General features: G+C 73.6%; 46 protein-coding genes, 5 tRNA genes, 2 pseudogenes and 1 riboswitch (1 of these 54 running past the window's edge). Of the genes and pseudogenes, 32 read left to right on the top strand and 21 right to left on the bottom strand.

Annotated elements, in window-relative coordinates:
• Together ACGF0D_RS07190 and ACGF0D_RS07185 are read left to right on the top strand one after the other, a co-directional pair.
• Positions 1-344: the 3' portion of a rhomboid family intramembrane serine protease gene (locus tag ACGF0D_RS07190; protein ID WP_392914236.1), read on the top strand. It extends 328 nt beyond the left edge of the window; only the last 344 of its 672 coding nucleotides appear in the window; the start codon falls outside the window, past its left edge; the stop codon is at positions 342-344.
• A gap of 140 nt (positions 345-484) precedes the next feature.
• Positions 485-1,651 (top strand): hypothetical protein, encoded by a 1,167-nt coding sequence (locus ACGF0D_RS07185; RefSeq protein WP_392914235.1) that lies wholly within the window; start codon positions 485-487, stop codon positions 1,649-1,651.
• On the opposite strand, the pseudogene ACGF0D_RS07180 reads toward ACGF0D_RS07185, so the two are convergent.
• Positions 1,548-2,066 (bottom strand): annotated as a pseudogene (locus ACGF0D_RS07180) (helicase HerA-like domain-containing protein); the annotation flags it as partial. The gene ACGF0D_RS07185 and the pseudogene ACGF0D_RS07180 overlap by 104 nt on opposite strands.
• Positions 2,067-2,251: 185 nt before the next feature.
• Between ACGF0D_RS07180 and ACGF0D_RS07175 the strand changes: the two are divergent.
• Together ACGF0D_RS07175 and ACGF0D_RS07170 are read left to right on the top strand one after the other, a co-directional pair.
• Entirely contained in the window at positions 2,252-2,548 is a 297-nt protein-coding gene (locus tag ACGF0D_RS07175; protein WP_030061387.1) for a type II toxin-antitoxin system VapB family antitoxin, read from the top strand.
• Positions 2,549-2,819: 271 nt separating this feature from the next.
• Entirely contained in the window at positions 2,820-3,500 is a 681-nt protein-coding gene (locus ACGF0D_RS07170; RefSeq protein WP_392914353.1) for a LytR C-terminal domain-containing protein, read from the top strand.
• 82 nt (positions 3,501-3,582) lie between these two features.
• Here the strand turns inward: ACGF0D_RS07170 and upp are convergent, their stop codons facing one another.
• Positions 3,583-4,218 carry a uracil phosphoribosyltransferase gene (gene upp / locus ACGF0D_RS07165; protein ID WP_392868411.1) on the bottom strand — a complete coding sequence of 212 codons (636 nt, stop codon included), beginning with the start codon at positions 4,216-4,218 and terminating at the stop codon, positions 3,583-3,585.
• A gap of 196 nt (positions 4,219-4,414) precedes the next feature.
• Between upp and ACGF0D_RS07160 the strand changes: the two genes are divergently transcribed.
• The 16 genes and pseudogenes from ACGF0D_RS07160 (at position 4,415) to ACGF0D_RS07085 (ending at position 20,521) form a co-directional block, all read left to right on the top strand.
• Positions 4,415-4,618 carry a hypothetical protein gene (locus ACGF0D_RS07160; RefSeq protein WP_392914352.1) on the top strand — a complete coding sequence of 68 codons (204 nt, stop codon included), beginning with the start codon at positions 4,415-4,417 and terminating at the stop codon, positions 4,616-4,618.
• 324 nt (positions 4,619-4,942) lie between these two features.
• On the top strand, positions 4,943-5,500 hold the full coding sequence (locus ACGF0D_RS07155; protein WP_392914234.1) for a tRNA adenosine deaminase-associated protein: 558 nt from the start codon (positions 4,943-4,945) through the stop codon (positions 5,498-5,500).
• 49 nt (positions 5,501-5,549) lie between these two features.
• Positions 5,550-6,074, top strand: coding sequence for a tRNA adenosine(34) deaminase TadA (tadA, locus tag ACGF0D_RS07150; protein ID WP_392868415.1), 525 nt, complete (start codon positions 5,550-5,552; stop codon positions 6,072-6,074).
• A gap of 92 nt (positions 6,075-6,166) precedes the next feature.
• Positions 6,167-6,253, top strand: a tRNA-Ser gene (locus tag ACGF0D_RS07145).
• Positions 6,254-6,749: 496 nt separating this feature from the next.
• The gene (locus ACGF0D_RS07140; protein ID WP_392868417.1) at positions 6,750-6,914 is read left to right on the top strand and encodes a hypothetical protein; all 165 of its coding nucleotides are present in this window, start codon (positions 6,750-6,752) and stop codon (positions 6,912-6,914) included.
• A gap of 91 nt (positions 6,915-7,005) precedes the next feature.
• A complete protein-coding gene (locus ACGF0D_RS07135; protein ID WP_392868419.1) occupies positions 7,006-7,299 on the top strand; it encodes a Dabb family protein in 294 nt (97 codons plus the stop codon).
• 326 nt (positions 7,300-7,625) lie between these two features.
• On the top strand, positions 7,626-8,471 hold the full coding sequence (locus ACGF0D_RS07130) for an RNA polymerase sigma factor SigF (protein WP_392868421.1): 846 nt from the start codon (positions 7,626-7,628) through the stop codon (positions 8,469-8,471).
• Positions 8,472-8,616: 145 nt separating this feature from the next.
• Complete coding sequence (locus tag ACGF0D_RS07125) at positions 8,617-9,522, top strand: RNA polymerase sigma factor SigF (protein ID WP_392868423.1); 906 nt, start codon at positions 8,617-8,619, stop codon at positions 9,520-9,522.
• Positions 9,523-10,211: 689 nt separating this feature from the next.
• Positions 10,212-12,578 carry a hypothetical protein gene (locus tag ACGF0D_RS07120; protein WP_392914233.1) on the top strand — a complete coding sequence of 789 codons (2,367 nt, stop codon included), beginning with the start codon at positions 10,212-10,214 and terminating at the stop codon, positions 12,576-12,578.
• A 114-nt stretch (positions 12,579-12,692) separates the two neighbouring features.
• A complete protein-coding gene (gene pelF / locus ACGF0D_RS07115) occupies positions 12,693-14,207 on the top strand; it encodes a GT4 family glycosyltransferase PelF (RefSeq protein ID WP_392868427.1) in 1,515 nt (504 codons plus the stop codon).
• 100 nt (positions 14,208-14,307) lie between these two features.
• A complete protein-coding gene (locus tag ACGF0D_RS07110; protein ID WP_392914232.1) occupies positions 14,308-15,834 on the top strand; it encodes a hypothetical protein in 1,527 nt (508 codons plus the stop codon).
• Between the two features lie 134 nt (positions 15,835-15,968).
• Positions 15,969-16,961: an SDR family NAD(P)-dependent oxidoreductase gene (locus tag ACGF0D_RS07105; RefSeq protein ID WP_392868431.1), complete on the top strand. Its 993-nt coding sequence runs from the start codon at positions 15,969-15,971 to the stop codon at positions 16,959-16,961.
• Positions 16,962-17,036: 75 nt separating this feature from the next.
• Positions 17,037-17,738, top strand: a pseudogene (locus tag ACGF0D_RS07100) (NDP-sugar synthase); the annotation flags it as partial.
• Positions 17,739-17,866: 128 nt separating this feature from the next.
• Complete coding sequence (locus tag ACGF0D_RS07095; RefSeq protein WP_392914231.1) at positions 17,867-18,784, top strand: NAD-dependent epimerase/dehydratase family protein; 918 nt, start codon at positions 17,867-17,869, stop codon at positions 18,782-18,784.
• Positions 18,781-19,476: a spherulation-specific family 4 protein gene (locus ACGF0D_RS07090; RefSeq protein ID WP_392868435.1), complete on the top strand. Its 696-nt coding sequence runs from the start codon at positions 18,781-18,783 to the stop codon at positions 19,474-19,476. Before ACGF0D_RS07095 ends, ACGF0D_RS07090 begins: the two co-directional genes overlap by 4 nt.
• Positions 19,477-19,498: 22 nt before the next feature.
• Positions 19,499-20,521: an endo alpha-1,4 polygalactosaminidase gene (locus tag ACGF0D_RS07085; RefSeq protein WP_392868437.1), complete on the top strand. Its 1,023-nt coding sequence runs from the start codon at positions 19,499-19,501 to the stop codon at positions 20,519-20,521.
• 54 nt (positions 20,522-20,575) lie between these two features.
• Here the strand turns inward: ACGF0D_RS07085 and ACGF0D_RS07080 are convergent, their stop codons facing one another.
• Positions 20,576-20,776 carry a hypothetical protein gene (locus tag ACGF0D_RS07080; protein ID WP_392868439.1) on the bottom strand — a complete coding sequence of 67 codons (201 nt, stop codon included), beginning with the start codon at positions 20,774-20,776 and terminating at the stop codon, positions 20,576-20,578.
• Positions 20,777-20,929: 153 nt separating this feature from the next.
• Here ACGF0D_RS07080 and ACGF0D_RS07075 point away from each other — a divergent pair, with 153 nt between their 5' ends.
• From ACGF0D_RS07075 to ACGF0D_RS07060, 4 genes are all read left to right on the top strand, one after another.
• Positions 20,930-21,883 carry an aldo/keto reductase gene (locus tag ACGF0D_RS07075; protein ID WP_392868441.1) on the top strand — a complete coding sequence of 318 codons (954 nt, stop codon included), beginning with the start codon at positions 20,930-20,932 and terminating at the stop codon, positions 21,881-21,883.
• Between the two features lie 192 nt (positions 21,884-22,075).
• Entirely contained in the window at positions 22,076-22,471 is a 396-nt protein-coding gene (locus tag ACGF0D_RS07070; RefSeq protein ID WP_392914230.1) for a WXG100 family type VII secretion target, read from the top strand.
• Positions 22,472-22,484: 13 nt separating this feature from the next.
• Positions 22,485-24,692, top strand: a complete 2,208-nt coding sequence (locus tag ACGF0D_RS07065; protein ID WP_392914229.1) for a WXG100 family type VII secretion target — start codon at positions 22,485-22,487, stop codon at positions 24,690-24,692.
• Entirely contained in the window at positions 24,689-25,747 is a 1,059-nt protein-coding gene (locus tag ACGF0D_RS07060; RefSeq protein WP_392914228.1) for a hypothetical protein, read from the top strand. The genes ACGF0D_RS07065 and ACGF0D_RS07060 overlap by 4 nt, the downstream gene beginning before the upstream one ends.
• 60 nt (positions 25,748-25,807) lie before the next feature.
• Here the strand turns inward: ACGF0D_RS07060 and ACGF0D_RS07055 are convergent, their stop codons facing one another.
• From ACGF0D_RS07055 to ACGF0D_RS07030, 6 genes are all read right to left on the bottom strand, one after another.
• The gene (locus tag ACGF0D_RS07055) at positions 25,808-26,809 is read right to left on the bottom strand and encodes a C40 family peptidase (protein ID WP_392914227.1); all 1,002 of its coding nucleotides are present in this window, start codon (positions 26,807-26,809) and stop codon (positions 25,808-25,810) included.
• Positions 26,806-28,083, bottom strand: a complete 1,278-nt coding sequence (locus ACGF0D_RS07050) for an SPFH domain-containing protein (protein WP_392914226.1) — start codon at positions 28,081-28,083, stop codon at positions 26,806-26,808. Before ACGF0D_RS07050 ends, ACGF0D_RS07055 begins: the two co-directional genes overlap by 4 nt.
• 194 nt (positions 28,084-28,277) lie before the next feature.
• Positions 28,278-29,507, bottom strand: coding sequence for a hypothetical protein (locus tag ACGF0D_RS07045; protein WP_392914225.1), 1,230 nt, complete (start codon positions 29,505-29,507; stop codon positions 28,278-28,280).
• A 351-nt stretch (positions 29,508-29,858) separates the two neighbouring features.
• Positions 29,859-29,934 (bottom strand) — tRNA-Arg (locus ACGF0D_RS07040).
• A gap of 31 nt (positions 29,935-29,965) precedes the next feature.
• Positions 29,966-30,041 (bottom strand) — tRNA-Arg (locus tag ACGF0D_RS07035).
• Positions 30,042-30,291: 250 nt separating this feature from the next.
• Positions 30,292-30,385, bottom strand: a tRNA-Ser gene (locus tag ACGF0D_RS07030).
• Between the two features lie 177 nt (positions 30,386-30,562).
• Between ACGF0D_RS07030 and ACGF0D_RS07025 the strand changes: the two genes are divergently transcribed.
• Positions 30,563-34,090, top strand: a complete 3,528-nt coding sequence (locus ACGF0D_RS07025; RefSeq protein WP_392914224.1) for a PAS domain-containing protein — start codon at positions 30,563-30,565, stop codon at positions 34,088-34,090.
• Positions 34,091-34,203: 113 nt separating this feature from the next.
• Here the strand turns inward: ACGF0D_RS07025 and ACGF0D_RS07020 are convergent, their stop codons facing one another.
• The 3 genes from ACGF0D_RS07020 to ACGF0D_RS07010 form a co-directional block, all read right to left on the bottom strand.
• Positions 34,204-35,865, bottom strand: coding sequence for a long-chain fatty acid--CoA ligase (locus tag ACGF0D_RS07020; protein ID WP_392914223.1), 1,662 nt, complete (start codon positions 35,863-35,865; stop codon positions 34,204-34,206).
• A gap of 181 nt (positions 35,866-36,046) precedes the next feature.
• Positions 36,047-37,237, bottom strand: coding sequence for a hypothetical protein (locus tag ACGF0D_RS07015; RefSeq protein ID WP_392914222.1), 1,191 nt, complete (start codon positions 37,235-37,237; stop codon positions 36,047-36,049).
• 45 nt (positions 37,238-37,282) lie between these two features.
• Positions 37,283-38,155, bottom strand: a complete 873-nt coding sequence (locus ACGF0D_RS07010) for a DUF1906 domain-containing protein (protein ID WP_392914221.1) — start codon at positions 38,153-38,155, stop codon at positions 37,283-37,285.
• 152 nt (positions 38,156-38,307) lie between these two features.
• On the opposite strand from ACGF0D_RS07010, the gene ACGF0D_RS07005 reads away from it, so the two are divergent.
• The gene (locus ACGF0D_RS07005) at positions 38,308-39,375 is read left to right on the top strand and encodes a DMT family transporter (RefSeq protein WP_392914220.1); all 1,068 of its coding nucleotides are present in this window, start codon (positions 38,308-38,310) and stop codon (positions 39,373-39,375) included.
• A gap of 42 nt (positions 39,376-39,417) precedes the next feature.
• On the opposite strand, the gene ACGF0D_RS07000 is transcribed toward ACGF0D_RS07005, so the two are convergent.
• From ACGF0D_RS07000 to ACGF0D_RS06970, 7 genes are all read right to left on the bottom strand, one after another.
• A complete protein-coding gene (locus tag ACGF0D_RS07000; protein WP_392914219.1) occupies positions 39,418-40,215 on the bottom strand; it encodes a pyridoxal 5'-phosphate synthase in 798 nt (265 codons plus the stop codon).
• 492 nt (positions 40,216-40,707) lie between these two features.
• Positions 40,708-41,037, bottom strand: a complete 330-nt coding sequence (locus ACGF0D_RS06995; protein ID WP_392914218.1) for a hypothetical protein — start codon at positions 41,035-41,037, stop codon at positions 40,708-40,710.
• Between the two features lie 460 nt (positions 41,038-41,497).
• Positions 41,498-42,862 carry an FAD-binding oxidoreductase gene (locus ACGF0D_RS06990; protein ID WP_392914217.1) on the bottom strand — a complete coding sequence of 455 codons (1,365 nt, stop codon included), beginning with the start codon at positions 42,860-42,862 and terminating at the stop codon, positions 41,498-41,500.
• 213 nt (positions 42,863-43,075) lie between these two features.
• A complete protein-coding gene (locus ACGF0D_RS06985; protein ID WP_392914216.1) occupies positions 43,076-44,284 on the bottom strand; it encodes an MFS transporter in 1,209 nt (402 codons plus the stop codon).
• Between the two features lie 78 nt (positions 44,285-44,362).
• The gene (locus ACGF0D_RS06980; protein ID WP_392868471.1) at positions 44,363-45,190 is read right to left on the bottom strand and encodes a MerR family transcriptional regulator; all 828 of its coding nucleotides are present in this window, start codon (positions 45,188-45,190) and stop codon (positions 44,363-44,365) included.
• 129 nt (positions 45,191-45,319) lie between these two features.
• Positions 45,320-45,407 (bottom strand) — tRNA-Ser (locus tag ACGF0D_RS06975).
• A 64-nt stretch (positions 45,408-45,471) separates the two neighbouring features.
• A complete protein-coding gene (locus tag ACGF0D_RS06970; RefSeq protein ID WP_392914215.1) occupies positions 45,472-47,322 on the bottom strand; it encodes a S1C family serine protease in 1,851 nt (616 codons plus the stop codon).
• A gap of 219 nt (positions 47,323-47,541) precedes the next feature.
• Positions 47,542-47,686: riboswitch (TPP riboswitch) on the top strand.
• On the opposite strand from ACGF0D_RS06970, the gene ACGF0D_RS06965 reads away from it, so the two are divergent.
• The 4 genes from ACGF0D_RS06965 (at position 47,679) to ACGF0D_RS06950 (ending at position 52,048) form a co-directional block, all read left to right on the top strand.
• Positions 47,679-49,097 (top strand): purine-cytosine permease family protein, encoded by a 1,419-nt coding sequence (locus tag ACGF0D_RS06965; protein ID WP_392914214.1) that lies wholly within the window; start codon positions 47,679-47,681, stop codon positions 49,095-49,097. Its footprint overlaps the riboswitch before it by 8 nt.
• Before the next feature lie 147 nt (positions 49,098-49,244).
• A complete protein-coding gene (locus ACGF0D_RS06960) occupies positions 49,245-50,069 on the top strand; it encodes a glycerophosphodiester phosphodiesterase (protein ID WP_392868477.1) in 825 nt (274 codons plus the stop codon).
• 350 nt (positions 50,070-50,419) lie between these two features.
• A complete protein-coding gene (locus ACGF0D_RS06955; protein WP_392868781.1) occupies positions 50,420-50,995 on the top strand; it encodes an ATP-binding protein in 576 nt (191 codons plus the stop codon).
• A gap of 69 nt (positions 50,996-51,064) precedes the next feature.
• Complete coding sequence (locus ACGF0D_RS06950) at positions 51,065-52,048, top strand: DUF5926 family protein (protein WP_392868479.1); 984 nt, start codon at positions 51,065-51,067, stop codon at positions 52,046-52,048.
• A gap of 219 nt (positions 52,049-52,267) precedes the next feature.
• Here ACGF0D_RS06950 and ACGF0D_RS06945 read toward each other — a convergent pair whose 3' ends face one another.
• On the bottom strand, positions 52,268-52,930 hold the full coding sequence (locus ACGF0D_RS06945; protein ID WP_392868481.1) for a bifunctional DNA primase/polymerase: 663 nt from the start codon (positions 52,928-52,930) through the stop codon (positions 52,268-52,270).
• Between the two features lie 616 nt (positions 52,931-53,546).
• Here ACGF0D_RS06945 and ACGF0D_RS06940 point away from each other — a divergent pair.
• Both ACGF0D_RS06940 and ACGF0D_RS06935 read left to right on the top strand, forming a co-directional pair.
• The gene (locus ACGF0D_RS06940) at positions 53,547-54,998 is read left to right on the top strand and encodes a PP2C family protein-serine/threonine phosphatase (protein WP_392868483.1); all 1,452 of its coding nucleotides are present in this window, start codon (positions 53,547-53,549) and stop codon (positions 54,996-54,998) included.
• A 159-nt stretch (positions 54,999-55,157) separates the two neighbouring features.
• Positions 55,158-56,657 carry an aminopeptidase P family protein gene (locus ACGF0D_RS06935; protein WP_392914213.1) on the top strand — a complete coding sequence of 500 codons (1,500 nt, stop codon included), beginning with the start codon at positions 55,158-55,160 and terminating at the stop codon, positions 56,655-56,657.
• Between the two features lie 71 nt (positions 56,658-56,728).
• On the opposite strand, the gene ACGF0D_RS06930 is transcribed toward ACGF0D_RS06935, so the two are convergent.
• On the bottom strand, positions 56,729-56,951 hold a 223-nt coding region (locus tag ACGF0D_RS06930; RefSeq protein WP_392914212.1), incomplete at its 5' end, for an IS30 family transposase.

Raw genomic sequence — 56,951 nt, 5'->3', positions numbered from 1 at the left:
TGGAGAGCCCGAACACCGTGACGGCCGGCGCGAGCGGCATGGTCTACGGCTACCTGGGCTACGTGGTGCTGCGCGGCGTCCTGGACCGCAACGTGCTGGACGCGGTGGTCGGTATCGTCGTCGCGGTGGTCTACTCGACCATCCTGATCGGGGTGCTGCCGGTCACCCCCGGCGTCAGCTGGCTGGGCCACCTCGGCGGGCTGATCGGCGGACTGGCCGCCGCCTTCCTGCTCCGCGACCAGCCGGCCTCGAAGCGGGCCACGCAGTCGGCCGCGAAGCAGGCAAGCACCCCGGACAGCCCGGGAACCGCCCTGCTCAAGCAGCTGGACGAGCTCGGCCTGTAGCCCGCGCCGCGGCCGCCCCGCGGCCGGCGCCACAGCCGGCCGCGGCCCCCGTAACCCACCCGGGCCATCAGGTATAGACCAATCCCGACGCCTGCGGATAGCGTGGACGGCCCACCCTCCCCCAGCTCCGGAGCCGCACCGTGGAGTCGTCCGTCCTCGCCTTCGCCACCGACCTGCTCGACGAGGGCGCCGACACCTTCTTCGGCAACCTCACCGACCGCGCCGGGGTCGGCGGCGTGACCCTCGCCTCGGTCTACCACGAGGCCCGCGACGTCTTCCCGCACAACCCCCGCCGGGTGCTCCGCTACCTGGAGCCGGGCGCGGCGTACTTCCGCCCCGACCCGGTCCGCTGGCTGGGCCGCCGCCTCGTGCCCGTGCCGTCCACCGCGATCGGCGAGCGCGACCCCTTCGCCGAGGCCGCCGAGGAGGCCCGCCGCCGCGGCCTGAAGCTGCACGCCTGGACGGTCTTCTGCCACAACGACCGGCTCGGCTTCGCCCACCCCGACTGCGCCCCGGCCAACGCCTTCGGCGACCGCCACCTCACCGAGCTCTGCCCGGCGAACCCGGAGGTCAGGGAGTACGCACTGACCCTGGTCGCCGAACTGGCCCGGTACGGCGTGGACGCGATCCGCGCCGAGTCCCTGCACTTCCACGGCCTGCGCCACGGCTACCACCACGAGCGCTACTTCGAGGAGCTGGGCCCGACCGCCGAGGCCCTGCTCGGGGTCTGCTTCTGCCCGCACTGCCGCACCGCCGCCACCGCCGCCGGGGTCCCGGCCGAGGAGGTGGCCGAGGCGGTCCGCACCGAGCTGCGCCGCCGGCTGGCCGACGAGGCCGCGGCCGCCGAGCCGGCCGACCTGAGCGCCCTCGCCGACGGCGCCTTCGCCGCCTACGTGGACGCCTCCGCCGCCACCGTCACCTCGCTGGCCGCCGACCTCACCGAGCAGGCCCGCCGGCACGGCATGCGGCTGAGCTTCATGGACGGCGGCGGCCCGGGCAGGGGCTGGCTCGCCGGCATCGACCTGCCCGCCCTCGCGCAGGTCACCGACCAGGTCGAGACCCTCGGCTACGAGCGGACCCCGGAGGCCGTCCGGGAGAAGATCGCCGCCTTCGCCCTGCACGGCGTCCGCCCGCGGTCCATGGCGGTGATCCTGCGCCCGATGTCCTCCGACTGCGACGGCCCGGAGAACCTCGCCGCCAAGATCACCACCCTGCGCGAACTCGGCGTCCCCGAGGTGGAGTTCTACCACTACGGCCTGATGCGGCTGTCCTCCCTGGACCGGATCGGCGCCGCGCTCGCCGGCTGACCGCCCGGCGCCCCGGGCAGCCGGGCAGCCGGACACCGCCGCCCACCCGGCCGCTCAGCGGCGCCGCTTGGACGTCCCGAAGAGGCTCGACCGGCGCCGCCTCCGGCCTGGGGGCGCGCGCCATCAGCTTCTCGTACGCCGACTCCCGCTCGATCGCGTCCCGGTAGCGCGCCGTCAGCGGCGAGGTGTCCACCACCGCCCGCAGGGCCGCCGCCTCGATCGGCCCCGTCAGCGACCGCGACGCCCGCAGCCCGGTCGCCGCGACCGGTGTCGGCGCGCCCCGCTCGGAGAGCTGCTCGGCGATCAGCTGGACGGTCTTGGTCGTGCCGGTGCCGGCGGCCCCGGCGACCAGCCCGTGCCGGTTGAGCGCGCCCAGCGGGATGCGCACCCGGGCGTCCGGGTACGCGGCGCCGTCCACTTCTGAGCGGATCGGAACGCTTCGGAACGCTTCTGCACCGGCGCGGAACCCGATCGGCACCGGGCGATGTTCGCGACATTTCCCATCAAACAGCCGCATTCGTCCATGCGCAGTTCACACCGGCGCGCGTGGCGGCGCCGCGGCTGCTGCGCCATCCGCCGCCCAAACGGTAGGCTTTCCGTGTGATCTTCAAGCGCATCGGCAATGGGCGGCCGTACCCGGATCACGGCCGGACGAGCACCCGCCAGTGGGCTGACGTCGCCCCGCGCCCGGTGCGACTCGACCAGCTGGTGACCACCAAGGGTCAACTCGACCTCGAAACCCTTCTGGCCGAGGACTCGACGTTCTACGGGGACCTCTTCGCCCACGTGGTGAAGTGGCACGGCGACCTCTACCTGGAGGACGGTCTGCACAGGGCCGTCCGCGCGGCGCTGCAGCAGCGCCAGGTGCTGCACGCCCGTGTCCTCGAAATGGAGTGACGGGCCCCACCCCGGGGCCGTCCCTCCCGCACGGACCTTCCGGACCGCCCCCCGCCACCCGGCGGAGGGCGGTCCGTCCGTACCCCGGTACCCCCTTTCGGGTACCGGGGTACGCCAGATGATGATCGTTTAGTACCTTCGAAGCCGTACGGCACTACGCTGCTGACTACGGCCGCGACCAGGGGATTCCGCCCGCACCGGGGGAGGTCCCCACCCGGCCGATCCGTCATCCCGACCCCGCCCTGGCACGAGGGGGAGACAAACCGTGAGCATGTTGACTCCCCGAGGCCTCAAGGGGAAGCAGTACCGCGTCACCGGCAACACCTACCCGCGGTTGGGCCGGCCCCCGAAGAAGAGCCGCAAGGTGGTCGCCACACTCGCCGGCCTGCTCGCCCTGGCCCTGGTCGCGCTCGGCGGCGTGCAGCTGTACGACATCTTCACCGGCAGGAACAAGAACGCCTCGGCGCAGGCCTGCGCGACCCCGTCCGGCAAGGCCCTGGCCGCCCCGACCCCGGGGGCCGCCCCGGGCGCCCCCGCCGCCGGTGCGCCGGCCGCCGGGCAGGGCGACCCGAACGCCGTCCCGCAGCCCACCGCGGTCACCGTGAACATCTACAACGCCACCACCAAGGCCGGTCTGGCCGGCCGGACGGCCGAGGAGTTCAAGAAGCGCGGCTTCGTCATCGGCAAGGTCGGCAACGCCCCGGCCGAGCTGGACAAGAAGGTGCCCGGCACCGCCCAGGTGATCGCCGGTCCGACCGGCGCCGGCGCGGGCACCCTGGTCAGCTCGCAGATCGCCGGGGCCGCCGTCACCGCCGACGCCCGCACCGACGCCAGCGTGGACTTCGTGATCGGCGACAGCTACAACGCCCTGCTGGACGAGACCCAGGTGGCCGCCGCCCTCGCGCTGGCCACCAAGCCCTCCCCCACCCCGACCGCCACCGGCAGCTGCTGACCCACCGGACGGACGGACAGGAGAGCCCCCGGCAGACGCAGCGCCGGGGGCTCTCGGTGTTCGGTGGTTCGGGTGGGCAGGCTCAGCCGGCCGTGCCGTAGAGCCGGTCGCCCGCGTCGCCCAGGCCGGGGACGATGTAGCCGTTCTCGTTGAGCCGCTCGTCCAGGGCGGCGGTGACCACGGTGACCGGCAGGTCCGCCAGCTCCCGTCGCATCACCTCGACGCCCTCGGGGGAGGCCAGCAGCACCACGGCGGTGACGTCGGTCGCGCCGCGCTCGATCAGCATCCTGATCGCGGCGACCAGGGTGCCGCCGGTGGCCAGCATCGGGTCGAGCACGTAGACCTGGCGGCCGGAGAGGTCGTCCGGCATCCGGGTGGCGTAGGTGGAGGCCTCGAGGGTCTCCTCGTTGCGGACCATGCCGAGGAAGCCGACCTCGGCGGTCGGCAGCAGGCGGGTCATCCCGTCCAGCATGCCGAGGCCGGCCCGCAGGATCGGGACCACCAGCGGGCGCGGGTAGCTGAGCCGGGTACCCAGCGTGACCGCCACGGGCGTGGTGATCTCCACCTCGTCGGTGCGGACGTCCCGGGTGGCCTCGTACGCGAGGAGGGTCACCAGCTCGTCGGTCAGGCGACGGAAGGTCGGCGAGTCGGTGCGCTCGTCGCGCAGGGTGGAGAGCTTGTGGGCGACCAGGGGGTGGTCGACGACGTGGAGACGCATGTATCGAGGTTAGCCCGCTCCTGGACGGGTGTACGACTCGCCGTGCCCCACCCGCGCGCCGGTGCGGGTGACACGCCGGTGACACGCCGTGACCCGCCGTGGCTGTCCGGACGGAAGTGCCTTCTGTGGTATCAACCGGGCCGTTCTGGGAATGTCACGTCTTATGACGAGCAACCCGAACGCCGGGGACGGCTCGATGGACGAGCCCTTCGACGGGGCGGGCCGCAGCCAGGGCCCGCCGTACGACCACCCGGAGACCGAGGCGGAGCGCCGCAGGCGGCGGGCCGTCTTCCTGCGTGAGCTCACCGAGGCGCGCGAACTGCGGGAGCGGGTCCAGCCCCGGCGGACCAAGGAGCGGCGGATGCGCGAGGCGATGCGGATGCGAACCTTCCGGATCTGACACGGCCCGGAGGCGCCCCCGGCCCGTCCTGACGCGATCCTGACGCGCACCCGGCGCGGCCCCCGGACCGCCCGCGATCGGCGGCGGCGGCCCCGTTCCGGCGTTCGGAGCAAATTTCGACCGGCTTCGGACCGCCCCGGCCGGAAAACGCCCTCCGCCACCCGGTCCTTCCGACACGACCTGCAAAGACGCGCTGCCGAACACCCCCCGCGAGGGCGGGCTTTCTGTCACGATTCCGATGGGACGGTCCGAACAAGCGGACCGCCTCTGGCGCGGGGGCGGCCAGTTTTCCGCGTTGCCCGTGCGCGCCGACAGCCGAGACCGATGATCTTGGGAGTGTCCCTGGTGGCGTACTTCGCTGCAGTGCTTGCTCGCACCGAGGACGGGTGGGATGTGAGCGAGACGGAGCTCGACGACGTCGAAACCCTGGCCGATCTGGCCGACCTGGCCCGCGACTCCACCCAGGACGACGACAGCGTCCTGATCTTCATCGAACAGGAGGACGCCTGGTTCGCCATCGTCCGCGTGGACGGCGAGGAGGACCCGCGGATCTTCGTGTCGGACGGCGCCGCGGCCGCCCGCAGCTCCTACGGCTCCGTCCTCACCGACGAGTTGGTCGACCAGGCCGGAGAGAGCGAGTTCGGCGACCTGGACCACCTGCTGGACGAGGCCGAGGAGGCCGAGGAGCAGGACGAGGAGGAGGCCGACGTCCGCGGCGGCGTCCCGGTCGGCCCGCTCGGCGACGCCCACCTGCTCACCGAGTTCGGCCTCGCCTCCGAGGAACTGCTCGCGCTCAGCGGCGAGGGCGCGGTGCCGGGCGACGCCCTGGAGGAGATCGCCGAGGCCCTCGGCTGCGGCGAGGTCCTGGAGGCCGTCCGGTAGCGGGTCGGCCGTGCCGGTGTCCGCCACCGGATACCCGACACTGGATGCCATGCAGCCCGCCACCTCGCTGACCGTCCCGCACGTCCCCCCGCTGCCCGCCCCCGTCCGCCCCGACCCGGTCCGCGACCGCTGGGCGGCGCCGATGCGCCTCGCCATCGCCGAGGCCGCGCTGGCGCCGGCCACCGGGGACGTACCCGTCGGGGCACTCGTCCTGGGCCCGGACGGCCGGGTGATCGGGCGCGGCCACAACGAGCGCGAGGCGGTCGGCGACCCGACCGCGCACGCCGAGGTGGTCGCGATCCGGCAGGCGGCCGAGCAGATCGGAGAGTGGCGGCTGAGCGGCTGCACGCTGGTCGTCACGCTGGAGCCGTGCACGATGTGTGCCGGGGCCATCGTGCTGTCCCGGATCGACCGGGTGGTCTACGGCGCCCTCGACGAGAAGGCCGGCGCGGCCGGCTCGCTCTTCGACGTGATGCGCGACCGCCGGCTCAACCACCGCCCCGAGGTGGTCTGGGGCGTCCTCGCCGAGGAGTGCGGCGAGCAGCTGCGCGCCTTCTTCGACACCCACCGCTGAACACCCGCTGAACACCCGCCGCCGAGGGCCCGCCGGACGCCGCGGCGATACGGATTTCGTGACTGCGCCACCCCTCCGGTAGAGTTCCTCTCGGTAGCGTGTCCGAGCGGCCAAAGGAGCACGCCTCGAAAGCGTGTGTGGGGGCAACTCCACCGTGGGTTCGAATCCCACCGCTACCGCTCGAAAGCCCGAGGGCCCGTCCGATCCGGACGGGCCCTCGGCGTTTGTCGGGTCGGTGCGCCGCCCACCGGCGCCGTGCACGGGTCGGCGCGGACACGGGAGCGGGAACGAAAACGGCTCCGTACCCCGGGCCGATGACCACCGGTGCCCGGTCCGTACGGAGCCTGGAGGGGGGAGCGGCTCGGGGGGACTGACCGCTCCCCCGACGGAGTCCCACAACCGGCGCCGCGTCGGGGGGAAGCCGCGGCCACCGGTCCCACAGCGGGGAGCTCCGGATCCATGCACCGGGGATTCCTGCCAGATCCTCGGTACGTCTTCCATCCTGCCGCCCGGCCCACGGCGGGGCACCCGGAGAAAGGCCTCACTCGCGGGGACCTTCGTCCCGCCGGCCGAACGCGTCGCACACTTGATAGCCCGTCCGGGTGGATAAGCTGCCCCTGCAGGCCGCTCGGGGACCGGATGACGGCGGCCCACGGCTCGGAGGAAGGTCACCCGATGGCGCAGGCGAAGAAGATCGGCATGGTCCTCCTGCTCGTCTTCGTGCTCTACTCGATCATCACCTCCCCCTCGCGGTCCGCCGAGCTGGTGCAGCTCGGGTTCGAGGGGATCTCGAACGCGGCCAAGGCGGTCGGCGCCTTCATGACAGGTCTGATCAAGTGACGGACGGCCACCCCTTCGAATGGCCGCCGGCCCCCGTGCACCGGCTACGGTGTGCGGGACCCTCTGTCCCCGTCCGCGAGGAGCGGCAATCGTGATCCGCCACCTGGTCCTGTTCAAGCTCAACGAAGGCGTCGGCAAGGACGAAGAGCGCGTGCTCGCCGGCGCCAAGGCCTTCGAGGCGCTCGGCGCGGTGATCCCCGAGCTGCGCGAGTGGGAGTGCGGCTGGAACACCACCGAGCGCGACATCGCGTACGACTACGCGATCAACAGCCTGGTCGAGGACCGCGACGCCCTCCAGGCCTACCTGACCCACCCGGACCACCAGGCGGCGGCCGGCCTCTGGCGCGAGTTCGCCACCTGGGTCATCGCCGACGTCGAGGTCTGAGCACCCGTCCGGCCCCGAGCCGTCCGACCGGCCCGCCCCGAGCCGGTCCCGCGCCCGTCCCGGGCCCTTCCCCCGGACGGCCGCCGCGCCCCGTCCGCACCCGCGGGCGGGGCGCTCTGCTCCGTCCCCGGAGCGACCCGTGCGGCGCTTCGCCGGCCGGCCCGGGAAACGTTGAAAGCCCCACCAACACACCTCCGTCGGGTGCTTGCCCGACCTGTGCCCACCTTGTGATGCTATGACCGGTTTTGCCGGACCTGGCTAGGTGGAGAACCGGCCGCGACACCCGATCCGCGGGGCCCGCCGTCGACGACTTTGGGAGGGGTGAGGTGTCCGTGGACGAAGTGCTGGCTGCGATCACCAGCCCGGCCGGCGAGCTCCGCCCGGACCGGCTGCGCGGCCCCGGCGGCCGGCCCGTCGTGGACGTCCGGACGTTGACCCGGGTGCTGTTCGAGCGGCTCGCCGAACTGCCCCCCGACACCCCCGAGCGGGAACGGGTCAGGGCCGCCCTGATCGAGGTGAACATCCCGCTGGTCCGCTACGCGGCCACCCGCTTCCGCAGTCGCAGCGAGCCCATGGAGGACGTCGTCCAGGTCGGCACGATCGGCCTGATCAACGCGATCGACCGCTTCGACCCCGGCCGCGGCGTCCAGTTCCCCACCTACGCGCTGCCGACCATCCTGGGCGAGATCAAGCGCTACTTCCGGGACAACGTCCGCACCATGCACGTCCCGCGCCGGCTCCAGGAGCTGTGGGTCCAGGTCAGCGGCGCGATGGAGGAGCTGACGGTGCTGCACGGGCGGGTGCCCAAGGTGCCCGAGATCGCCGCCAGCCTGCGGATCCCCGAGGAGGACGTCCGGGCCTGCCTGGACGCCGGGCGGGCCTACAACGCGGCGTCCCTGGAGGCCGCGCAGGAGCACGAGGGCGGGCTCGCCCTGCTCGACCGGCTCGGGTACGAGGACTCCGCGCTGGCCGAGGTCGAACACCGGGACATGGTCCGCCACCTGCTGGTCCAGCTCCCCGAGCGGGAGCGGCGGATCGTGATGCTGCGCTTCTTCGCCAACCTGACCCAGTCCCAGATCAGCACCGAGCTGGGGATGTCCCAGATGCACGTGTCCCGGCTGCTCTCACGGATCCTGACCAGGCTTCGGACCGGCAACTCCTGGGAAGAGTGAGATTGCAGCGCGTCACCCCGGCGTGACATCTTGCGACGTTCGGGTTTGCCGTGGACCGTGTTCCGGTATGGAGGGGGAAGGCCCTCGCCCGGGAACCACCGCGCGAAGGCCCCCGTTCAACCGACAGTCACAAGGGGGTGGGTGCATGTCCGGAGAGCTGGGCACTGCGGAGATCCACGCTGGCCAGGCCAACGGCACGGCCGTCGTCGAGGACCTGGTCCCGCGGCAGCGGGTCGAACCGGTCCGGCCGCCCGGCCCCGACGCGGGATCGGAGACGCCGCCCGGCTCCGGGCTGGACACCCGAACGCTCTCCCGCTCGCTGTTCCTGCGGCTGGCCTCGCTGGACCCCGGCAGCACCGAGCACGCCTACGTCCGCGACACCCTGATCGAGCTCAACCTGCCGCTGGTCCGGTACGCCTCGGCGCGCTTCCGCAGCCGCAACGAGCCGATGGAGGACATCGTCCAGGTCGGCACGATCGGCCTGATCAAGGCGATCGACCGGTTCGACCCGGAGCGCGGGGTGGAGTTCCCCACCTTCGCGATGCCCACCGTGGTCGGCGAGATCAAGCGCTTCTTCCGGGACACCAGTTGGTCGGTCCGCGTTCCGCGGCGGCTCCAGGAGCTGCGGCTGGCGCTCACCAAGGCCGGCGACGAGCTCTCCCAACGGCTGGACCGCTCCCCCACCGTCGCCGAGCTGGCCACCTGCCTGGGGGTCAGCGAGGAGGACGTGGTCGAGGGCCTCGCGGTCGGCAACGCGTACACCGCCAGCTCGCTCGACTCCAGCACCGGCGAGGAGGACAGCGACGGGCCGCTGGCCGACCGGCTGGGCTACGAGGACCTCGCGCTGGAGGGCGTCGAGTACCGGGAGTCGCTCAAGCCGCTGCTGGCCAAGCTGCCGCCGCGCGAGCGCCGGATCATCATGCTGCGGTTCTTCGGCAACCTGACCCAGTCGCAGATCGGCGAGGAGATCGGGATCTCCCAGATGCACGTCTCCCGGCTGCTCACCCGGACGCTCACCCAGCTGCGCGAGGGGCTGGTCAACGAGGGCTGAGCCCGCCGCACCGGGGCCGGGCCGTTCTTCGGCCCGGCCCCGCGCCGTGTGCCGGGCCGATCCGGCGCGGTGGCACGGTTCAGGCCATCGCCGCGCGGCGCCGTCCCGCGACGGGGAATCAGCCCGTCAGCCGCCCGTCAGCGGCCCGGATCCCGGGCGTCCGGCGCGCCGCGCGGCACCGGCGCCCGCGTCCGACCAGCGGCGTTCCGCCCGGCTCCGGTGACGCATTCCGTACGCTCCGGAATCCCCGCGGCTCGGTATGCTGATCAACCGCGCGAGCACTTCCATTGCATATTCGGACTGTCACATGGCACAGCGGTGCCCGATATTGCATGAACCTGCCCAACGGGGCAGCGGGATGTGCAAGAGTGTGATGGGCAAGGGCAACAGTGCAGGTGTCCCGTCCGCCCCACTGGGCCGCACCGTCGGTAACCACGTGTAGCACTCGGCTTCCGGTTTTTCATTCTCAATTCATTATTTGCGCCGCCGGTACGGTTCCGGTCACAATCAGCGCCTTCATGGCTTCGCCATGAACGTTGGTAACAGGTTCGCTGCACTCTCGCCCAATTGGTCCCTCGCACCGCTGTCCCTCGACCAGGATGGGCCCCGGGCAGCCTGCTGCCCGCGAACAGCTACACGGGCAGGCGAGCGGCGAGCAGCGCCGCGCCTGCCCCAAGGGGAGGATCACCATGGGTCGAGCGACCCGAAGAGTCGCCGCGTGCGCGGCGGCAGTCCTGCTGGCCAGCGGCTTGCAGACCACCCTGGCCCACGGCGAGACCACGCCGCCCAGGATCGACCTCACCGTCCTGGTCGTCGACGACGGCGGCCCGTCCGTCGCGGCCGTCGCCGCCGAGCTGAAGAGCCAGGGGACGCCCTACAAGGTCGTCAGCCTCAACGACCCCAACCGACCCGTCATCAACTCCGCTTTCCTGAGTGACACGGTGAACGGCCTGCCCCGGGGGAAGTTCCAGGGCATCGTGCTGCCCAACGAAAACCCCTTCCCCAACAGTGCCGCCGAGATGACGGCGATCGCGAGCTACGAAGCCGCATTCAACGTCCGCCAGATCGACGCGTACACGTGGGCCAACCCGGCAGTGGGTCTGAACTACGCTCAGAATCCCGGATTCGTGGGCACTCTGGACGGATTCCAGGGCGCCACCACCGCCGCCGGAACTTCGGGCCCGTTCGGGTACCTCAAGGGCAGCGTCCCGTTCGAGGACAACGACCCGAACGTCAGCGAGAGCTACGGGTACCTGGCCACCCCGCTCGCCGGTCTGCCGGCCGGCGCCTCGTTCGTCCCGCTGGTCGACGCGCCGATACCCAGCACGACCGCCCGCGGTTCACTGGTCGGCGAGTACACCCACGACGGCCGCAAGGAACTGGTCGTCACGTTCGTCTACAACCAGTACCAGCAGCAGTACCGCCTGCTGGCCCGCGGCATGGTCGACTGGCTCACCCAGGGCGTCCACCTCGGCTACGACCGCAACTACTTCGCCACCCACGTGGACGACGTCTTCCTGGCCGACGACCGCTGGGACACCGCGCTCAAGTGCACCCCCGGCGACGTCACCTGCCCGCCCGGCACCCCGGACACCGCCAACCCGATCCGGATGACCGTCGACGACGCCAACCACCTGAAGCAGTGGCAGGCCGCCAACAACTTCACCCTGGACATGGTGTTCAACGGTGGCGGCAGCGAGGACTGGAAGGCCGACCACGAGACCACCGTGGACCCCACGGCGGACCAGATGATCGCCGACCAGAGCAGCTACCGGTGGGTCAACCACACCTACACCCACCCGTACCTGGGCTGCGTCCAGAACGTCGCCGTGGTGCCGTGGGTCTGCAGCAAGAACGCCGCGGGCGGGACGGTCTGGGTCGACCAGAACACCATCTCCACCCAGATCCAGAACAACTTCGACTGGGCCGCCGCGCGCGGCCTCCAGGTCGACCCGCAGACCCTGGTCACCGGTGAGCACTCCGGTCTGCTGACCGCCCCGCAGGAGACCAGCGACAACCCGAACCTGGCGCCGGCGCTGGCCTCCCACGGCATCAAGTTCACCGCCAGCGACGCCTCCCGCGAGAGCGGCCAGCGCGCCGTCGGCACCTCCACGCTGACCGTGCCGCGGTACCCGATGAACGTCTTCTACAACGCCGGCACGGCGAAGGAGGAGGCCGACGAGTACAACTGGATCTACACCAGCAAGGCCAACGGCGGCAGCGGCGTCTGCGAGAACAACGCCAACTCGACCTGCCTGTCGCAGCCGCTGGACACCAGCACCGGCTACCAGTCGTACATCGTGCCGCTGGAGGCCCGGATCGACCTCGGCCACGTGCTGAACAACGACCCGCGGCCGCACTTCGTGCACCAGTCGAACCTGTCCGAGGACCGCATCCTGTACCCGGTGCTGGAGAAGATCCTCGGCACCTACCGCTCGCTGCACGCGGACAACGCCCCGATCGTGAACCTGAGCCAGCGCGAGATCGGCCAGGAGTTCCAGCGCCGCGCGGCCTGGAACAACGCGCTCGCCGCCGGCCAGGTCACCGCCTACCGGGTCGGCAACACCGTCACCGTGAACGCGCCGTCCGGCGTTCAGGTCCAGGCCACCATGCCGACCGGAACTGCTCAGAAGCTGGCCATCGGGACGGGCGGGTTCGGTTCGTCCTACGCCGGTACCCTCTCGGGTTGGGTGGCCCCGGGCGCGCTGCAGAGCAGCGTCACCCTGCAGCTGCCGTCCGCCCCGGCCGCCCCGGCGGCCGTCGCCCCGAGCGTCGCGGCCAAGTCCGTCCCGGCCCCGGTGCCGGCGGACAAGAAGGTCGTGCCGCAGGGCGTCGCCACCCCGGTCCCGGTGGGCCCGAGCGACACCACGCGCAAGCCCGCCGCGTCCCTGGTCCCGGGTAGCGGAACCCCGGTGCCCGGCAAGGACGTCGTCGCTGGCACCATCGGTCAGGGCGGCAACGGCCACCACGGCGACACCGCTGCGACGAAGAACGGCAAGGCGTCTGGGGGGACGGCCACGCCGAGCAGCACCACCGGACGCTCCGGCAACCGGTAACCGGTACCACCCGCCGTCGGCGGGGTCGGGCCGGTCGCCCGGCCCGGCCCCGCCACGGCTCCCGTTCCGGTCATCCAGGCCGGAACCGACGCAAGAACAGGAGGGGGGACAGGAATGCGCGTCACCCTGCTCACCGAGGGGACGTATCCGCACCAGCACGGCGGCGTGAGCGTCTGGTGCGACCAGCTCGTTCAGGGCATGCCGGACGTCGAGTTCGACGTCATCGCCGTCACCGGAACCGGCCACGAGTCGCTGGCCTGGGAACTGCCCGCCAACGTGCGGTCGGTCACCACCGCACCGCTGTGGGGGCCGGCCTCGGAAGGCCGACCGCCGCGCGGCAAGGAGATGCGGCGCTTCCTCAACGCGTACGAGCGCTTCCTGCACTCCATCCTCGATCCGGTCTACACCACCCACTTCGGCACCGAGCTGTACAACTTCGCCGACCTCGCCCGGCACGGGCTGCTCAGCCCGGCGCTGCGCAGCGAGCGCGCCCTGCGCACCCTCCAGCACGTCTGGACCCGCGACTACCTGCCGACCGCCGTCTCCCGGCCCACCATGCACGACGCCCTGAACGCCACCGACCTGCTGGAGCACGCCCTGCGGCCGCTCTCGGTCGAGCCGCCCAAGGACGGCGTCGCGCACGCGGCCAGCGGCGGGCTCGCCACCCTGCCCGGGCTGATCGCCGCTCAGCAGTACGGCGTACCGTTTCTGCTCACCGAGCACGGCATCTACCTGCGCGAGCGCTACCTGGGCTATCGCACCGGCCCGTACCGCTGGCCGGTCAAGGCGCTGCTGCTCGGCTTCTACCGGATGCTCGCCGAGGAGAGCTACCGGCAGGCCGCGCTGGTCACCCCCGGCAACCGGTACAACCGGCGCTGGGAGGAGCGCGGCGGCACGCCGTCCTCGCACATCCGCACCGTCTACAACGGGGTGGACCCGGCGGCCTTCCCGCCGGCCGGCCCCGAACCCGAGACGCCGACCCTCAGCTGGGCCGGCCGGGTCGACCCGATCAAGGACCTGGAGACGCTGATCCGGGCCTTCGCCATCGTCCAGCGCGAGATCCCCGAGGCGCGGCTGCGGCTCTTCGGCGGCACTCCCAAGGGCGGCGAGGCGTACCGGGACGGCTGCATAGCCCTGGCCGCCGAGCTCGGCATAGCCGACTCGGTGGCCTTCGAGGGCCGCGTCGCCGACATCACCGACGCGTACGCGGCGGGCAACGTGGTCATGCTCTCCAGCATCAGCGAGGGCTTCCCGTTCACCCTGATCGAGGCGATGTCCTGCGGCCGCGCGACCGTCTCGACCGACGTCGGCGGCGTGCGCGAGGCCGTCGGCGACACCGGACTGGTCGTCCCCCCGCGCGAGCCGGAGCCGATGGCGGCCGCCGCGATCGAGCTGCTGCGCGACGCCGAACGGCGCGCCCGGCTCGGCGAGGGCGCCCGGCTCCGGGTGATCGAGCAGTTCACCCTCCGCCAGAACATCGACGGCTTCCGCGGCATCTACACCGAACTCCTGGGCACCGCCCGCTGGATGCCGGGCGGCATGGTCGCCGTCACCGACCAGGCCCCCAGCCCCGACTGGGACCAGCAGCTGGCCGCCGCCCGCCCCGAGCCGAGCGAGGTCGGGGCGTGAACGAGCGTTGGGGGTACCCCCGGCCGAAGGCTGGGGGAGCGAGAACCATCGAGAGGCGCGTGTCCCGCGAGGCGGCCGCCGAGCACAGCGAGGTCGGGGCATGAGTGGTCCACTGCGTCTGATCCCCGGCGAGGGCGGTCCCGAGCACACCATGCAGCTGCGCACGCTGCCGCTCAAGCGACGCCGCCCCGTCCCGCCGGAGCCGGATCCGGATCCGGAAGACTCGCTCTACCTGCCCGCGGACCCGCTGGACGAACTCGCCGAGCGCCTGCGCGACGTCTGCGCCGACGCCGTCCACCCGTACGAGATCGCGGCCTTCCTGGAGTCCGACGGCCTCTCGGACGAGCAGGCCGCCCTGCTGTACGGCCGCCCCGACGCCTTCACCGTCGCCGAGGAGCTGTTCGAGAAGGTCGAGCGCCGCTACCCCGGCCCGAGCTCCGAGTTCGCCAACCCCTGGCGGGCCGACCCCTGGCGCTGCGTGGTGCGCGGCCTGGTGTTCGCGCTGCCGGGACTCGGCTACCTGCTCGGCGCCAGCCTGTTCGCGACCACCCGGATGCGCTTCGGCCTGCCCTCGGGCATGCTCGCGCTGTCCGTCGCCACGCTGGTCAGCTGGGGCTTCAACCAGGCACTGGCGCACCGCTCCTACCGCTGGCTGAGCCGGCTGCGCCGCCGCGACGCCGCGGTCTGCCTGGCCTTCGGCGCCCCGGCCGGCGCGCTGGTCGCCTCGGTCGCCGCGTACCTGGTCGGCGGGCCGCTCGGCGCGCTGTGCTTCGCCGCCGGGCAGTCCTGCTACCTGGCCGCGGCCACCGTGCTGCTGGTGCTCGGGCGGGAGAAGTTCCTGCTGCTGGCACTGGCCCCGGCCTCGGTCGGCGCGGGCGTGGTACTGGCGGTGGACGTCCCGCAGCTGGTCCGTACGGTGGTGCTGCTCGCCTCGGTGGCACTGGCGGTCGGGCTGGCCGTCCGGGAGCTGCTGGCCTGCATCCGCGGCGGCGAACGCGAGTCCGTCGAGCTGAGGCTGCCGGTCCGCCAGGAGCTCCCGCACCTGCTGTTCGGCCTGGCCTGCGGCGCGCTCACGCTGATCGCCGGCCTCGGCGGGACCATCCACCAGGCCGTGCAGACCGGCGGCCACGCCACGCAGGGGACGTCGACCACCCCGACCGGCCCGGCCATGATCGCGCTGACGCTCAGCCTGGGCCTCGCCGAGTGGCTGCTCTTCCGCTACCGGGCGCTGGCGGTGGCCGCGCTGCGCACCAGCCACACCAGCGGTCAGTTCTCCCGCCGCACCGGTGCGATCCTGCTCGGCTGCCTGTTCATCTACCTCACCACCGTGGCCGCGCTGGACGCCGCCGCGACCGTGCTGTGGCCCGGCGCCCCCGCGCTCGGCGTGCCGCAGCTCGGCGCGATGCTGCTCCTCGGCGGCTCGCTCTGGCTGGCGCTGCTGCTGAACGCCTTCGGGTTCAGCTGGAGCACCGCCCTCGTCTGTCTGGCCGCCGCGGTCGCCGAGAGCGCCGGGCTGCTGGCAGGTGTGGACCCGATCGTCCTGCAGCTGATCGGCTGCGGGGCGGCCGCCGTCGTCCTCACCGCACTCGCCGGGCCCGCGCTCGGCCGCACCACCCAGCACCGCTGAACACATCGAATATCCCGCACGCCTTCCTTCGCGTGCACCGCCGTACCCGTTCCACCCGAGACACCCACCCGTCGGCGGCGGCCGGCCGTCACCGAGCGTCGGCCGCCCCGGCAGATCGAGAAAGCGAAATCCGCATGAGCAGCGTCGCGGTAACCGGAGCCGAGGGCTTCATCGGCTCCCACCTCGTCGAGACCCTGGTCGCCGACGGGCACCACGTCCGCGCGATGGTCCAGTACAACTCGTTCTCGTCCTTCGGCTGGCTGGAGACCCTGTCCGCGGAGGTGCTGGAGTCGGTCGAGATCATCCTCGGCGACGTCCGGGACCCGGGCTCGGTCAACGGCCTGGTCAAGGGCACCGAGGCGGTCTACCACCTGGCCGCCCTGATCGCGATTCCGTACTCCTACCGAGCCCCCCACTCGTACGTGGACACCAATGTCACCGGCACCCTGAACGTGCTGGAGGCGGTGCGCCACCTGGAGATCCCCCGCCTGGTGCACACCTCCACCAGCGAGACCTACGGCACCGCGCAGACCGTGCCGATCACCGAGGACCACCCGATCAACACCCAGTCCCCGTACGCCGCCTCCAAGGCGGGCGGGGACCGGCTGGCGGACAGCTACCACGCCAGCTTCGAGACCCCGGTCGTCACCCTGCGCCCGTTCAACACCTTCGGCCCGCGCCAGTCGATGCGCGCCGTCATCCCGACCGTGATCGCCCAGGTCGCGGCCGGCCAGACCGAGATCACCCTCGGCGACCTGCGCCCGACCCGCGACTTCATGTTCGTCAAGGACACCGCCAACGCCTTCCGCACGGTGGGCACCGCCCCCGCCGAGACGGTGGTCGGCCGGACCTTCAACGCCGGCACCGGCGGCGAGATCTCGGTCGGCGACCTGGTCACCCTGATCGGCAAGCTGATGGGCGTGGACCTGGTGGTGAAGGAGGACGAGCAGCGCATCCGTCCGACCAACTCCGAGGTCATGCGCCTGGTCGCGGACGCGACCCGGCTGCGCGGGGCCACCGGCTGGGCCCCGGAGTTCAGCCTGGAGCAGGGCCTGGAGCAGACCATCGAGTTCTTCCGCGACCCGGCCAACCTGGCCCGCTACAAGACCGACATCTACAACGTCTGACCCGCCGCAACCGATCTTGCTCGTCCTGGTAACCAAGGTTCGTGTCCTGCACATCCTTTCCGTGGGGGAAACACCATGCACGCAGTGATCCTGGCCGGCGGTAAGGGCGTCCGTCTCCGCCCGTACACCACCGCGCTTCCCAAGCCGCTCGTTCCGATCGGCGACCAGCACGCGATCCTGGAGATCGTGATGCGACAGCTCGCCGCCGCGGGCTTCCAGAGCGTCACCCTGGCCATCGGCCACCTCGGCCACATCATCCGCGCCTACGTCGGCAACGGCTCCCAGTGGGGCCTGCGGGTCGGCTACGCCGTCGAGGACAGCCCGCTCGGCACCATGGGCCCGCTGCTCACCATGCAGGAGCGCCTGCCCGAGCACTTCCTGGTGATGAACGGCGACATCCTGACCGACCTGGACTTCGCCGGGGTGCTCAAGCACCACGAGGCGTCCGGCGCCCCGCTGACCATCGCCACCTACGCCCGTCAGGTCAAGATCGACTTCGGGGTGCTGACCGCCGCCGAGGGCACCATCACCGGCTTCCAGGAGAAGCCCAGCATCGACTACCGCGTCTCGATGGGCGTGTACGGCGTCTCCCGCTCGGCACTCGCCAAGTACACCCCCGGCCTGCCGCTGGGCTTCGACGAGCTGGTGCTGGACCTGCTGGCCGCCGGAACCCCGCCCGCGGCCTACGAGTTCGGCGGCTACTGGCTGGACATCGGCAGGCCCGACGACTACGACCGGGCCAACGCCGAGTTCTCCACCATCCGCCCGGTCCTGATGCCCTTCGAGTCGACCGGCCCCATCCCGGGCGGCGTCGCGGAACTGCCGATCCCGGCCGCCCGCACCGCTCCGGACGACACGACCGCCGAGCCCGCCGCCGCGGGCGTGGAGAGCGACGGACGGGCCGCGTGAGAATCCTGCTCCTCGGCGGCGACGGCTTCCTCGGCCGTCACGCCACCGCCGTCCTGCGGTCACTGCCCGGTGCCACCGTGCTGACCGCGGGCCGGCGGCCCACCCACGACCTCCGGCTGGACCTGGCCACCGCCCAGGCCGGCCCGCTCGGCGAGGAACTGTCCGCGCTGGCCCCCGACGCGGTGGTCAACTTCGCCGGCGCGGTGGCCGGCAGCGCGGTCAAGCTCGCCGAGGTGAACGCCCGCGGCCCGGCGGTGCTCTGCGAGGCGCTGTCCCTCGGCGCCCCGAAGGCCCGCCTGGTGCACATCGGTTCGGCCGGCGAGTACGGCGTCTGCGCGCAGGGCGAGTCCCTCAGCGAGGACGCCGACGCCCGCCCGGTCGGCGTGTACGGCGCGACCAAGCTGGCCGGCTCCCTCGCGGTGGCCGGCTCGGCGCTGGACGCCGTGGTGCTGCGGGTGTTCAACCCGGTCGGCCCCGGCGCCCCGGCGGGCTCGCTGCCCGGCCGGCTGGCCGCCGAGCTGCGCCGGGTGGCGCCCGAGGGCGCCGACGGCGTGATCACGGTCGGCGACCTCTCCGCGTACCGGGACTTCGTCGACGCCCGGGACGTGGCGAAGGCGGTCGGCCTGGCCGTCACCGCCGACCGCCCGCTCCCCCGGGTGCTCAACCTGGCCTCCGGGCACGCCCGGCAGGTCCGGGCGATCGCCGACGGGCTGGTCGCCGCGGCCGGCTTCACCGGCCGGATCGACGAGAGCGGGGCCGGCTCGGAACGCTCGGCCGGGGTCTCCTGGCAGCAGGCCGACGTGTCGGCCGCCGCCCGGGAACTCGGCTGGCGGCCGGAGACGGACCTCGCCGACACCCTGCGGGACCTGTGGCTCGGCACCGCCGGGCCCACGCCCGACCCGGTGGTCGCATGACCGCCGGGCAGACCCCCGACGGCCGCCTGCTGGTGCCGCTGTACGTCCACCCCGCGGTGGACCCGGCGGCCTGGCGGGCGGTCGCCGCCGCCGACCCCACCCGGGTCGCCGCCGTCGTGCTCAACCTCGCCGACGGCCCGGGCGCGGTCCCGGACCACGTCTTCGCCGAGGCGGCCGACGAACTCCGCGCCGCGGGGCTGCCGTTGGTGGGATACACCGACACCGACTACGGACGCCGACCGCACGCCGCCGTGGTGGCCGACATCCTGACGTACCGCCAGCGCCACGGCATCACCGGCGTCTACCTCGACCAGGTCAGCACCCACCCGGGCGCGCTGGCGCACTACCGGCGGCTGGCCACGGCCGCCCGCGCCGCCGGCTGCGGCACCGTGGTGTTCGGCCACGGCGAGCACCCGGACCCGGGCTACGCCGAGGTCGGCCTCGCCGACCTGCTGGTCACCTTCGAGGGCGACTGGGACGCCTACCGCGGCATGACGCTGCCGCTGTGGACCGGCCGGCACGCTGCCTCCCGCTTCTGCCACCTGGTCTACGACGTCCCCGTCGAACACGCCCGGGACGCCGCCGCCCTGATCGCCGCCCGGCGAGCCGGCGTCGGCTGCGCCGTACCAGGAGCCGGGGACAACCCCTGGCGCACCCTGCCGTACGGCCTGAACGCCGCTGAACTGACCTGACCCGATCCGGAGTCCGACTACCGTGAACCGTCGCAACCGGCTGCTTCCGGCCGCCCTGGCCCTCGCCACCACCACCGCCCTGCTGGTCAGCTCGTGCAGCAGCTCGGGATCGGAGGACGACCAGGACGCGGCCGACGGCACCCCCGGCAACTCCCCCGCGGCCACCGCGCCGAGCACCCCCGGCACCCCCGACGCGACCAGCGCCGCGCCGGACACCCCGGCCCCCGCACCCACCGCTCCCGGCACCACCGTCCCGGCCCCGGGCACGCCCGGCGGAACCCCACCGCCCGCCACCCCGCCGGGAACCGGCTCCCCGCCCGGCAACCCGGCACCGCCGCCGGCCGGCGCCCGCTGGCAGCCCACCCCCGGCCTGGCCTGGCAGTGGCAACTCGGCGGCGGCGTGGACCAGTCCGTGGACGTACCGGTCTACGACATCGACGGCTTCGAGAACGACGCCTCGGTGGTGGCCGCCCTGCACGCCAAGGGCCGCAAGGTGATCTGCTACATCAACGCCGGCTCCTGGGAGGACTTCCGCCCCGACTCCGCCGCCTTCGCCAAGTCCCTGCAGGGCTCGGACACCGGCTGGAAGGGCGAGAAGTGGTTCGACATCCGCAAGCTCGACCAGCTGAAGCCGCTGATGGCCGCCCGCTTCGACATGTGCAGGAGCAAGGGCTTCGACGCCGTCGAACCGGACACCATCGAGGCCTACAACCAGAACAGCGGCTTCCCGCTGACCGCCGACGACCAGCTCAGGTACAACCGGATGCTGGCGCAGCTCGCCCACGAACGCGGCCTGGCCATCGGGCTCAAGAACGACCTCGACCAGATCCCGGCGCTGCTCGGGGACTTCGACTTCGCGGTCAACGAGGAGTGCTCGCAGTTCGACGAGTGCGACCGGGTCGCCCCGTTCGTCAAGGCGGGCAAGGCGGTCTTCCACGTCGAGTACAAGCTCGACACGGACCAGTTCTGCGCCAAGGCCAAGTCGCTGGGCTTCAGTTCGATGCGCAAGAAGCTCGAGCTGAACGCCTGGCGCAAGCCCTGCTGAGGAGTTCCTCCACCGTCGCGCGGGTGACCCGGACGAGGGCCACCCGCGCGAGGGTCACTTGACCGCCAGCCAGATGACGCCGCCCAGGACGACCAGCGCGACGACGGCGATCAGCGCGATCACGCCGGTGCGACTGCCGCTCTTGCTGCTGCCGTAGGTGGAAACGTTGCCCGGAGCCTGCGGGGCCGGGCTCTCGTCGACGAACGCCCGGAACATCTGGGTGCTGCCGGCGGAGTCGTAGTCGTTGTCAGCCATGGCAGGGACTCTAACGAATCGGCCCACCTCAGGCACACCCCGGACCCCCGTCGCGCGGGACACACCACCCCCACGTGCGACAGCGGTACGAAGGGCTCGTGAAACCGTACGGTTCACGGAACACACCCCGCCGCGATCCGGTTGACTGGGATCATGACCGGAAACCACAGCCGGGTGAGCCTCGGCACCTCCGACCTGTCCGTCTTCCCGCTCTCCCTCGGCGGCAACGTCTTCGGCTGGACGGCCGACGAACAGCAGTCCTTCGCCGTCCTGGACGCCTACGCGGCGGCCGGCGGCAACTTCGTCGACACCGCCGACGTCTACTCCTCCTGGGCGCCGGGCAACACCGGCGGCGAGTCGGAGACCGTCCTCGGCAACTGGCTGCGCAGCCGCGGCAACCGCGAGGACGTCGTGATCGCCACCAAGGTCGGCATGCTCGCCGAGCGCAACGGCCTGGGCGCCGCCAACGTCAAGGCCGCGGCCGAGGACTCGCTGCGCCGCCTGGGCGTCGAGCGGATCGACCTCTACTACACCCACCGGGACGACGACACCCCGGTCGAGGAGTTCGTCACCGCGCTGGACGAGCTGGTCCGCGAGGGCAAGGTCCGGGCGGTCGCCGCCTCCAACATCTCCGCCGAGCGGCTCGCCGAGGCGCTGGCCTTCGCCGACCGCGAGGGCCTGGCGAAGTACGTCGCCGTCCAGCCGCACTACAACCTGGTCTCGCGCGACACCTTCGAGGGCCCGCTGGCCGACGTCGTCGCCGAGCACGGCCTGGCCACCGTCCCGTACTACGCGCTGGCCTCCGGCTTCCTGACCGGCAAGTACCGTCCGGGCGTCGGTGACGTGGCCAGCGCCCGCGCCGAGGGCGCCGCCCGCTACCTGGCCGAGCCGCGCGGCCCCAAGGTGCTGGAGGCACTGGACACCGTCGCCGCCGAGCAGGAGGTGGAGCCCGCCTCCGTCGCCCTGGCCTGGCTCGCCGCCCGACCGACGGTCGCCGCCCCGATCGCCAGCGCCCGCACCGTCGAGCAGCTCCCGGCGCTGCTGGCCGGCGCCACCCTGAAGCTCACCCCGGAGCAGACCGCCCTGCTGGACGCCGCCTCCGCCTGATTCGCGCCGGTCCGGAAGCTCCCCCTCGCAGGCCGCGAACTCGCCCCGCTCCGGGCGCGGTTCGCGGCCTGCGGCGTTCCGGATCACGTCCGCCGGCTCGGGAACCATCGACGGGGCCGAAAAGTCATGGTCAATGAACGACCAAGCACGGACCAAGACTTCATGACCGAGACGCCAACACGGGGGAACGCTTTGGCTGACAATCCTGCCTGGGACGGCCTGTTCGACGACGAGGACCGGAAGAAGTACGCGGGCCTGCGGCTCAACTCCGCCGGTGGCGGCGGGAGCGGCGGCAAGGTGACCGTCAGCCCCGCCGACCTGAAGGCGCGGGCCGCCGCCGTCGACGAGATCAGGGGCAACTTCCACACCGTCGACGACACCGCCGCGGAGAAGACCACCACCGCCTATGCCGCGCTGACCAGTTGGCAGACCGGCCCGGAGCTGCGCAACCGCTCCATCCGCTGGGACAGCCAGGTCTCCACCCTCGGCAACCTCCTCTACGACATCGCCGAGCGGCTGCGGAAGACCGCCGACCAGTACACGGCGACCGAGAACGCCAACAAGCAGAACCTGTCCGGCGGGAACTGAGGGGGCCACCACCGTGCTGAGCTACGAGATCGTCCGCAACGCCAGGATCGAGCCGCTGCACGCGGCCGCCGAGGAGTGGAAGACCCTCCAGGCCCGCTACGTCGGCCTGAAGGACCGGCTGACCGGCGAGGTCGCCGACAAGCTGGCCGCCGGCTGGGAGGGCGAGGCCGCCACCCAGGCCCGCGCGCAGATCAAGAAGGCCGCCGAACAGCTCGACGCCGCCGGAAAGGAGTCCGCCGACATCAGCGGACTGCTCGCCGACGCCGCCCAGCAGTTCACCGCCGCCCAGAACCTGCTCAAGAAGATCGCCGACGAGGACGGCCCCGCCGACCACCTGAAGGTGGACGGCACCGGAAAGGTCACCGACGTCCACCCGCTGCTCAACGACAAGAGCGCCCAGGAGGACCCCGAGTACCAGACGGTGTTCCTGCCCCAGCGCAAGCGCGCGGTGGAGAACCTGGTCCACAGCCTCGAAGCGGCGCTCCAGCAGGCCGCCGACGCGGACCAGGCCGCCGCCTGGGCGCTGCGCGCGGACCCGAACGGCGCGAACGACCACTCGTTCAACGCCAACGGCTACCACAGCCTCCAGGAGGCCACCGAGGCCCGCAAGGACCTCTCCGACGCGCTCGCCCTGGCCGGAAAGGGCGGCGACCTCTCGGTCGAGGAGCTGACCAGGCTCAACTCCCTGCTGGAGAAGCGCAAGAGCGACCCGGCGTTCGCCGAGCAGTTCGCCACCACGCTCGGCCCGCGCGGCACCCTGGACTTCTGGCGCGACGTCAACGACCCGGCGAAGTTCGGCAGGTACAGCAAGGAACGCAACGAGGCCGTGAAGCAGCTCCAGGCCTCGCTGGGCGCGACCCTGGGCACCGCCACCCAGAGCCACTCCAAGCCCATGCAGGACTGGGAGAACGAGATGATCAAGCTCGGTCCCCAGCTCGTGAAGCGCGAGGGCGGTGGCCCGATGCCACTGGGCTACCAGCTGATGAGCAGCCTGATGCGCTCCGGCGAGTACGACTCCGACTTCCTCAACTCCTACGGTGAGAGCCTGCTCAAGTACGAGCGCGACGCCAAGGTCGATCCGCAGGTGATCTGGGCGCCCGACTCCACCCAGCCGAAGTGGGACCACCTCGGCGAGGGCCGTGGCGGCGACGCCGTGGCCGGCTTCATGGAGTCGCTCAGTCACAACCCCCAGGCCTCCACCCGCTTCCTGGACCCGGGCGACCCCCGGACCAACGACCACCTCAAGTACCTGCTGGACGAGCGCGGTTGGCCGGACGAGATCCGCGACGGCAAGTACGTCCAGGGCCAGCACTCGCTCGGCCTGGCCATCGAGGCCGCCGCCACCGGCGACCGGGCGGGCCAGGAGGACACCGTCAGGCATCACAGCGAGGCCCAGGCCCGGGTCATGCGCGACACCGTCAACATGCTGGACGGCGGCATCGGCCACGAGAAGCTCCCGGCCGGCATGCAGCGCCCGATCGCCAACGCGCTGGCCGACTACACCGCCGACACCCACGACATCCTCTCCGGCACCAACCGCGCGGCCAAGGACCACTCCGGCGAGGACGCCAGCGGCGTCTGGGTCGACCCGGTCACCGGGGAGACCAGGATGGCGACCGACAAGGGCTCCCTGGTCCGGGTCCTGCGCGGCATCGCCGACGACCCCGAGTCCCACCACGTCGTCCAGCAGGCCGAGATGGTGCACGTCGCCCAGCAGCTCGCCGAACTCCCGCCCAACGTGGGCGAGAAGGAGTGGAAGGGCGTGATGGCCAACTCCTCGGTCGCCCTCGGCGTGTACGACGCCGTCCAGGCCGACGCCATCCTCGACGAGCGCGACGACGACACCAAGGTCAAGGCCTGGCAGGCCAAGGGCCTGTACCAGGGCATCGGCACCCCGCTGAAGCTCGTCCCGGTCCCCGGGGTCGGGGCGATGGCCCAGAGCCTGCTCGGTGACGGGATCATGGGGTGGCAGATGAACGCCACCGCCGAGATCAACGCGGCCGCGGCCGGCCGGATCGAGGCGAACACCCTCACCGGCGCCGACGGCCGCAGCGGACACGAGGGGATCAGCGCCATGGTCGAGAAGTGGCAGCAGCAGCGGGCCGGACTCAACCCCGACGCCCCGGCCGTCGACTGGGACGAGCAGCAGATGCGGACGATCTACAACACCGGCCGCAGCGACGCCGCCGCCGCCCTCGGCCGCGGGGGCGAGAACAAGTGACGGCCGAGCCCGCGGAACCGCGCGGGGCCCGTCGGCGGTGGCGGCTTCCGGTCGCCGCCGCCGTCGGGCTGGTCCTCGTCGCCGGCGCCGTGTTCTACCTGGGCGGCGGGTACGACCGCTGGCAGGACGGCCGCTCGCTGGCCGGGCTCTGCCACGGCAGCGTGGACACCGCCGAGGTCGAGGACCTGCTCGGGGTGGACCGGGCGCGCGGCAAGGACGCCAAGGTGCCCGAGGGCCTGGCCGCCTGCTCCGTGGACAACGCCGGGAATCCCGGCAACGGCTTCCTGGACGTCCGGATCGACCGGAGCCGGGAGCGGGCCGACGGGGCGCTGCACAGGCTCGGCCGGGACCGTCCGAACCTCTCCACCACCATGGTGATGCCGCTCGGCCACGGCCGCAGAGGCGTCCTGGACCTCCAGGGCCGGATCGGCGCGACCGCCGTGGTTGCCCTGGACTGCCCCGCCCCGAACTCCCCGGGCCTGCTGGTCACCGTCGGGGCCGTCCCGGCCAACGGCAAGGACGTCCTCGACGACCCGGCCCGCCGGGCCCGGTTCGCCCGCGTCGCCGCCCGCGCCGCGGACGGCGCCGCCCGGGTCTGGGGCTGCACCGCGCCCTCCGGACCGGAGATCACCGAGGTCCCGGCGGACAGCCGGTACGTCAAGGTCGCGGACGGCGCGGCCACCGGCACCTGCGCCGGCCTGTCCGGCACCACCAACGAGTCTGCGGCGGACCCGGACGCCCTGATCGAGGACTGCTTCCTGTACGCCGGCCAGGACGCCCCGCGCTTCCGCCTGGGCGCGTACTACCCGCCGTTCGCGGACGTCCTCCCCGCCGTCGCGGACTACCCGGTCACCGGCCCGGCGGGTGCCAAGGACGACGTGGCCTGGGCCACCGCCACCTGCCCCGGCGGCGCCACCGCCCTCTTCACGGTGGCCACCGTGTTCGACGGGAACCACACCGCCGCGCCCGACCCGGCCCTGGAGAAGGACGCCCTGCGGACCTTCGCCGCCCGCTCCGCCCAGCGCCACGGCTGCTCGGCGCCACAGCTGCCCTGAGCACACGGGACGGGTCCCCGGCGGCATCGCGCTGCCGGGGGCCCGTCACCGTTCTCGCGGCTACGGCCGCCCGAAGTGGGTCGGGTAGTAGCCCGAGTTGAGTGTCGAGACCCGGACGGTCTTGCCCGGCCGCGGCGCCTCCACGAACTTGCCGCCGCCCAGGTAGATCCCCACGTGGTGGATCCCCGAGGCCCGGCCGCTGTCGGACCAGAACACCAGGTCGCCGCGGCGCAGCTGCCCGGCGCTGATCGGCGTGGTCGCCGCGTACTGGTCGTCGGCCACCCGCGGCAGGCTGATCCCGGCGCGCCGGTAGGCCTGCTGGACCAGTCCCGAACAGTCGTAGCCGGACGGGCCGTTGCCGCCCCAGACGTACGGCTTGCCCAGCTGGGCGAGCGCGTAGCCGATGGCCGCCTCCATGCTCCCGGAGGCCGGCGCGGGGTTCGTCGACGGACGGCTCGCGGGGGGCGCGGGCTGGGCGGTGGCGCCGGCCGAGCCGCCGGACTGACCGGTGCGGCTCGCGTAGACGTCGTGGTGGCTGGTCCAGCGCCACTCGCCACTGCCGTTCTTGAACCAGTACTTCGACCCGTCCCAGCCCTGGCGCATCCCGGCGGAGGAGGCCGAGCCGTTGGAGACGGCCTGGGCGGTGGCGCCGGCCGAGCCGCCGGACCGACCGGTGCGGCTCGCGTAGACGTCGTAGTGGCTGGTCCAGCGCCACTCGCCACTGCCGTTCTTGAACCAGTACTTCGACCCGTCCCAGCCCTGCTTCCCGGCCGCGGCGTGCGCGGATCCGGCGCCGGCCGTCAGGCCGACGACGCCGGCGCCCGCCAGCACGGTGGTGGCCAGACAGGTGCTCCGCACGGCCCGGTGTATTCGGCTGCCGCCGGCCGCCGCCGCGGAGCGGGCGGTGCGCGGCCGGACGACGCAGTTCGGGCAGCCGCAGCCCTCGATCGCGGGGATGCGGCCGAGGCGCTCCTCGAAGCCGATCAGACCGGGATCACCGTCGGGGCCGAGCGGGCCCACGGTATCGGCGGGTTCGGCGTACGCGCCGGTGGCTATCCTCATGCGGGTCGTCCTTCCTTCCGCCCGGCGCGGGCGGCCGGGGGCGGTACCGAGGCGGCCACTCCGGCCGGGGCGACGAAGGCGACCAGCAGCTGTTCCATCAGCGCGCTGCGGGCGGCCTCGTCCAGTTCGTGCGCCGTCGCCCGCTCCAGACGGCGGACGGCGAGCGCCGCCGCCTCCACCGCGTCGTCCACCAGCACGGTCCGCAGACCGGCGTCCAGGTCGGCCAGCCGGCGGCGGCGCATCGACTCGGCCACCTCCGGCGCGTAGTCCAGGGCCAGCGGCTGCACCGAGTAGACCTCCAGGCCGGCCGGGGCGACTTCGGCGGCCAGCGCCCTGGTCATCTCGTCGGCGAACCACTGCCCGTCGCGCAGCGCCGGTCCGGGCGCGGCGTTGCTGTCGCACGGCAGGGTGGACGCGGTGCGGGTGAGTACCGCCTGGACCTGCTCACGCAGGTAGCTCTCGTGGTCCTCGATCGCCAGCAGCGCCCGTGCGGTGTCCTTGACCCGCCAGACGATCAGCAGCCGGACCACGATCGGCGTGCCGGTGCGGTCCACCACCTTGACCGGCTCGCTGCGCCAGTGCCGCAGCCGCACGTCCGCCCTCCAGCGGCGCAGCAGCGGGTTGACCCAGACCAGGCCGGTCCGGCGGACGGTGCCCCGGTAGCGGCCCCAACGGGTGAGCACCCGGGTCTCGCCGCCCGCGTTGGCCAGCAACCCGGAGAGCGCGGCCACCGCCAGCAGGCCGGCCGCGGCCGCCGCGGCGATCCACTTCGTGTCCACCTCCGCCAGGCCGCTCTCCCGCACGGCACTGCCCCGCAGGTCGGGCAGCGCGTCCCAGTACGGGATGACACCGGTGCGCAGCAGTACGAACAGCACGCCGGCCACGCCGATCAGCACCGCCAGGAGGGCAATCCAGCCGGGCAGCGCGGTGGCGGGCTGCTCGCGCAGCGCCTGGTCGGCGCGCGGCGGGCGCCGGGAGGTGGTGGCGGCCGTGGCCCCGGCCGTCGCGGGGTCCGGGAGTTCGACGGTCTCCGGGGCGGCCGACTCCAGCGGGTCGCGCACCACCGTCGCGCCGCCGGCCGGCGACGGGTGCGGGACGACGGCCAGCGGGGTGGTCGCCGGACCGCTGTCGACCGGGCCGCCCGGCTTGACGGTCCGGACGGCCGTGGCCCTGGCCAGCGGACTGGAGCCGGCGCCGGAACGTTCCGGCAGTGCCGGCGGGAGCGCCTTGGGCAGGTTGTCGGGTCGCTGCGAAGAATCGCGGGTGACGTCCATGCACGGATCCTCTGGGTCGGTGTGTCGCGCAACGGGCGGCCCGGATCTGACGGGCAGTGCCAGGGTCAGGCTAAGTTCATACGTCATCAAATGCGACATTTGAACCGAGGTGTGTCGACATTTACTGACGAATCATCCAAAGCCGACCTGACGCGCAGGCACATGAGTGGATGGTCGGGACAGTTCGGCGCGGGTCAGCGCCGAGGAGCACCGTTCCTGCGGGCGAACACCCGACGGGTGATCAGTCCGAGGCCGGTGAGCACCAGCAGGACTCCGGCGAGTCCACCGCGCCAGCCGTCCGCAGTGGGACGCCCGGACCAGCCCTGCGCGGCCACCACCGGCGCCGCCGGCGGCCGGGCGGCGGCCACCACCGGTGAGGCGCCGAGGCCGATGGCCGGAGTCCGGGTCGGAGCCGCGGTCAGGGCCGGGGTCGGGGGCGGGGAGACGGTCGCGGTGGCCGAAGGGGCGGGGACGGCGGGCCGGGTGGACACGGTCGGCGAGGTGGCCCTGGACGGCGCCACCGCAGGCACCGCCACGACGGACGGACTCGACGCGGCCGCCGCCGAACCCATGGCACCCGGGCCCGAGTTGGCCGGGCGCGACGCCACCGGATTCGACGGCTGCGGCCTCGGTGCGACCGGACTCGCGGCCGGGCTCGCGGCCGGGCCCGACTTGGCCAGGCGCGACGCCGCCGCGACGGACGGACTCGACGCGGGCGTCGCTCCCCCGGTGGCGACCCGCACCCGCACGAACTCCCCCGAGATCCCGTTGCCCACCCGGTCGGTCGCCGCGACGGTCAGCCACTGCTCCCCGTCCGCCAGGTCCCGGTTGGCCGCGCAGCTCCAACTCCCGTCGAACGCCACCGCCGCCCCGCACAGCACCGTCCGCCGGCCGACGTCCGCGCCCGCCGCGGCCCGCGCGGTGACCATCACGTTCGCGCCCGGATCCGCCCGGCCGACCAGCTTCGGACGGCCGACCCGCACGGTCTCCCCCGGAGCCGGCGAGGTGAGCACCGGCCGCTCCGGCAGGCCGGTGGCGACGACCAGCTCGCCCGGCGGCCCGGGCGTCCGGCCCCCCGTCACGTCGACCGCGAACGGGGTGAGCAGGTGCTGCCCGTCCGTCAGGTTCTCGACCGGCAGGCAGGACCACCGGCCGTCCGCCGGCACCTCGGTGATGCAGAGGTCGTCGCCCGAGTCCTGATCGACGACCGAGACGATGCCGCCCGCCTCGCCGGTGCCGGTGAGCCGCAGGCCCGGGTCGTCGGTGTCCGCGGGGACGGTGAGCGTGGGGACGTCCGGGGCCTCGGCGGAGGGCCAGGCGTCGGGGTACTGCAGGGCCGCCGCGAGCGGGGCGTTCCACGCGGTCAGCAGCCCGCTCGCGAGGACGGCCAGGGCGACAGCCGTACGGGGAAACTGTCGGCTCATCCGGCTCTCCTTCGCGGTCGGCTGCCTGGGCGCGGCAGTCTGCACAAGATCCGACAAAAAGGAATCACGATCCTGAGCCGGTCATATCGAGACACCTGGGCTTTTGACCGTGTCCCACCCGTTCGGCGGTCATCCGGGCGGCAGGACGGGATGTACCCGAAACGGCTGCATTTCATCCATTAGGCGGCAATCGACGCCACCCGAACGGACGCGGGAACGGGAGCACCGGACCCATCCGGCGGGTACCGGCCCCCGGGACGGGACCATCCACCCGGCGGCCCCGTTCGAATCACCCGCGGGGAACCCCGGAGAACGCGAGAAGCCCCCGGCCGTTGGCCGGGGGCTTCTCGATGGTGCGCTCAGCAGGATTCGAACCTGCAACCTCTTGATCCGTAGTCAAGTGCTCTATCCGTTGAGCTATGAGCGCAAGGAACGGGCGAACCCGATCTTGCGGAGTTTGGTGCGCTCAGCAGGATTCGAACCTGCAACCTCTTGATCCGTAGTCAAGTGCTCTATCCGTTGAGCTATGAGCGCTCGCCCTGGTGAACTCTGCCTCCGGGGCGTTGCGGGGACAACATTACATGACCTGCGGCGTAGGGCGAAATCGATTGATCCGGGCCCGCCCGGGGCCCCGCCACCGCCGCGCTCCCGACCGCTCCGGGCTGCTCCGAACCCGCTCCGAACGGTTCCGAACCCGCCCCGAACCCGCCCCGGGCCACCCCTGGTCCGTACCCGGGAACGCGAAGAGCCCCCGCCGACGAGATCGTCGACGGGGGCTCCCGACTGGCGGAGGCTGAGGGATTTGAACCCTCGATCAGGAATAACCCCGAAACCGCATTAGCAGTGCGGCGCCATAGACCGGACTAGGCGAAGCCTCCCCACAAGGAGCGTCTCCGCGCGAGCGGAACCGTTCCGTGTGTCAGTGATGATGCCACAACCGTGGGCCTTGGCACCAACCGCTGCCAACGTTACTAGGCGGGTCGTCCCCGCCGCAAAGAAGAATGAGATACTGCCGTCTCCGGAGGAGCTGCCCCGAGCCGAGGAGACCTGTCGACGTGAGCAGCAGGCCGATCCGAGGCGCTGCTCGCCTCGCCGCCATACTCGACGCCCTGCCCGACGCGCTGCTGCTGGTGAACAGCAACGGCACCGTCGTGGACGCCAACAGCGCGGCGGTCCAGGCGTTGCAGGCACCGGGCACCTCGCTGGTCGGCATGGGCGTGCTGGGTCTGCTGCCCGAGTTCGACCCCAGCCGGATCCCCGGCTCGATGCGCCCGGCCACCCGCGACGGAGAGGCCCTCGACCGCCCCGTCCGGATGACCGCCCACCGCACCGACGGCACCACCTTCCCGGTCGAGGTCTCCGGCAACGACTTCGCCGACGACGGCGACGGCCGCGGCTACGCGCGCTCCCCGTACGACTCGTACCGCGAGAACTCGCCCTCCTCCTCCGACCTGCTCCTGCTGCTGGTCCGCGACCTCTCCGGCCGGCTCGGTGTCGAGGCCGAGCTGCGCCGCCAGCACAAGCAGACCGAGATGATCCTGCGCGCCGCCGCCGAGGGCGTGCTCGGCGTGGACCTCGAAGGCCGCTGCGTGCTGGTCAACCCGGCCGCGGCGCACATCCTGGAGTACCGGGCGAGCGAGCTGGGCGGGCGCGAGCTGCACCCGCTGATCCAGCACTCCCGGGCCGACGGCACCCCGCTGGCGCTGGAGGAGTCGGCGCTGCTGGACACCCTGACCTCCGGGCGCAAGCACCGGGTGCGCGGCACCGTGCTGTGGCGCAAGGACGGCCGGCCGGTCACCGTCGACCTCACCACCGCCCCGGTCCGGGACGGCGACCAGCTGGTCGGCGCGGTGATGACCTTCACCGACCGCAGCCGCGAACTCGCCCTGGTCGCCCGCAACGAGCACCTCACCGCCGTCCTGGAGAGCGAGCTGGGCGGCGCGCTGAACGCGCTGAACCAGCGGCTCGACGCGCTCGCCGCCGACCCGGCCGGCCAGCTCTGGCCGGAGGCCAACTGGACGCTGCGCCGGCTGGCCGCCGAGTGCCGCCGGTTCGGGAAGCTGATCGACGGGGTCCTCGACCACCAGCGCTGCGAGGCCGGCGAGGCCGGCGAGAGCGGCGCCGCCGAGGCCAAGGACGGCAAGGAGTCCAAGGCTGGCAAGGACGCCAAGGACGCGAAGGACGGCAAGGGCGGGCGGAAGGCCGCGCCCCGGGTGCCGGTGGGCCTGGACAAGGTGGTCCGCCGGGCCGTCGAGGAGGCCGGCGAACTGGTCGGCCCCGGTCGGGTCCGGTTCTCGGTGCACGCCGCCGCGGTCGAGGTGATCGCCGACGAGCGGCGGCTGGCGCAGGCGCTGGCCCACCTGGTCGCCGACGTCAGCGGCGTCGGGCTGGCGCTGGACACCCCCGACGCCCCCTCCCCCGGTCTGGCCGTGCCCGGGCTGAACGGCGCCGCGCCCGCGCTGTCGCCCGCCCCCGAGCCGCCGACCGTCGTCCTGGCCGCCGCCCAGCGCGGTGAGGTCGCCCGGGTCGAGATCCGCGGCCCCGGCGTCGGCGGCAGCCCCGTCCACCTGCCGATAGCCCGGGCGGTGGTCGAGCGCCACGGCGGTGTGCTCCAGCCGCACGAGCTGCCCGGCAAGGCCGGCACCACGTACGTCGTCGAGCTGCCGCTGGACCCGGCCGCCGCCAAGGCCGCCGCCGAGCGCGCCGGCGCCGAAGGCCGCTCCGACCGGCCCAAGGAGAGCGACAGCGCCGTCCTGCCCGAGCTTCCGGGCATCCCGCAGCTGCCCAGCAGCGGCGAGGCCGCCGACACCGCCGAGCCCGCGCCGGCCGGCGAGCGGCCCGACCCCGAGGACGCGGGAGCCGCCGCGGCCCCCGCAGCCCCCGCGGCTCCCGACGCGGAGCGGGACCCCGCCGAGGAGGCCCCCGCCGAGCGGCGCGGCCGCCGTGGCCGACCGGCCGCCGAGACCCCGGCCCCCGGCACCCCCGACGTTCCGGCCGACCAGTGGCCGAACGCCCCCGCGCGGGTCGAGCGGGCCGTCCCCGAGCAGTGGAACGGCACCGGCAACGACCCCGCGTACGGCCGCCAGGGCCTGGCCGGCCCGGACGGTGCCCAGAGCGACCCGTGGGGCAAGGACGACGGCCGCTCCGGCCCCGCCTACGCCGTACCCGTCGAGGGCCACCGGGCGCAGCCGAACCGCCCCGGCGGACGCGAGCCGCTCGCGCTCGGCCCGGCGCCCACGCCCGCCGCCCCCGACGGCACCCCGCCCGGCGGCACCCCGACCGGCGGCACCCCGACCGACGAGGCCGCCCAGGAGCTCTCCCCGGGCGAGACCAAGCACCGGCGCCGGCGCGCACTGCCCTCGGCCGACGAGGCCCCCGGCGGCTTCGCCCTGCCCGGAGCACCCGAGACCCCGGTCTACCCCGGCCTGGAGCACGCCCTGCCGGCCGGCCCCCCGCCCGTGCTGCCCGAACCGGCGGCCACCGCCCCGACCGGGCGCCGCCGCCGGCTGGCCGTCCCGCCGGGGCCGGGACCGGACGCGCTGGTGAACGCCTCCGGTCCGGCCGGTCCGGTCGGCCAGGCACAGCCCTCCCCCGGCACCGCGCTGGCGCCCGCCCGCGCCGCGCTGCCCGCCGCCGTCGAGGAGCCGTCCGGACCGCGCCCGGTCGGCACCGGCCTGGGCGAGCTCGCCCCGCCGCGCCAGCTCGGCCCCGCGCCGCTGCCCGCCGCCGCGCCGCAGCCGCCCGTCCCCGCCGACGCCGCCCGGACCGCGCCGCGCCCGATGGCCGAGCTCCCGCCCGCCGACGAACGGCCCGCCGCCGGACAGCCGTCGGCCCCGACCGGCGAGCTGGCCAACACCCGCCGGCTGCTGGTCTGGCCCGAGCCCGACCCGGCCACCAAGCAGGCCCTCCAGGCCCGCGGCTACCTGCCGGTGATCGTCAGCTCCCGCGAGGAGGTGGACGCGCAGGTCGCCGGCTTCCCCGCCGCCCTCTTCGTCGACCCGCTGACCGGCCCGATCACCCGCACCGCGCTCCAGTCGCTGCGCACCGCGGCGCTCAACCGCAGGGTCCCGGTGCTGGTCACCGCCGGCCTCGGCCAGGCCACCCGGGACGCCGCGTACGGGGCCGACCCGGCCGTCCTGCTGCGCGCCCTCGCGCCGCGCGACGGCGAGCACCACGCCCCGCGGGTGCTGCTGGTCGAGGGCGACCCGGACATCGCCGCCGCCATGATCGGCAGCCTGGAGCGGCGCGGCATGCACGTCGAACACGCGGTGGACGAGAACGACGCGGTCGCCCGGGCCAGCAGCGTGCAGCCCAACCTGGTGGTGATGGACCTGCTGCAGATCCGCCGCCGCCGGGTCGGCCTGCTGGACTGGCTGCGCGCCAACGACCGGCTGCACCGCACCCCGCTGGTGGTCTACACCTCGGTGGACCTCGACCCGCGCGAACTGCCCCGGCTGCGCACCGGCGAGACGGTGCTGTTCCTCGCCGAGCGCTCGACCAGCGAGGACGTCCAGTCCCGGATCGTCGACCTGCTCGGGCGGATCGGCGCGATGGGCGAGGCGGGCGTCGCCGCCGCGGGCTGACTCGACTCCTCGGCACGTGGAAAGGGCCGGCCGCCCCCGTTCGGTACGGGGACGGCCGGCCCTTCCACCGGGAGCTCCGCGCCGATCGCCACCGGGCGGTCACTCCTCGCCGGTCACTCCTTGCCGAGCAGCGTGACGTCCAGCTCCTCGGCCGCGTAGCTGGCCCGGATCACCTTCTTGTCGAACTTGCCGACCGAGGTCTTCGGCACCGACTCCACGATCGACCAGCGCTCCGGCAGCTGCCAGGAGGCGATCCGCTCGCCCAGGAAGGCCCGCAGCTCCTTCAGCCCGACGGTCGCGCCCGGGCGCAGCACCACGGTGGCCAGCGGGCGCTCGCCCCACTTCTCGTCCGGGACGGCGACCACGGCGGCCTCGGCCACGTCGGGGTGGGCCATCAGGGCGTTCTCCAGCTCGACGGACGAGATCCACTCGCCGCCGGACTTGATGACGTCCTTGGCCCGGTCGGTGAGGGTCAGGTAGCCGTCGGCGGTGATGGTGCCGACGTCGCCGGTGCGCAGCCAGCCGTCCTCGGAGAACTTGTCCTCCGGGCGGACCGGGTCCTGGCCGGCGCCGCCGTAGTACGCCCCGGCGATCCACGGGCCGCGCACCTCCAACTCTCCCGCCGAGACGCCGTCGTGCGGCATCCGCTCGCCGCCCGGGCCGATCAGCCGGGCCTCGACGGAGGCCGGGAAGATGCCCTGGGTGACCCGGTACGGCCACTCCTCCTCGGGGGTGAGGCCGCCCGGCGGCTGGGCGAAGCAGCCGAGCGGGGAGGTCTCGGTCATGCCCCAGGCGTGCAGCACCCGGATGCCGTGCCGCTCCTCGTAGGCCTTCATCAGGGAGGGCGGGCAGGCGCTGCCGCCGATGACCACCATGCGCAGGCTGGAGGTGTCGTAGTCGCCCGCGTCGAGCTCGTCCAGCAGGCCGGCCCAGATGGTGGGGACGGCGGCGCTGACGGTCGGGCGGACGGCGGCGATCATCTCGGCCATCGGCTTGGGCTGGAGGAAACGATCCGGCATGAGCAGGTTGGCGCCGGACATGAAGGCCGCGTGCGGGATGCCCCAGGCCTGGACGTGGAACATCGGCACCACCGGCAGCGCGGTGTCGCGCGGGGTGAAGGCGAAGTTGTCACCGGTGTTGACCTGGAGGCAGTGCAGGTAGACCGAGCGGTGGCTGTAGAGCACGCCCTTCGGGTCCCCGGTGGTGCCGGAGGTGTAGCAGAGCACCGCGGCCTGCCGCTCGTCGATGTCGTGCTGCCACGGGTACTCGGTGGGGCGGCCGGCGATCAGCTCCTCGTAGTCGTGCACGCCGCCCGCGAAGCCGGCCAGCACCGAGCGGTCGCCGGGGCCGCTCACCACGATGTGCTTGAGGGTCGGCGCGAGGTCCTGGAGGACGGCGGCGAGCAGCGGCAGGACGGTGCCGTTGACGACGATCACGCGGTCGGCGGCGTGGTTGACGATGAACGACAGCTGCTGGGAGGGCAGTCGCAGGTTCAGCGTGTGCAGCACGGACCCCATCGCGGGGACGGCGAGGTACGCCTCCAGGTGCTCGGCGTTGTTCCACATCAGGGTGGCGACCCGGTCGTCGGCGGTCACCCCCAGCTCGTCGCGCAGCGCCCAGGCGAGCTGCGCGGCGCGGGCACCCACCTCGGCGTAGCTGCGGACGACCGGCCCGGTGCCGTCCCAGGTGGTCACGGTCGAGCGGCCGTGGATGGTGGCCCCGTGCTCCAGGATTCGGGCGACGGTGAGCGGAACGTCCTGCATCGTGCTGAACACGGGTCCTCCTTGACCTGGCGGCACTGGCGGCAGCGCCTGCGGCACCTACCGGGCGGTAATGCGCGCGGACGTGCCCGATTGTGCCGCCCCCACCCCCCGCTGTCAGTATCCCGACCCCGTTGCACGGATCACGGATTCGTCCCGGTTCCGCCCCGGCCCCTCTCGGGTGGGTCAGGGTGGGTCAGGGGCGGGCGAGGTGGAGGGAGTTGGCGGGGTCGGGGGTGTAGGCGGGGTCGAGGGTCCAGCCCTGTTCGGCGGCGAGGCGCAGGGCCCGGTGGGCGCCGGCGCCGCGGTAGGTGGCGCGCTTGAGGTGGACGCGGTCCACTCGGGGGCCGCTGGGGGTGCGGGCGGCGGTGCTGATGCGCTTGGTGTCGCGGTCGAGGATGCGGCGGATGTGGCGGTCCCAGGCGGCGGGGCTGTTGGTGAACTCGGCGCGGAAGGCGCGCGGGCCGACGGTCCAGCGGGCGCCCCAGCGGTCCCAGTAGTCGGGCTCGGGGCGGCTCACCCAGCAGGTGAGCAGGCCGTACACCGGGACGTAGACGATCTGGAGCAGGAAGACGAACGGCAGCAGCGGCGCGAAGCGGACCGGCTGCGGACCCCACGGGGTGCCGGGGGCGGCGGGCGGGTCCTGCGGGGTGGGGGCGTTCAGGACGGCCGGGGCGGGGAAGTGGCGGGCGAGCCGGACGTGCCCGGCGTCGGTCCCGGCCGCCACGCCGTGCCAGCCGTGCCGCTCGGCGAGCCGCACCACGCCGGCCGCGCCGAGGCCGCGGTAGAGCCGCAGCGCGAGCCCGACCCGCACGACCCGGCCGAGGTCCGCCTGCACCTCGCCGTCGCCGGCCGCGTACGCCGCCTCGGCGGCGGCGATCCGGCGCGCCAGGATCGGGGCGACGTAGCGCTCCCAGTCCTCCGGGCGGCCGGTGAGCTCGGCCCGCAGCCGGCGCGGCGGGAGGAAGCTGCGGTTGACCTTCAGCCAGCCGTCGGAGCTGGGGCCGGACCCGCCGCCGACGTTGTCGGCGAAGATCAGGAGGACGAAGAGGAGCACCAGGCCGAGGATCCAGAGCGGTGCGTAGATCCACTGGAGGAGGAACTGGGTCAGCACCGCCGCGCGGCTGCGGCGCGGCGCGGGGCCGGGGAAGCCGCCGGGAAGCCCGCTCGCGGGCCTCGGCGGGGCGGACGCGTGCGACTGCTGCGACGGGTACGGCTGCTGGGGCGGGTACGGCTGCGACGGCGGCACCGGCTGCGCGTACGGGTTCTGCGGGGGCGGGCTCTGCGCGTACGGGTTCTGCTGGTACGACGCCTGCCCGTACGGGTACTGCGGCGGCGGTGGCGCGCCGTGTCCGCCGGTGCCGCCGTACCCCTGGCCGTTCGTCATACCGTTCCCCCCGTGCTCGATCGGGGGCCACCCTATCCGCGGGTCTCAGAGGGCGGTCGGGCCGTCCACGAGGTCGCGGTCGACGGTGAGGGTGGCGCCGCCGAAGGTCTCCTCGACGTTGCCGTTGTACTGGTGGACGCGCTGGTGGGAGCTCCAGAGGTCGGGGGCGAGGCCGCCGGAGCCGTCGGTGTCGGCCTTGCCGTCCCAGCGGGCGTACCAGAGCGCGTCGGGCAGCGGGAAGCTGCCGGCCCGGGCGGCGGCGGCGAGGTCCGCGATGCCGGAGTCGAGGCTGGAGTAGAAGCCGGAGCCGTAGCCGGCGGCGTGCAGGCCGGCGGTCCAGCCGAGGGTGAAGTCGACCACCGCCTGGCTGCAGACCGGGTCGCGCGGCGGGTAGGCCTCGATGTCCAGGTAGACCGGGCTGCCCGGGGCGAGCCCGAGCGCGCGCAGGGCCAGAACGGCCTCGCCCGCCTCCTCCTGGCCCTGCTCGACGGCGTTCACCGGGTCGATCCGCTTGGGCTTGTGGCCCGGGTCGGCGCACGGAGCCTGCAGCCCGACGTGCACCGGCAGGAACCGCCAGCCCATCGTCCGCGCCTGGCGCACCCACTCGGCGGTGAGCCGGGGCTGGGTGCAGCCGCGCTGGGAGCCGCTGGTGTAGATGCCGAGCGCCCCGTACGGGGAGGCGTCGCGCCAGGCCTTCAGGGTGTCGAGCGGTGGTGCGGTGCAGGCGTCGAAGGCGGGGCCGTTCCAGGTGTCGCGGATCCGGGGCGGGCCGGACCGGTCGGGCAGTGTGACGGCCCGGATGCGGGGCGCGGCGACGGCGGTCCGGGCGGCGGCTTCGGCGTTCACGCCCGTCCCGTCGGTGGCCAGCAGGAGCACGAGGGCGGCGGCGAGGAGGGCTGCGGGGCGGAGATGGCGCACCCCGCCTTGATACTGACGGACCGTCGGACTGCTGCGGCAGCCACGCCGCGGCGCCCTCGGGAGTCCGCCCTTTCGGACGCACCCGTCCGGATCCGTCCCGATTTTTGTAACGAGCTTGCCCGTTCATCACTCCTTACGGCAAACTCACAAACATGCCCACCTCCCATACCAGCGAAACCCCCGCCGCCTCGTCGTCGGCCGCCGCCGTCGCCGAGGCCCTTGCCATGCCGCCCGCCCCCAAGGGCGAGCCTGCCGGCGAGCGGGGAAGCTGGCGACGAGGTGGGGCGTCCGGCCCCGCGGCGCCACCCGGAACCCACGCCGGCCGATCCCCCGGCCGGTTCGGCAAGGTCCTGCGGCGCCCGGAGCGGATCCCGGCGCCGCTTCTCTGTCTGGCCGCGATGTTCCTGGTGCAGACCGGCATCGCGCTGTCCAAGCCGCTGTTCGGCCCGCTCGGGGTCAGCGGCACGACCTTCCTGCGGCTCGGCTTCGCCGCCGTCATCCTGCTCGCCGTCACCCGGCCGAAGCTGCGCGACAAGCGCCCGCGCGACCTCGCCGCGGCCGCACTGCTCGGCATGGCCTCGGCCGGGATGACCTTCCTGTTCGCCGGGGCCATCGACCGGCTGCCGATGGGCACCGCCGCGACCATCGAGTTCCTCGGCCCGCTCGCGGTCGCCCTGGTCTTCGCCCGGCGCGCCAGCCACCTGCTCTGGGCGCTGCTCGCGGCCGCGGGCGTGGTGCTGCTGACCCTGCTCGGCGAGGGGGACGGCGGCGGGTCGCTCGACCCGGTCGGCCTGCTGTACGCCTTCGGGGCGGCCGCCTGCTACTCCGCGTACATCCTGTTCACCGACAAGGTCGGCGCGACCTTCCAGGGGTTCCAGGGCCTCGCGGTGTCGATGACGGTCGGCGCGCTGACGCTGGCGCCGTTCGGGCTCGGCCAGGCCTGGCACGGGCTGACCGCCCCCGGGGCCTCGGCTCCGGCGCTGCTCGCCGCCGTGGCCGGGGTGTCGCTGCTGCTGCCGGTGATCCCGTACGCGCTGGAGATGACCGCGCTGCGACGGATGCCGCAGCGGGTGTTCAGCGTGCTGGTCAGCCTGGAGCCGGCGGTCAGCGCACTGGTCGGGCTGGTGGTGCTGGGCCAGCTGCTGGGCGCGCCGCAGCTGGCCGGGATCGGCTGCGTGGTCGCGGCCAGCGTGGGCGCCACACTGACCGGGCGGCGGTAGCCCCGCGGGTACCTGCGTAGGCCGCGCGGGGCCGTGCGCGGCCTACGGCCAGAGCAGGGTGCGCGACCACTCCGCGGAGCTGACCGGGCCGATGCGGATGTAGCGCAGTCGGACGTGGCGGCGCTGGCTGTCGCCCTGCCAGAACTCCACCTCGTGCGCCCACAGGGTGTAGACCGCGTGCCCGGGCGCCACCGCGTCCGGGTGCGTCTCCAGTCGGCGACGGGCGACCGCCACCGCCTCGTCGTACTCGTCGAGAGAGCCCAGCGGCTCGCTCTGCCGCCCGACCAGCGAGACGACCCGGGCAGCGGGCGAGCGGGTGGCGAACTCGGCGGCGGCGACCAGGTCGGCGGCCCGCTCGACGGTGCCGCGCACCCGGACCTGGCGGCCCAGCTGCGGCCAGTAGACGGTCAGCGCGGCGGCCGGGTGGGCGGCGAGCTGGCGGCCCTTGACGCTGTCGGCGTCCGCGGAGAAGTTCCAGCCGGTGCCGGCCGCGTCGACGTCGCGCAGCACCAGCACCCGGGCGTCCGGCATGCCGTCGGCGTCGACGGTCGAGAGGGTGAAGGCCTGCGGGTCCAGCACACCGGCGTGCAGCGCGGTTTCGAGCCAGTCCACGAACAGCGGGCCCGGCTCGGCGGGGGCGGCCTCGTGGTCGAAGGACGGCAGCGGGCGGGCCATCGGCGGGCGGCCGAGCAGCAGTTCGGGGACGGACCTGGGGGCGGACCGGTGCTCGTGGACCGGCTCGGCCGACGGCTCCGGGCGCGCCTCAGCGGGGTCCGCTCCGGGCTCCGCCGCAGGCCTGGCCCCGTCCGGGCCGGTCAGGCCCTCCTCCTCCGCCGCCATCGCGCGCCCTTCCTTCCGATTGCCGCGGTCGCCACCCCGGCCGGGCCGGGCCTTCCGGGCCGGGCACATGGGTGCGCTGTCGGAGCGCAACCGTACCGCCGTACACCGACGGCTCCGGGCGCGGGCCCTCGATGAACGGATCCGGGCCGGTCAGCGGGGTGTTTCGGGGCCCTTCACGGGTGCCCGGACGGGGAGATCCGGGGGCGGACGGCGAGCGCGCCGGCGCCGGACGCGCTCGTGGGCGGTGCCGATGGCGGCACCGCCCACGAGACCGGTTTCGCGGTGACCCTTTCCGCGGGCCGGTCGAATGCGCTGTTCCCTCTGGTGTGAAGCGTCAGCTCCTCGGTGTCCGTGAAGCGCCGGCTCCTCGGTGTCCGTTCCGGCCGTTCCGATCCGGTCCCGTTCGCGGCTGCTCAGCTCACCCGCGTCCGCCCACGTCAGGCGCCCCCGCCTTCCGTGGTGCCCGGTGCCGTCACTCGGCCGTGCGGTCGGTCAGTTGAAGGTCGGGGCGACGACGACGGTGACGTCCTTGTTGCCCTGGCCACCCTGCACGGTGCCCGCGTTGTCCTTCACGGCGACGGTGTTGTCCTGGTTCGAGGCACCGGAACCGGTGGCGGTCTGCTGGGTGGAGACGTAGTTGCCGTCGACCCCGCCGAACACGTTGCCGGTGCCCGTGTTGGAGACCACCCCGGTGTCGGAACCGGAATCGGCGCCCGCTCCCTCGTCGGCGACGGCAGCACCGGCACCGGCCAGCAGCAGGCCGGCCGCGAGTGGCCCGGCCAGGAGCAGCCCGGTTTTTCGACGGGTGTGGACGCGTGCCATGGGTGCCTCCGGGAAGCCGTTCATCGGGCAGTGGTCGATCAAGGTGTGCAAGGTTCGTCAGCGAGACGAACACCTGCGAACTGCGGCGCCGGAAGACAGACTTCCGCAACAAATCGACAAAGCGCTAGCTCATGCGGCGGATTTCGCCCGTTCGCGTGATATCCGTGCCGCCGCGCATAACGGCTCGGAAAGCGATCCAGGTGGCGACACACCCCGCCCGAGCTGGGAACTTCGCCCGGACGGCCGTCGACCGAGACGCCCGGGAGGGCGGCGCAACGCCGTCACGCGGCCCGCCGAGCGCACCACCCCGGCGCATGCGAACCATGAACGCGCCCCTGAAAAGTTCGGTCACCCTCCCATGTCGACTTTTCCGGCAATTTGCAGTCCGTCGGAAAGTCGCACTTCGACAGCGGGAAGGTGGGCGCTGAGGGTCCGCCCAGCGGTGATGTGCCGTTGGAAATCAGATCATCTTGCCGGGATTCAGGATTCCCAGCGGATCGAAGACCGCCTTCAGCTGCCGCTGCAGGTCCAGCGCCACCGGGCCCAGCTCACGCGCCAGCCAGTCCCGCTTCAGCAGCCCCACCCCGTGCTCCCCGGTGATCGTGCCGCCCAGCTCCAGCCCGAGAGCCATGATCTCGTCGAAGGAGCGCTGGGCGCGGGCCGCCTGCTCCTCGTCCGAGGCGTCGAAGATGACGATCGGGTGGGTGTTGCCGTCCCCGGCGTGACTGACCACGCCGATGGTCAGTCCGTGCCGCTCGGCGATCACCGCGACGCCGTCCAGCAGCTCTGCCAGCCGGGAGCGCGGCACGGCCACGTCGTCGATCATCGTGGTGCCCAGCCGGTCCAGCGCGGGCAGCGCCATCCGCCGGGCGGCCAGCAGCAGGTCGGACTCCGCCTGGTCCTCGGCCGGCACCACCTCGGTCGCCCCGGCCTCCCGGCACAGCCGCGCGACCCGGGCCAGCTCCGCCACCCGGTCCGGCCCGTCGAAGGCCACCAGCAGCAGCGCCTGGGTGGACTCCGGCAGACCCATCCGCCCCAACTCGTTGACGGCCCGCACCGAGACCGCGTCCATCAGCTCCATCAGCGACGGGGTCAGACCGCGCGCCATCACCTCGCAGACCGCCGCCCCGGCCGTCCGCGCGCTCGGGAACTCCGCCGCCAGCGCCAGCTGGGGAGCCGGCGCCGGCCGCAGCGCCAGCACCGCCCGGACCACCACTCCGAGCGTCCCCTCCGAACCGACGAACAGCCTGGTCAGGTCGTAGCCGGCCACGCCCTTCGCGGTCCGGCGACCGGTGGACAGCAGCCGCCCGTCCGCCAGCACCACATCCAGCCCGAGCACGTACTCGCTGGTGACGCCGTACTTCACGCAGCAGAGCCCGCCCGCACCGGTACCGATGTTGCCGCCGATCGTGCAGGACTCCCAGCTGGACGGATCCGGCGGATACGAGAGGCCCAACTCCTCGACGGCTCGGGAGAGTTCGGCGTTCACCACACCGGGCTCGACCACCGCGATCCGGTTCACCGGGTCGATCTCCAGGATCCGGTTCAGCTTCACCAGCGACAGCACGATGCAGCCGTCCACCGCGTTCGCCGCCCCCGACAGCCCGGTCCGGGCGCCCTGGGGCACCACGGGGACGCGCAGCTCGGTCGCGGTGCGCAGCACGTGCTGCACCTGCTCGACCGTCTCCGGGAACACCACCACCGCGGGCTGCCCGGCCGCGCAGAAGGCCGCCATGTCGTGGCGGTACGCGGCGGTCACGTCCGGGTCCACCACGACGGCCCCGTCCGGGAGAGCCTGCGCCAGTCGGTCCGTCAGATCACTCATCGCCGCCTCCACTCGCCGTCCGGCCGCCTCCACCTCCGCACTCTGCCCGGACGGCGGGGGCCCGGCAAGTACGCCCGGAGACGGGTGGGGAGTGGGAAGGGGCGGGCAAGCGGGCCCGGAAGCGGGTGGGGAGGTGGAAAGGGGCGGGCAAGCGGGCCCGGAGACGGGCGGGGAGGTGGAAGGGCGCCGGACGGCGGGCGGAGGCCGGGCGACTCAGGCCCGGCGGAGGGCCGGGGTGGCCAGGGCGGTGAGGCCCGCGGTGGCGGTGGCGAGGGCACAGAGCAGGGTGGGCAGGGTGGCGCCCGCCGCGTCCGTGAGCAGCCCCAGCAGGGCGTTCGCGAGCACCAGGGCCAGGCTCTGCACGAGCGTCAGCAGCGCCTGGACCCGTGAGAGGTGGCTGTGCGGCGCGCCGGTCAGCACCAGCGGGCCGAGGTGGCAGGCGAAGAGCCCCGCGCCGAGGCCCGCCACCGCACTGCCGGCCACCGCCACCGCCGGTTCCCCGGCCAACGCCAGCAGCGCGGTCCCCGCCGAGGCCGTACAGAGCCCGGCCGCCGCCCCCACACCGGCCCGGGGCAGCCCGCCCCGCCGGGCGACCAGGCCGGCCACCGCGAGCACCCCGGCCGCCTGCCCGGCGCTCACCAGTCCCGCCGTCCCGGCCGCCCAGCCGTGGGCCCGGGCGAGCAGCGGGCCGAGCAGCGACACCACCGGCAGTAGCGCCCCGGCCGCCGCGCCGGTGAGCAGCAGCGCGGCCCGCAGCAGCGGGTCGGCCAGGGCGAGCCGGACTCCGGACGCCGCCTCGCGCAGCAGTCCCTCCCGCGGGCCGGACGGCTCCTCCTCCCGGGGGCGTACCCGCAGCAGGACCAGCAGCACGATCCCGAAGCTCGCCGCGTCCGCCAGCGCCGCACCGGACAGCCCGCCGGCCGCGACCAGCAGGCCGCCCAGCGGTGCCCCGAGCAGGACGGCGCTCTGCCCGCCGGCCTGCCGCAGGGCGAGCGCCCGGGGCAGCCGGTCGGCGGGCACCAGGCGGCGCGGCATCGAGCCGCTCGCCGGGAGGTGGAAGGCGTCGACCGTCCCGATCACGGCCGCCGCCGCGACCAGCAGCCACAGCGGCGTGCCCCGGTCGGCCGCCACCAGCGCCAGCGCGCCGGTCGCGACCAGCATCACCGTGTCCCCGACGAGCATCACCCGGCGGGCGCCGAACCGGTCGGCGACCGCGCCGCCCAGCAGGACCAGCACGGTGCGCGGCACCGTGATCGCGGTCAGGACCAGCCCGGCCGCGCCGCCGCCGTGCGCGGAGGCGGCCCAGCCGAGGGCGAAGTACAGCGCGGCGTCGCCCAGCAGTCCGGCCTGGACCCCGGCCAGCCAGAACAGGTACGGACGGGGCAGCGCGACCGGGGCCGGTGCGCCGGTGGTGGTGGTCATGCCGGGCGACGCTAGGCCCCTCGACCAGGTCGAGGGCAAGCACGCCGAGGGCGCCGCCACCGGCGGACGACCGACGAACTACCGGCGGACCACCGGCTCCTGGAGCTCGGTGACCCACCCCGCCTGGTCCTCCGGGCACTCCAGGTACAGCTCCCGGGCGTAGCCGGCCGAGCGGTAGCCGTTCTGCTCGATGAAGCGGGCGAGTTCCTGGCTGCTGCCCAGCACCTCGTCCATCGAGCCGCGGTGCACGATGGTCGCCGCCTCCTCGATCGGCGGCAGGTCGAGCACCTCGAAGTCGTGCGCGCCCGGCCGCACCGACGAACCGACCGGGATGCCCACCAGGACCAGCACCGCGCCGTTGCCCTCCGGTGCGTCCTGGTAGTGGGCGACGGAAGGACCGGTCGCCTCGATCCCGGCCTCGGCCAGCCGCCCGCACAGCTCGCCGAACAGCGGCCCGATCACCGGTCCGATGTCCTCCGGCTCGTAACTCGCGGCCACACCACTCAGTTGGGCCACCCGGACGGACGGCACCGGCTTCACCACGACATCGTGTGCGGACATGGTCCCCTCACTCTCGATCGTCCGGAGCCTCGCCTCCACCCGGGCCAGCCGCAGCTCGTCGGCCGCGATCGCCTCGGCGAGCTGGGCCCGCCGCAACCGCAGCATCCCGCGCAGTTCGGCCGGGTCCACCCGCTCGTCCAGGACGGCCCGTACCTGCTGCAGCGTGAAGCCGAGCTCCTTGAGCGCGATCACCCGGTTGAGCCGGGCGAGTTGGGATGCCTCGTAGAAGCGGTACCCGCTGACCGGGTCCACCCGGGCGGGCCGCAGCAGTCCGATCGCGTCGTAGTGGCGCAGCATCCGTACCGACACCCGGCCGTGGCTGGCGAAGTCTCCGATGTTCAACATGGTGCGACCACTCCATCCCCTACCACCGTGTCAGGGTCAACCCCGCTCGCCCACCACCCCCCGGGGAACGCGAAGGGCGGGTGCCGAACGATGTCGGCACCCGCCCTGAGCAGGTGGTTCTCCTACCGGCGGAGAGCGTGGGATTCGAACCCACGGTACGGGGTCACCGCACGACAGTTTTCAAGACTGTTCCCTTAGGCCGCTCGGGCAGCTCTCCAGGCGGAGGTCAGCCTAACGGGTCCGGAGGGGTTCGGTGCACACGTTTCCGCGCGGGCCGTGGGTTACTGGTCGCCCTCGCGCTGGCCGAGGGTGACCTTGGTGTTGAGGGTCTGGCCGTTGCGGGTGTACTCGACGTCGACGGTCTCGCCGGGCTTGTGCGTCCAGATCCGGCTGACCAGGGCCGGGCCGTTCTCGATCGGGACGCCGCCGAGCTTGGTGATGACGTCGCCCGGCTTGAGGCCGGCCTTGTCGGCCGCGCCGCCGGGGGTGACGGCGGGCTGGCCCTGGATGTCCTTGGTCTGGATCTGCGCGCCGTCGCCCTTGTAGTCGTCGTTGCGCAGCACGTCGAGCTTGGCGTAGACCGGCTTGCCGGTCTTGATCAGGGTGTCCGCGACCCACTTGGCCTGGTTGATCGGGATGGCGAAGCCCAGGCCGATGCTGCCGGCCCGGCCGTTGGCGGAGGCGTTGGACTGGATCGCCGAGTTGATGCCGATCACCGCGCCGCCGGAGTCCAGCAGCGGGCCGCCGGAGTTGCCGGGGTTGATCGAGGCGTCGGTCTGGAGGGCGTTCATGTACGAGGCCTGCGAGCCGGTGTCGTCGCCGGAGGCCACCGGGCGGTCCTTGGCGCTGATGATGCCGCTGGTGACGGTGGACTCCAGGCCGTACGGCGCGCCGATCGCGACGGTGGCGTCGCCGACGTTGACCTTGTCGGAGTCGGCCAGCGGCAGCGGGGCCAGCTTGCTCTTGGGCGGGTTGTCGATCTTGACCACGGCGACGTCGTAGCCCTCGGCGTGGCCCAGCACCGAGGCGCTGTAGGAGGTGCCGTCGGCGAACTTGACGGTCAGTTTGCCGCCGCTGAGGGTCGGCGCGACCACGTGGTTGTTGGTGAGGATGTGGCCCTCGGTGTCGAAGACGAAGCCGGTGCCGGTGCCCGACTCGCCGTTGCCCTGCGCCTTGATGGTGACGACGCTGGGCAGCGCCTTCTGCGCGATGGCGGCGATCGAGCCGGGGGCGGGCTCGTTCTTCTGGGTGTCGCTGGCCTGGACGGTGGTGCTGCGGTGGTCGTTCGCGGAGCTGTTGCGGTCGACCCCGTCGGCGACGGACACGCCGAGCGCGCCGCCGGCCAGGCCGGCGACCACCGCGACGGCCGCGATCAGGGCGACCAGGCCGCCGCGCTTCTTGCGCGGGCCACCGTGGCCGCCGGGACCACCAGGACCACCGGGGTAGTCCGCCGGGTAGCCGAGCGGGCCGGCCGGGCCGCCGGGGTAGCCGGCGCCGCCGGAGGTGGAGTCGTGGGTGGGGCCCCAGCCGCCGAGCGGCTGGCCGGCCCCGAAGGGGTGGTGGCCGTGCGCGGCGGGGGCGGCGGCCGGAGCGGCGCCGAAGCCCTCGTGAGCGCCGGCGGCGGGGACGCCGTGGGTCGGGGTGGCGTACGGGTTGCCGGCCGGCGGCAGGGCCGGGGCGGCGGGCGCGGCTGCGGCGGGGGCCGCGGCGACCGGGGACGGCGGGGCGGGCGGCAGGACCGGCGGCGGCGCGTCGATGTAGCCGGTGGCCGGGTCGACGGCCGGCTCCTCCGCGACGGGCGCGGCGGGCGCCACGGACGCGGCGGGCGCGGCAGGCGCGGCAGGGGCCTCCGGCGCCGGCACCTTGGTGAAGGCGACGGTGGGCTTGTGCCCACCCTCGGCCGGGACCCCCTCGGCCGGAACGCCCTCGGCCGGGACGGCGTCCACGGGCGGCGCCGCCTCGACGGCAGCGGCATCGGCGGCACCCGCCTCCGGCCCCGGCACCCGCCGGAAGGCCATGGTCGGCTGGTGCCCGCCCTGAGCGGGGCCTTCGGAAGCGGTCTCGGCCGCCCCCTGGCCGGCGGGCTGCTCCCCCTGCGGCCCGGCGGGCCCAACCTCGCGCTCGGTGCTCACGGACGACCTCCATAGCTGGCAGAACCAAGGACCATAGTTTTTCGCACTGACGATTCGATTGCCGTAAGGACCCCTCTGAAGAACTCATAAGAATCCTTAGCCGGTACCGACACCGGTACCGACGGCCGAGGCTCCCCTCCCCCGCCGGACGTCCCGCGATGCGGACCGTACGCCCTCGGCCTTGGGTGTTGGCCCCCGTGCCGGTTAGCCTGTCGCTCACAACTGACACGCGGGAGCTTGGACCCACCAGGCTGAGAGTGCGCATGTCGACCGTACGCCACGCGAGTGACGGACGTTCGAGGGGGCGCTGACCGCCGGAACCTGTCCGGGTAATGCCGGCGTAGGGAGTATCGGCCATGCCGCCTGCTTCGCCATCCTCTTCTTCGGGTGCGCCCGAGTCCAAGGGTTTCTCCGGGTCCACGGCCACGGCCGTCCTGGACCGCCCCCAGCGGGCCGATCACGTCGAGGCGCCCCTGGTGCTCGACACCGAGCCGCCGCGCACGCTGCGCTTCCGGGACCACTTCGCGCTCTGGATGAACCTGGGCGTCAGCCTGATCGGCTTCTCCACCGCCGCCACCGTGCTCGGCGCCCCCGGCAGCGAGCTGTCGCTGGCCGCCGCGGTGACCGCGATCACCGTCGGTACGGTCGTCGGCACCGCGATGCTCGGCCTGGCCTCGCTGATCGGCGCCCGTACCGGCGCCCCCGCGATGGCGAACCTGCGCGGGCTGTTCGGCACCCGGCTGTCGTACCTGCCGACGGTGCTGAACATCGTGCAGTGCATCGGCTGGGGCGTGTTCGAGCTGCTGACCATCTCGGTGGGCGCCCAGACCGTCGCCCACACCACCGGCTACCGCTGGCTGTTCGTCCTGCTCGCCGGCGCGCTGACCACCGTGCTGACCATCTGGCCGCTGGGCTCGATCGCGGTGCTGCGCCGCTTCGTGGCCGGGGCGGTCGCGGTGGCGATGGTGTACTTCACCGTCCAGCTGGGCCGCCAGGGCGTGCCGGACCCGGGCGCGGGCAACTGGCACGGCTTCCTGGGCGCCACCGACGCGATGATCGCGGTGTCGGTCTCCTTCGTCCCGCTGGCCGCCGACTACACCCGGCACTCGCGCACACCGCGCTCGGCGTTCTGGGGCAGCTTCTCCGGCTACACGATCGCCCAGGTCTGGTGCTACGTGCTCGGCCTGATGGCGCTGCTGCAGTCGGACGGCGACCCGAACCGGATCTTCGACTCCTTCCTCGGGGTCTGGGCCGGCTGGCTGTTCCTGCTGGTGCTGGTGCTGCGCGAGACGGACCAGTCCTTCGCCAACGTGTACTCGACCGCGATGTCGGTGCAGAACCTGCTGCCGAAGGTGGACCGCCGGGTGCTCTCCGGCGCGATCGGCGTACTGATCACCGTGCTGGCGCTGCAGATCGACGAGTTCACCGACACCTACTACGGCTTCCTCGGCCTGATCGGCTCGGTGTTCGTGCCGCTGCTGGCGGTGCTCGTGGTGGACTACTTCCTCGGCGCCGGCCGGCGCGGCTGGAACCTCTCCGCCGACGCGCCGTCCCGCTGGCTGATGCTGCTGCCGTGGGCGCTGGGCTTCGCCGTCTACCAGTTCATCGCGCCGACCAAGGTGGCCGACTGGTGGACGGACTTCTGGACCTCCGCCCAGGAGGCGCTGCACTTCACCCCGCAGGAGTGGACCTCGGCCTCGTTGTTCGCCTTCCTGGTGCCGGCCCTGGTCACCTGGGCGCTCACCCCGCTCGGCCGCCGCGCCGCCCGGCCCTGACCGCACCGGACCTGACCTGACCGAACCGGCGAGGCCCGGCGGAACACGGCAGAACACGACTGAGCACGACCGAGCACGGCGAAGACGGCCCCACCGGTTGGGGCCGTCTTTGTCCGCGCTTCACTTCCGCCACCTATCGTTGGGCCTGTGACCAGCCCAGACCTGTCCTCGACGGCGGCGCGCACCGTGCCGACCGTCCAGGTGATCGCCCACCGCGGTTCCTCCCACGCCCTGCCCGAGCACACCCTCGCGGCCTACCGGCGCGCGCTCGACGAGGGCGCGGACGCGCTGGAGTGCGACGTCCGGGTCACCGCCGACGGCGCGCTGGTCTGCGTGCACGACCGCCGGATCGGCCGGGTCTCGAACGGCCGGGGCACCGTCTCGGCCATGACCCTCGCCGAGCTGGAGGCGTACGACTTCGGCGCCTGGAAGACCGGCCGCCCCAGCACCGACCCCGAGCTGCGCGGCGTGCTGCGGCTGGAGCGGCTGCTGGAGCTGGTGGTGGAGTGCGGCCGCCCGGTGGACCTGGCGATCGAGACCAAGCACCCGGTGCGCTTCCGCGGCCGGGTGGAGGCCGAGCTGCTGCGGACGCTGGAGCGGTTCAAGATCGGCGCGACCCGGGACGGCGGCCGCCCGTCCGCCCGGATCATGAGCTTCTCCTCGATCGCGCTGGACCGGGTGGGCGCCGCCGCACCGCAGTACCGGCGGGTCTTCCTGTTCGAGCGGACCCTGCCGCTGCTCGGCCGGCTGCGCGCGGGCTCGCCGCTGCCGGGCGGGGCGCGGATCGCCGGCCCGGGCATCGAACTGGTGCGGGCCCGCCCGCAGCTGGTGACCCGGCTGCGGGAGCTGGGGCACGAGGTGCACGTGTGGACGGTGGACGAGCCGGCCGACGTCGAGCTCTGCCTGGAGCTCGGGGTGTCCGCGATCATCACCAACCGGCCCGCGGAGGTGCTGGCGCAGCTCGGCCGCTGACGGCCGGATCATCGCCGGCTGACCGTCGGCTGATCGTCGGGCGATCCCCCGGTGATCCACCCGGTGATCGCCCCGGTGATCCCCCGGTGATCCGCCGACGCACCGAGGACCGGCCAAAGCCATACCGTCAGATCCGATCGCTTCTGGTCAGCAGTCAAACCTTCCTTGCGCGAAATTGCCGGAATTCTTGCATCCGGGCGACAGAGGGTGAGCACGGAATGACCTGATGTCGACCGTCGGTCGCCGCGCTCGAAATGGGCGGGCGGGATCGTCCGGTGCTCGTTTCCGACGCATTACCAAGGGGCATCTCTCCCTCGGCATACGCTGAAGGAGGTCCGGGGGTGGCGTTGATGGTGGCGCGTGAAGTGCCGACTTCATCGACCATGGCAGTGCCGCACGGCCCAGCGAGTGTCGGGGTCGCACGGCGCCGACTGCGTCGAGATCTGGGTGACCGGCAGATACCGGAACCGGTCATCGATGATGCTGTTCTGATCCTTTCCGAGCTGTTGAGCAACGCCTGTCGGTACGCCCGTCCGCTCGGCCCGCTGCCGGCGCTGGGGCGCGGCTCCCGGGCCGAGGTGCTCGGGCAGGTCCTGGTCGGTGTCCCGTCCGGGCCGCACGCCGCGCCGGGCGGCCGGGAGTCCGCCGAGGGCTCGGACGAGCCGGGCGGCGGGGTGCTGGTCCACTGGCAGATGCACGCCGACGGGGTGCTCACCCTGGAGGTCACGGACGGCGGGGCGGCCACCCGGCCGCTGCCCGCGAGTCCCTCGCTGACCTCGCGCGGCGGCCGCGGCCTGAGCATCGTCGACCAGCTGGCGAGCGACTGGGGCGTGCGCGACGCCCCGGGCGAGGTCACGGTCTGGGCGGCGCTGCCCGCCCGGGCCCGGCACGCCCGGCGCACCGGAGGCGATGCCCGTAGCGCATGAGCCGGGCTCGGGGAATGTGTCGTTAGGCTTCCCGGGACACAGGACCACCGTTCCCGGGAGAGCCGCAGCATGGGCAAGAAGGCCGCCAAGAAGGCGCCGCAGCGCCAGTCCACCACCGCCGTCACGGGCGAGATCCCCGTGGTCGGGGCCCGCGAGGACTGCCCCTGCGGCTCGGGCCGCCGGTACAAGGCGTGCCACGGCCGTGAGGCCTCGCACGCGGTGCAGGAGCTGGTGCACCGCCCGTTCGAGGGCCTGCCCGGCGAGGCCGACTGGGTGGCGCTGCGCGAGCTGGTGCCCGCCGCCACGGTGCCGCTGACGCTGGCCGCCGGGGTGACCGAGGGCGCGACCGGTGACGTCCCGTCGGTGACCCTCGCCACCGTGCTGCCGCTGGCCTGGCCGGCCCTGCGCCGCCAGGACGGCTCGATCCTGCTCGGCCTGCAGACCCAGTCCTCCTCCGGCGACCTCAGCCGCGACCTCGCGGACGCCCTGGAGCTGGCCCTGGCCACCGAGCCGGGCAGCCCGGTGCCGGCCCGCCGGACCGTCCCGGGCGGGCGCCGCCTGCAGGACCTGCTGGACAGCACCGCCGCGTTCACGCCCGCCGTGCACACCGGCTTCGAGTTCTGGCTGGAGGACGCCGAGGCCGCCACCGGCGAGGTCGCCGCCTCCCTGGAGCGCGCCAACGCCTCGGCCATCCCGACCGAGAAGCTCGCCGGCGTGGACTCCGCCTACTGGTGCGGCACCCCGGACAAGAACCACCTGCGCTGGGTGATGACCGTGCCCGAGGAGCAGCTGCTGGACGCGCTGGCCCGGCTGAACGCGGCCGACGAGGCCTCGCTCGGCCCGGACACCCGCCTGGTCGGCTCCTTCCGCGCGCACGGCCTGACCGTCCCGGTGTGGGACCTCCCGCTCGAGATGACCGCCGCCGACTGCGAGAAGCCGGCCGCCGAGTTCGCCGCGCGGCTCGCCTCCGTACTCGCCGACGGGACCCCGCTGACCGCCGAGGAGCGGCGCGCCCGCGCGAACCTGGTGAACCGTCAGGTCACCCTGAACTAAAGCGCGCGGGATCCGCGTGATACGCGTCACATTGTCGTGGTGAACGCGCAATTTCCGGGCGTGGAGGGCGTCTTGGAAATTGGCGCGAGCGCGGATCCTTGTTACTGTCTAAAGAGTCCGGCCGCTGGTGCATCCCCCGTCGCCAGCGGTCGGATCTTTTGTTTTTCCGGAGCGCCCGCACGGATCACCCCGACGGAGCGCCCGCGCGGAGCCCCGCCCTCAGTGGGCCGAGCGTCCGCGGTCCAGTCGGACCGTCGCCTCCACCAACTCCCCCAGCAGCGGCCCGACCTGCGGCAGCCAGACCCCGCCGCCCGCGCCCGGCCGCGGAGCCAGCACCCAGCGCACCCTCCCCCAGCCTCCGGCCGGGGGGACCCCCACCGCCGCGCCTCCGGGCGGCAGCGGCAGGAAGCCGCCCGGCCCGTGGTAGCGCAACGACCCAGGCACCCAAGGGAGTTGGACGAGCATGTCGCCGAGCGCGTCCAGCGAGTACGGAGCCACCAGCAGCGCGTAGCGGCCCGGCATCGCCAGCACCGGTCCGAGCGGCAGGCGCAGCGCGCTCAGGTAGACCAGTGCCCGGGCTCCGGCCTCCGCGGGCAGGCTGACCGCCGAGACGGTGCAGCCGGTGGCGGCCAGCACCGGCGCGTCCGGGCACCGCCGCTCCCACCACCAGCGCACCATCCGGGCGTCCGTGGTGGCGGCCAGCAGCGAGGGGTCGTGCGGGTGGGCGCCGGGGACGGTGCAGTCCGGGTCGCCGCAGGAGCAGCGGCCGTCGCACAGCACGGTGCCCGGCACCACGGGCCAGCGGTGGTCGACGGCGGCCGCCAGGGCCGCGGCCAACCGGGCGGAACGCTCCTCCGACCGGCTCTTCGGGTTCTCACGCATGGCGCTCGTTCCTTTCCCTGACCGCTCGGTTCGCTCCGCTCCACCGGCGTCCGTCGGGATCCTCCGTGCGGGCCGCCGCGGCGGGCCCCGGGCGGCGCGGGGCGGGGCGGGGCGGCGGGGCGGACGGCGCGGCTGCGACGTGGAGCAGGTGTGGAGCACGACATGAAGGGCCGCGCACCGGCACAGCCCTTGGAACGAGAATCCCGTACGCGACCGGATGGACGCCGCCCGGGCGCGCTTGGTTCCACCGTACGAGTGAGAGAGTTCCGGCCAGAGCGGCTCTCGGGCGGCACGGACATACGATCCGGACGGCCGCCCGGGTCCGTCCTCCCGGTTCTGCCCGCTCGCGGCCCGCTCCATGCCTGCGGGCTCCACGGGCGCGCGTACGCCCCCCGCACGCCCCCCGACCGGGTCGCGCCGGCTGTGGAACGGGCCACCGCGTCGTCCTGGATCTGGACATGCCCCGAATGGCCTGTGTAGAAGTGGTGGCATTGCTGTCGATCAATGACGAGTAGTAGCGAATCGAGGCGAAACACGCCCTTTGGCCGTGCTCGCTCCACATTGGCCTTAGCTGGGGGTTTCGCATGGCACGTAGCACCGCGTCAGGAGTGACGGCATGAACGAGTCCCACCCGTCGACGGCCGTCCCGTCGACGACGACCGCCGAGCCGGGCGAACCCGGCTGCGCAGGCGGGCTCACCGTCCTCGACCTGCCGGACCTGCCCGGCCCCGTCGACGCCCCGGACGGCACGGCGGACGACCGCACGGCCCCGTCCGCCCTGGTGCAGGACCGTTTGGCCGGACGCCTGTCCGATTTCACCAGCCTGCACGAGCACACCGAGCGGCTGGCCCGCACCCGCGGCCTGACCGCCACCCTGGACACCGTCCTCGCCTCCGGCGCCGCCCTGCTCGGCGCCCGGCGCGGCATGCTGGTCACCAGGCGGCCCGGCGGCGGGCCCGGACAGCCGGTCGGCTTCAACCTCGACCGCGCCAGCCTCGGCGCCCTGGAGACCGTCCCGACCGAGCAGAGCCTGCTGGCCCGGCTGCTGCGCGAACTGGACCGGCCCGCCCACATGCACTCCCGCGACCTCGCCGAGGACCCGGCCATCGGCGCCCGGCTGCGCGAACTCGCCGTCCACCTCGGCCTCGGCGGCGCCTACGGCCTGCCGCTCGCCACCGACGAGGACGGCCCGCTCGCCGCCGCCCTCTGGTTCTACGACGAGCCCGCCGAACCGACCGGCTGCCAGCGGGAACTGGCCCGCCACTACTGCGAGATCGCCGCCCCGCTGCTCGCCAAGCAGCTGGAGTCGGACCGGATCTCGCGCACCACCGAGGCGCTGCGCCGCGGACTGCTGCCGGACCGGCTCCCCCAGGCCGCCGGGCTGCGGCTGGCCGCCCGGCTGGTCCCCGCCGGGCTGGAGCGCTCCTGCGGCAGCGACTGGTACGACGCGATCCCGCTGCCCGACGGCACCATCGGCCTCACCGTCGGATCCGTCTCCGGCGACGGCCCCGGGGCGGGCCCCGGCTCCGCCCCCGGCGCGGCCGCCGCGATGGGCCGGGTCCGGGCCGCGCTGCGGGCGTACGCGGTGCTGGAGGGCGAGGACCCGGTCTCCGTCCTGGGGGACCTGGAACTGCTGCTCAAGACCACCGAGCCGACCCGCACCGCGACCGCCGTCTACGCCTGGGTCGAGCCCGAGGAGCGCCGGATCACCCTGGCCGGCGCCGGGCACTGCCCGCCGGTCCTGGTCGGCCGGCACGGCGCCGAGTTCGTCGAGACCTCGCTCTCCGCCCCGCTCGGCATGCTGACCTGCTGGGAGGCGCCCGGGGTGGAGTTCACCGCCGAGCGCGGCGACACCCTGCTGCTCTACACCGAGGGCCTGGCCCGCCGCTGCGGGCCGACCCTGCACGCCGGGCAGGCCAACCTGCGCCGGGCCGCCGCCGACGCCCCGCGCGACGTGCGGATCGACCCGGACCGGCTCTGCGCCCACCTGCTGGCGGTCTGCCCGGACCGGGAGACCCCGGGCACGGCCACCGACGACCTGATGCTGCTGGCGGCCCGCTTCGAGTAGGAGAGGAACAGTTCGGGCCCTGGGGGTCCCCCCGGCCGAAGGCTGGGGGAGGACGGGCGGCCGCACGTCCGTACCATGGACGCACGGCCGCCCGCGCGTGTCGCGATCCGACACCTCCCCCGACGGGCGGCGGTACCACCCCCCAAGGAGGCGTTGCACGTGACCGAGGACCGTACCCCCGCGGTGGCCGAGAACCCCGAGGCCGAGGGCGGCGAGGAGCCCGAGCAGGTCAAGGGCCGCAAGAACGGTCTCTACGGCGAGATCTCCGACGAGCTTGCCGCCTCGATGAAGTCCGGCTGGGCCGACACCGAGCTGCACGGCCTCGTCCCGGTCGCCCAGGCCCCGTACGCGACCGAGCGCCGCGCCGCGCTGTCCGCCGCCTACCCCGGCGAGCGCCTGGTCGTCCCGGCGGGCAACCTGCGGGTCCGCTCCAACGACACCGACTACGCGTTCCGCGCCTCCAGCGAGTACGTCCACCTCACCGGCGACCAGACCGAGGACGCGGTGCTGGTCGGCGAGCCGACCGGAGCGACCGGCCACGAGTTCGCGCTCTACCTGCTGCCCCGCTCGAACCGCGAGAACGGCGAGTTCTGGCTGGACGGCTACGGCGAGCTGTGGGTCGGCCGCCGGCACAGCCTGAGCGAGCAGGAGCAGCTGCTCGGCCTGCCCGCCCGGGACGTGCGCCAGGCCGCCGAGGAGCTGGCCGCGAAGGCCGCGGACTCCGCCGTGCCGACCCGGATCGTCCGCGGCTACGACGCCGGCCTGGAGGCCGCGCTGGCCGACGCCCTGGACGCCGACAAGGACGCCGAGTTCAAGGAGTTCCTGAGCGGCCTGCGGCTGGTCAAGGACGAGTGGGAGATCGGCGAGCTGCGCGCCGCCTGCGACGCCACCGTCAAGGGCTTCACCGACGTGGTCCGCGAGCTGGGCCAGGCCGTCGCCACCTCGGAGCGCTGGATCGAGGGCACCTTCTGGCGCCGCGCCCGGGTCGAGGGCAACGACGTCGGCTACGGCACCATCGCCGCGGCCGGCCCGCACGCCACCACCCTGCACTGGGTGCGCAACGACGGCGACGTGCGCCCCGGCGAGCTGCTGCTGCTGGACGCGGGCGTGGAGACCAGCACCCTCTACACCGCCGACGTCACCCGCAGCCTGCCGATCAACGGCCGCTTCACCGAGCTGCAGCGCCGGATCTACGACGCCGTGTACGACGCCCAGGAGGCCGGCATCGCCGCGGTGAAGCCCGGCGCCCGCTTCCGCGACTTCCACGAGGCCTCGCAGCGGGTCCTCGCCGAGCGGCTGCTCGCCTGGGGCCTGCTGGACGCCTCGGTGTACGACGTCGAGAAGGTCCTGGAGCTCGGTCTCCAGCGCCGCTGGACCCTGCACGGCACCGGCCACATGCTCGGCCTGGACGTCCACGACTGCGCCCACTCGCGCCGCGAGGAGCACGTCGACGCGCTGCTGGTCCCGGGCATGGTGCTGACCGTCGAGCCGGGCCTGTACTTCCAGCAGGACGACCTGACCGTGCCGGAGGAGTACCGCGGCATCGGCGTCCGGATCGAGGACGACATCCTGGTCACCGCCGACGGCAACGAGAACCTCTCGGCCGGCCTGCCCCGCAGCTCCGAGGACGTCGAGGCCTGGATGGCCTCGCTCGCCTGAGCCGCGAAACGGTGAAGGGCCCGGCCTCCCGAGGTGGTTTCTAGTGGTCGTTGCAACACGTGGTCGGTTGTCTAGGCCGCGAGGAGTTTAGCCAGGCGCTCGGCTGGGGTTTCCCAGCCGAGCGTTTTGCGTGGGCGGCGGTTGAGCTGGTCGGCGACAGCGGCCAGGTGTTCGGGCGTGTGGACCGAGAGGTCGGTGTCCTTGGGGAAGTACTGCCGCAGCAGGCCGTTCGTGTTCTCGTTGGAACCGCGCTGCCAGGGGCTGGCCGGGTCGCAGAAGTAGACCGGCATGTCG

Source organism: Kitasatospora sp. NPDC048298 (assembly GCF_043201465.1).
Taxonomy (GTDB): Bacteria; Actinomycetota; Actinomycetes; order Streptomycetales; family Streptomycetaceae; genus Kitasatospora.
The sequence above is the reverse complement of the archived record's forward strand: the minus strand, read 5'-3'. Positions and strand labels throughout refer to the sequence as shown.

Excerpts from the sequence above, each read along its gene's own strand:
- ACGF0D_RS07170 (WP_392914353.1), top strand. The coding sequence starts at position 2,820 with ATGTTGACTCCCCGAGGCCTCAAGGGGAAGCAGTACCGCGTCACCGGC.
- upp (WP_392868411.1), bottom strand. The coding sequence starts at position 4,218 with ATGCGTCTCCACGTCGTCGACCACCCCCTGGTCGCCCACAAGCTCTCC.
- ACGF0D_RS07160 (WP_392914352.1), top strand. The coding sequence starts at position 4,415 with ATGGACGAGCCCTTCGACGGGGCGGGCCGCAGCCAGGGCCCGCCGTAC.
- ACGF0D_RS07155 (WP_392914234.1), top strand. The coding sequence starts at position 4,943 with ATGATCTTGGGAGTGTCCCTGGTGGCGTACTTCGCTGCAGTGCTTGCT.
- tadA (WP_392868415.1), top strand. The coding sequence starts at position 5,550 with ATGCAGCCCGCCACCTCGCTGACCGTCCCGCACGTCCCCCCGCTGCCC.
- ACGF0D_RS07140 (WP_392868417.1), top strand. The coding sequence starts at position 6,750 with ATGGCGCAGGCGAAGAAGATCGGCATGGTCCTCCTGCTCGTCTTCGTG.
- ACGF0D_RS07125 (WP_392868423.1), top strand. The coding sequence starts at position 8,617 with ATGTCCGGAGAGCTGGGCACTGCGGAGATCCACGCTGGCCAGGCCAAC.
- ACGF0D_RS07120 (WP_392914233.1), top strand. The coding sequence starts at position 10,212 with ATGGGTCGAGCGACCCGAAGAGTCGCCGCGTGCGCGGCGGCAGTCCTG.
- pelF (WP_392868427.1), top strand. The coding sequence starts at position 12,693 with ATGCGCGTCACCCTGCTCACCGAGGGGACGTATCCGCACCAGCACGGC.
- ACGF0D_RS07110 (WP_392914232.1), top strand. The coding sequence starts at position 14,308 with ATGAGTGGTCCACTGCGTCTGATCCCCGGCGAGGGCGGTCCCGAGCAC.
- ACGF0D_RS07105 (WP_392868431.1), top strand. The coding sequence starts at position 15,969 with ATGAGCAGCGTCGCGGTAACCGGAGCCGAGGGCTTCATCGGCTCCCAC.
- ACGF0D_RS07090 (WP_392868435.1), top strand. The coding sequence starts at position 18,781 with ATGACCGCCGGGCAGACCCCCGACGGCCGCCTGCTGGTGCCGCTGTAC.
- ACGF0D_RS07080 (WP_392868439.1), bottom strand. The coding sequence starts at position 20,776 with ATGGCTGACAACGACTACGACTCCGCCGGCAGCACCCAGATGTTCCGG.
- ACGF0D_RS07075 (WP_392868441.1), top strand. The coding sequence starts at position 20,930 with ATGACCGGAAACCACAGCCGGGTGAGCCTCGGCACCTCCGACCTGTCC.
- ACGF0D_RS07055 (WP_392914227.1), bottom strand. The coding sequence starts at position 26,809 with ATGAGGATAGCCACCGGCGCGTACGCCGAACCCGCCGATACCGTGGGC.
- ACGF0D_RS07050 (WP_392914226.1), bottom strand. The coding sequence starts at position 28,083 with ATGGACGTCACCCGCGATTCTTCGCAGCGACCCGACAACCTGCCCAAG.
- ACGF0D_RS07045 (WP_392914225.1), bottom strand. The coding sequence starts at position 29,507 with ATGAGCCGACAGTTTCCCCGTACGGCTGTCGCCCTGGCCGTCCTCGCG.
- ACGF0D_RS07015 (WP_392914222.1), bottom strand. The coding sequence starts at position 37,237 with ATGACGAACGGCCAGGGGTACGGCGGCACCGGCGGACACGGCGCGCCA.
- ACGF0D_RS07005 (WP_392914220.1), top strand. The coding sequence starts at position 38,308 with ATGCCCACCTCCCATACCAGCGAAACCCCCGCCGCCTCGTCGTCGGCC.
- ACGF0D_RS07000 (WP_392914219.1), bottom strand. The coding sequence starts at position 40,215 with ATGGCGGCGGAGGAGGAGGGCCTGACCGGCCCGGACGGGGCCAGGCCT.
- ACGF0D_RS06995 (WP_392914218.1), bottom strand. The coding sequence starts at position 41,037 with ATGGCACGCGTCCACACCCGTCGAAAAACCGGGCTGCTCCTGGCCGGG.
- ACGF0D_RS06990 (WP_392914217.1), bottom strand. The coding sequence starts at position 42,862 with ATGAGTGATCTGACGGACCGACTGGCGCAGGCTCTCCCGGACGGGGCC.
- ACGF0D_RS06985 (WP_392914216.1), bottom strand. The coding sequence starts at position 44,284 with ATGACCACCACCACCGGCGCACCGGCCCCGGTCGCGCTGCCCCGTCCG.
- ACGF0D_RS06980 (WP_392868471.1), bottom strand. The coding sequence starts at position 45,190 with ATGTTGAACATCGGAGACTTCGCCAGCCACGGCCGGGTGTCGGTACGG.
- ACGF0D_RS06965 (WP_392914214.1), top strand. The coding sequence starts at position 47,679 with ATGCCGCCTGCTTCGCCATCCTCTTCTTCGGGTGCGCCCGAGTCCAAG.
- ACGF0D_RS06955 (WP_392868781.1), top strand. The coding sequence starts at position 50,420 with ATGGTGGCGCGTGAAGTGCCGACTTCATCGACCATGGCAGTGCCGCAC.
- ACGF0D_RS06950 (WP_392868479.1), top strand. The coding sequence starts at position 51,065 with ATGGGCAAGAAGGCCGCCAAGAAGGCGCCGCAGCGCCAGTCCACCACC.
- ACGF0D_RS06945 (WP_392868481.1), bottom strand. The coding sequence starts at position 52,930 with ATGCGTGAGAACCCGAAGAGCCGGTCGGAGGAGCGTTCCGCCCGGTTG.
- ACGF0D_RS06940 (WP_392868483.1), top strand. The coding sequence starts at position 53,547 with ATGAACGAGTCCCACCCGTCGACGGCCGTCCCGTCGACGACGACCGCC.